53 protein-coding genes, 1 pseudogene and 1 riboswitch (2 of these 55 running past the window's edge) are annotated in these 55,065 nt (G+C 72.2%); of the genes and pseudogenes, 28 read left to right on the forward strand and 26 right to left on the reverse strand.

What is annotated here, in order from left to right; genetic code table 11:
- The 3 genes from ACH4B3_RS01935 to ACH4B3_RS01945 all read left to right on the forward strand — a co-directional run.
- Positions 1-384 carry the 3' end of an ATP-binding protein gene (locus ACH4B3_RS01935; RefSeq protein WP_398460752.1) on the forward strand. 738 nt of this gene lie to the left of the window's left edge, so only the last 384 of its 1,122 coding nucleotides appear in the window; its start codon lies off the left edge, out of view; its stop codon occupies positions 382-384.
- 225 nt (positions 385-609) lie between these two features.
- A complete protein-coding gene (locus tag ACH4B3_RS01940; RefSeq protein ID WP_398460753.1) occupies positions 610-4,377 on the forward strand; it encodes a multifunctional oxoglutarate decarboxylase/oxoglutarate dehydrogenase thiamine pyrophosphate-binding subunit/dihydrolipoyllysine-residue succinyltransferase subunit in 3,768 nt (1,255 codons plus the stop codon).
- Between the two features lie 142 nt (positions 4,378-4,519).
- Positions 4,520-4,699 carry a DUF6104 family protein gene (locus ACH4B3_RS01945; protein ID WP_014048295.1) on the forward strand — a complete coding sequence of 60 codons (180 nt, stop codon included), beginning with the start codon at positions 4,520-4,522 and terminating at the stop codon, positions 4,697-4,699.
- Positions 4,700-4,741: 42 nt separating this feature from the next.
- Here ACH4B3_RS01945 and ACH4B3_RS01950 read toward each other — a convergent pair whose 3' ends face one another.
- Both ACH4B3_RS01950 and ACH4B3_RS01955 read right to left on the reverse strand, forming a co-directional pair.
- Entirely contained in the window at positions 4,742-5,554 is an 813-nt protein-coding gene (locus ACH4B3_RS01950) for a BTAD domain-containing putative transcriptional regulator (protein ID WP_398460754.1), read from the reverse strand.
- Between the two features lie 20 nt (positions 5,555-5,574).
- Entirely contained in the window at positions 5,575-6,294 is a 720-nt protein-coding gene (locus ACH4B3_RS01955) for a TetR/AcrR family transcriptional regulator (RefSeq protein ID WP_398460755.1), read from the reverse strand.
- A gap of 150 nt (positions 6,295-6,444) precedes the next feature.
- Between ACH4B3_RS01955 and ACH4B3_RS01960 the strand changes: the two genes are divergently transcribed.
- On the forward strand, positions 6,445-7,065 hold the full coding sequence (locus ACH4B3_RS01960) for a malonic semialdehyde reductase (RefSeq protein ID WP_398460756.1): 621 nt from the start codon (positions 6,445-6,447) through the stop codon (positions 7,063-7,065).
- A 93-nt stretch (positions 7,066-7,158) separates the two neighbouring features.
- Here ACH4B3_RS01960 and ACH4B3_RS01965 read toward each other — a convergent pair whose 3' ends face one another.
- The 3 genes from ACH4B3_RS01965 to ACH4B3_RS01975 are packed head-to-tail and all read right to left on the reverse strand — an operon-like array spanning position 7,159 to position 11,349.
- A complete protein-coding gene (locus tag ACH4B3_RS01965) occupies positions 7,159-7,581 on the reverse strand; it encodes a nuclear transport factor 2 family protein (protein WP_398460757.1) in 423 nt (140 codons plus the stop codon).
- A 14-nt stretch (positions 7,582-7,595) separates the two neighbouring features.
- Positions 7,596-8,534 (reverse strand): NAD-dependent epimerase/dehydratase family protein, encoded by a 939-nt coding sequence (locus ACH4B3_RS01970; protein WP_398460758.1) that lies wholly within the window; start codon positions 8,532-8,534, stop codon positions 7,596-7,598.
- Positions 8,524-11,349, reverse strand: a complete 2,826-nt coding sequence (locus ACH4B3_RS01975) for an AMP-binding protein (RefSeq protein ID WP_398460759.1) — start codon at positions 11,347-11,349, stop codon at positions 8,524-8,526. The genes ACH4B3_RS01970 and ACH4B3_RS01975 overlap by 11 nt, the downstream gene beginning before the upstream one ends.
- A gap of 272 nt (positions 11,350-11,621) precedes the next feature.
- On the opposite strand from ACH4B3_RS01975, the gene ACH4B3_RS01980 reads away from it, so the two are divergent.
- The 3 genes from ACH4B3_RS01980 to ACH4B3_RS01990 all read left to right on the forward strand — a co-directional run bounded on the left by ACH4B3_RS01980 (position 11,622) and on the right by ACH4B3_RS01990 (position 14,721).
- Positions 11,622-12,494: a DUF4097 family beta strand repeat-containing protein gene (locus ACH4B3_RS01980; RefSeq protein ID WP_398460760.1), complete on the forward strand. Its 873-nt coding sequence runs from the start codon at positions 11,622-11,624 to the stop codon at positions 12,492-12,494.
- Positions 12,494-13,825, forward strand: coding sequence for a helix-turn-helix transcriptional regulator (locus ACH4B3_RS01985; protein ID WP_398460761.1), 1,332 nt, complete (start codon positions 12,494-12,496; stop codon positions 13,823-13,825). Before ACH4B3_RS01980 ends, ACH4B3_RS01985 begins: the two co-directional genes overlap by 1 nt.
- 95 nt (positions 13,826-13,920) lie before the next feature.
- Positions 13,921-14,721, forward strand: coding sequence for an antibiotic biosynthesis monooxygenase (locus ACH4B3_RS01990; RefSeq protein WP_398460762.1), 801 nt, complete (start codon positions 13,921-13,923; stop codon positions 14,719-14,721).
- A 56-nt stretch (positions 14,722-14,777) separates the two neighbouring features.
- Here the strand turns inward: ACH4B3_RS01990 and ACH4B3_RS01995 are convergent, their stop codons facing one another.
- Complete coding sequence (locus ACH4B3_RS01995) at positions 14,778-15,740, reverse strand: zinc-binding dehydrogenase (protein ID WP_398460763.1); 963 nt, start codon at positions 15,738-15,740, stop codon at positions 14,778-14,780.
- Positions 15,741-16,091: 351 nt separating this feature from the next.
- A complete protein-coding gene (locus ACH4B3_RS02000; RefSeq protein ID WP_398460764.1) occupies positions 16,092-17,300 on the reverse strand; it encodes an NADP-dependent malic enzyme in 1,209 nt (402 codons plus the stop codon).
- 509 nt (positions 17,301-17,809) lie between these two features.
- On the opposite strand from ACH4B3_RS02000, the gene ACH4B3_RS02005 reads away from it, so the two are divergent.
- Genes ACH4B3_RS02005 through ACH4B3_RS02015 form a run of 3 tightly spaced genes read left to right on the forward strand, consistent with a single transcriptional unit; the run spans position 17,810 to position 20,504 of the window.
- A complete protein-coding gene (locus tag ACH4B3_RS02005) occupies positions 17,810-18,763 on the forward strand; it encodes an ABC transporter substrate-binding protein (RefSeq protein WP_398460765.1) in 954 nt (317 codons plus the stop codon).
- Positions 18,764-18,801: 38 nt separating this feature from the next.
- Positions 18,802-19,746 carry an amino acid ABC transporter permease gene (locus tag ACH4B3_RS02010; RefSeq protein ID WP_398460766.1) on the forward strand — a complete coding sequence of 315 codons (945 nt, stop codon included), beginning with the start codon at positions 18,802-18,804 and terminating at the stop codon, positions 19,744-19,746.
- Positions 19,743-20,504, forward strand: coding sequence for an amino acid ABC transporter ATP-binding protein (locus ACH4B3_RS02015; RefSeq protein WP_398460767.1), 762 nt, complete (start codon positions 19,743-19,745; stop codon positions 20,502-20,504). Before ACH4B3_RS02010 ends, ACH4B3_RS02015 begins: the two co-directional genes overlap by 4 nt.
- Before the next feature lie 130 nt (positions 20,505-20,634).
- Here the strand turns inward: ACH4B3_RS02015 and ACH4B3_RS02020 are convergent, their stop codons facing one another.
- The gene (locus ACH4B3_RS02020) at positions 20,635-21,414 is read right to left on the reverse strand and encodes a class I SAM-dependent methyltransferase (protein ID WP_398460768.1); all 780 of its coding nucleotides are present in this window, start codon (positions 21,412-21,414) and stop codon (positions 20,635-20,637) included.
- 79 nt (positions 21,415-21,493) lie between these two features.
- On the opposite strand from ACH4B3_RS02020, the gene ACH4B3_RS02025 reads away from it, so the two are divergent.
- A complete protein-coding gene (locus ACH4B3_RS02025; protein WP_398460769.1) occupies positions 21,494-22,168 on the forward strand; it encodes a CGNR zinc finger domain-containing protein in 675 nt (224 codons plus the stop codon).
- Positions 22,169-22,266: 98 nt separating this feature from the next.
- Here the strand turns inward: ACH4B3_RS02025 and ACH4B3_RS02030 are convergent.
- Positions 22,267-22,533 (reverse strand): annotated as a pseudogene (locus tag ACH4B3_RS02030) (S24 family peptidase); the annotation flags it as partial.
- Positions 22,534-22,673: 140 nt separating this feature from the next.
- On the opposite strand from ACH4B3_RS02030, the gene sodN reads away from it, so the two are divergent.
- Positions 22,674-23,069 (forward strand): superoxide dismutase, Ni, encoded by a 396-nt coding sequence (sodN, locus tag ACH4B3_RS02035; protein WP_398460770.1) that lies wholly within the window; start codon positions 22,674-22,676, stop codon positions 23,067-23,069.
- Between the two features lie 203 nt (positions 23,070-23,272).
- Here the strand turns inward: sodN and ACH4B3_RS02040 are convergent, their stop codons facing one another.
- The 3 genes from ACH4B3_RS02040 to ACH4B3_RS02050 form a co-directional block, all read right to left on the reverse strand.
- Entirely contained in the window at positions 23,273-24,214 is a 942-nt protein-coding gene (locus tag ACH4B3_RS02040) for a hypothetical protein (RefSeq protein WP_398460771.1), read from the reverse strand.
- Between the two features lie 180 nt (positions 24,215-24,394).
- Positions 24,395-24,904, reverse strand: coding sequence for a pyridoxamine 5'-phosphate oxidase family protein (locus ACH4B3_RS02045; protein WP_398460772.1), 510 nt, complete (start codon positions 24,902-24,904; stop codon positions 24,395-24,397).
- A 110-nt stretch (positions 24,905-25,014) separates the two neighbouring features.
- The gene (locus ACH4B3_RS02050) at positions 25,015-26,013 is read right to left on the reverse strand and encodes a LysR family transcriptional regulator (protein WP_398460773.1); all 999 of its coding nucleotides are present in this window, start codon (positions 26,011-26,013) and stop codon (positions 25,015-25,017) included.
- Between the two features lie 242 nt (positions 26,014-26,255).
- On the opposite strand from ACH4B3_RS02050, the gene snpA reads away from it, so the two are divergent.
- Positions 26,256-26,954: a snapalysin gene (gene snpA, locus ACH4B3_RS02055; protein WP_398460774.1), complete on the forward strand. Its 699-nt coding sequence runs from the start codon at positions 26,256-26,258 to the stop codon at positions 26,952-26,954.
- A 289-nt stretch (positions 26,955-27,243) separates the two neighbouring features.
- Here the strand turns inward: snpA and ACH4B3_RS02060 are convergent, their stop codons facing one another.
- Together ACH4B3_RS02060 and ACH4B3_RS02065 are read right to left on the reverse strand one after the other, a co-directional pair.
- Entirely contained in the window at positions 27,244-27,675 is a 432-nt protein-coding gene (locus tag ACH4B3_RS02060) for an STAS domain-containing protein (RefSeq protein WP_398460775.1), read from the reverse strand.
- A gap of 275 nt (positions 27,676-27,950) precedes the next feature.
- A complete protein-coding gene (locus ACH4B3_RS02065; RefSeq protein ID WP_398460776.1) occupies positions 27,951-28,298 on the reverse strand; it encodes an STAS domain-containing protein in 348 nt (115 codons plus the stop codon).
- A 458-nt stretch (positions 28,299-28,756) separates the two neighbouring features.
- Between ACH4B3_RS02065 and ACH4B3_RS02070 the strand changes: the two genes are divergently transcribed.
- Both ACH4B3_RS02070 and ACH4B3_RS02075 read left to right on the forward strand, forming a co-directional pair.
- Positions 28,757-29,713: a beta-ketoacyl-ACP synthase III gene (locus ACH4B3_RS02070; protein WP_398460777.1), complete on the forward strand. Its 957-nt coding sequence runs from the start codon at positions 28,757-28,759 to the stop codon at positions 29,711-29,713.
- Positions 29,714-29,815: 102 nt separating this feature from the next.
- Positions 29,816-30,217, forward strand: a complete 402-nt coding sequence (locus ACH4B3_RS02075) for a VOC family protein (protein WP_398460778.1) — start codon at positions 29,816-29,818, stop codon at positions 30,215-30,217.
- Between the two features lie 286 nt (positions 30,218-30,503).
- On the opposite strand, the gene ACH4B3_RS02080 is transcribed toward ACH4B3_RS02075, so the two are convergent.
- The 3 genes from ACH4B3_RS02080 to ACH4B3_RS02090 all read right to left on the reverse strand — a co-directional run bounded on the left by ACH4B3_RS02080 (position 30,504) and on the right by ACH4B3_RS02090 (position 32,591).
- Entirely contained in the window at positions 30,504-31,253 is a 750-nt protein-coding gene (locus ACH4B3_RS02080) for a helix-turn-helix domain-containing protein (RefSeq protein ID WP_398460779.1), read from the reverse strand.
- A 116-nt stretch (positions 31,254-31,369) separates the two neighbouring features.
- The gene (locus tag ACH4B3_RS02085) at positions 31,370-31,591 is read right to left on the reverse strand and encodes a hypothetical protein (RefSeq protein WP_398460780.1); all 222 of its coding nucleotides are present in this window, start codon (positions 31,589-31,591) and stop codon (positions 31,370-31,372) included.
- Positions 31,592-31,679: 88 nt separating this feature from the next.
- The gene (locus ACH4B3_RS02090; RefSeq protein ID WP_398460781.1) at positions 31,680-32,591 is read right to left on the reverse strand and encodes a glutaminase; all 912 of its coding nucleotides are present in this window, start codon (positions 32,589-32,591) and stop codon (positions 31,680-31,682) included.
- Positions 32,592-32,836: 245 nt separating this feature from the next.
- Here ACH4B3_RS02090 and ACH4B3_RS02095 point away from each other — a divergent pair, with 245 nt between their 5' ends.
- Complete coding sequence (locus tag ACH4B3_RS02095; RefSeq protein WP_398460782.1) at positions 32,837-33,424, forward strand: N-acetylmuramoyl-L-alanine amidase; 588 nt, start codon at positions 32,837-32,839, stop codon at positions 33,422-33,424.
- Positions 33,425-33,470: 46 nt separating this feature from the next.
- A complete protein-coding gene (locus tag ACH4B3_RS02100; RefSeq protein WP_398460783.1) occupies positions 33,471-34,616 on the forward strand; it encodes a 1-aminocyclopropane-1-carboxylate deaminase/D-cysteine desulfhydrase in 1,146 nt (381 codons plus the stop codon).
- On the opposite strand, the gene ACH4B3_RS02105 is transcribed toward ACH4B3_RS02100, so the two are convergent.
- Positions 34,592-36,190, reverse strand: coding sequence for a Na+/H+ antiporter (locus ACH4B3_RS02105; RefSeq protein ID WP_398460784.1), 1,599 nt, complete (start codon positions 36,188-36,190; stop codon positions 34,592-34,594). The genes ACH4B3_RS02100 and ACH4B3_RS02105 overlap by 25 nt on opposite strands.
- Positions 36,191-36,260: 70 nt before the next feature.
- Between ACH4B3_RS02105 and ACH4B3_RS02110 the strand changes: the two genes are divergently transcribed.
- The 4 genes from ACH4B3_RS02110 to ACH4B3_RS02125 all read left to right on the forward strand — a co-directional run bounded on the left by ACH4B3_RS02110 (position 36,261) and on the right by ACH4B3_RS02125 (position 38,711).
- Positions 36,261-36,521: a UBP-type zinc finger domain-containing protein gene (locus ACH4B3_RS02110; protein WP_398460785.1), complete on the forward strand. Its 261-nt coding sequence runs from the start codon at positions 36,261-36,263 to the stop codon at positions 36,519-36,521.
- 69 nt (positions 36,522-36,590) lie between these two features.
- A complete protein-coding gene (locus ACH4B3_RS02115) occupies positions 36,591-37,109 on the forward strand; it encodes a GNAT family N-acetyltransferase (protein ID WP_398460786.1) in 519 nt (172 codons plus the stop codon).
- 263 nt (positions 37,110-37,372) lie between these two features.
- Complete coding sequence (locus tag ACH4B3_RS02120) at positions 37,373-37,786, forward strand: anti-sigma regulatory factor (RefSeq protein ID WP_398460787.1); 414 nt, start codon at positions 37,373-37,375, stop codon at positions 37,784-37,786.
- Positions 37,787-37,802: 16 nt separating this feature from the next.
- Complete coding sequence (locus tag ACH4B3_RS02125) at positions 37,803-38,711, forward strand: RNA polymerase sigma factor SigF (RefSeq protein WP_398460788.1); 909 nt, start codon at positions 37,803-37,805, stop codon at positions 38,709-38,711.
- Between the two features lie 220 nt (positions 38,712-38,931).
- Here the strand turns inward: ACH4B3_RS02125 and ACH4B3_RS02130 are convergent, their stop codons facing one another.
- The gene (locus ACH4B3_RS02130) at positions 38,932-39,567 is read right to left on the reverse strand and encodes a hypothetical protein (RefSeq protein ID WP_398460789.1); all 636 of its coding nucleotides are present in this window, start codon (positions 39,565-39,567) and stop codon (positions 38,932-38,934) included.
- Between the two features lie 80 nt (positions 39,568-39,647).
- Between ACH4B3_RS02130 and ACH4B3_RS02135 the strand changes: the two genes are divergently transcribed.
- Both ACH4B3_RS02135 and ACH4B3_RS02140 read left to right on the forward strand, forming a co-directional pair.
- Positions 39,648-40,616 (forward strand): diacylglycerol/lipid kinase family protein, encoded by a 969-nt coding sequence (locus ACH4B3_RS02135; protein WP_398460790.1) that lies wholly within the window; start codon positions 39,648-39,650, stop codon positions 40,614-40,616.
- Between the two features lie 316 nt (positions 40,617-40,932).
- A complete protein-coding gene (locus ACH4B3_RS02140; RefSeq protein ID WP_003953983.1) occupies positions 40,933-41,190 on the forward strand; it encodes a WhiB family transcriptional regulator in 258 nt (85 codons plus the stop codon).
- Between the two features lie 411 nt (positions 41,191-41,601).
- On the opposite strand, the gene ACH4B3_RS02145 is transcribed toward ACH4B3_RS02140, so the two are convergent.
- Both ACH4B3_RS02145 and ACH4B3_RS02150 read right to left on the reverse strand, forming a co-directional pair.
- The gene (locus ACH4B3_RS02145) at positions 41,602-43,098 is read right to left on the reverse strand and encodes a PAS domain-containing sensor histidine kinase (RefSeq protein WP_398460791.1); all 1,497 of its coding nucleotides are present in this window, start codon (positions 43,096-43,098) and stop codon (positions 41,602-41,604) included.
- A 427-nt stretch (positions 43,099-43,525) separates the two neighbouring features.
- Positions 43,526-44,152 carry a TetR/AcrR family transcriptional regulator gene (locus ACH4B3_RS02150; protein ID WP_398460792.1) on the reverse strand — a complete coding sequence of 209 codons (627 nt, stop codon included), beginning with the start codon at positions 44,150-44,152 and terminating at the stop codon, positions 43,526-43,528.
- Between the two features lie 83 nt (positions 44,153-44,235).
- Here ACH4B3_RS02150 and ACH4B3_RS02155 point away from each other — a divergent pair, with 83 nt between their 5' ends.
- Positions 44,236-44,991, forward strand: coding sequence for an SDR family oxidoreductase (locus ACH4B3_RS02155; protein WP_398460793.1), 756 nt, complete (start codon positions 44,236-44,238; stop codon positions 44,989-44,991).
- Between the two features lie 178 nt (positions 44,992-45,169).
- Here ACH4B3_RS02155 and ACH4B3_RS02160 read toward each other — a convergent pair whose 3' ends face one another.
- The 5 genes from ACH4B3_RS02160 to ACH4B3_RS02180 all read right to left on the reverse strand — a co-directional run bounded on the left by ACH4B3_RS02160 (position 45,170) and on the right by ACH4B3_RS02180 (position 51,118).
- Entirely contained in the window at positions 45,170-46,240 is a 1,071-nt protein-coding gene (locus tag ACH4B3_RS02160) for an SIS domain-containing protein (RefSeq protein ID WP_398460794.1), read from the reverse strand.
- A 149-nt stretch (positions 46,241-46,389) separates the two neighbouring features.
- The gene (locus ACH4B3_RS02165; protein ID WP_398460795.1) at positions 46,390-48,015 is read right to left on the reverse strand and encodes a glycoside hydrolase family 3 protein; all 1,626 of its coding nucleotides are present in this window, start codon (positions 48,013-48,015) and stop codon (positions 46,390-46,392) included.
- A gap of 4 nt (positions 48,016-48,019) precedes the next feature.
- The gene (locus ACH4B3_RS02170; RefSeq protein ID WP_398460796.1) at positions 48,020-48,850 is read right to left on the reverse strand and encodes a carbohydrate ABC transporter permease; all 831 of its coding nucleotides are present in this window, start codon (positions 48,848-48,850) and stop codon (positions 48,020-48,022) included.
- Entirely contained in the window at positions 48,847-49,839 is a 993-nt protein-coding gene (locus ACH4B3_RS02175) for a carbohydrate ABC transporter permease (RefSeq protein ID WP_398460797.1), read from the reverse strand. Before ACH4B3_RS02175 ends, ACH4B3_RS02170 begins: the two co-directional genes overlap by 4 nt.
- A 4-nt stretch (positions 49,840-49,843) precedes the next feature.
- Positions 49,844-51,118 carry an extracellular solute-binding protein gene (locus ACH4B3_RS02180; RefSeq protein ID WP_398460798.1) on the reverse strand — a complete coding sequence of 425 codons (1,275 nt, stop codon included), beginning with the start codon at positions 51,116-51,118 and terminating at the stop codon, positions 49,844-49,846.
- A gap of 247 nt (positions 51,119-51,365) precedes the next feature.
- On the opposite strand from ACH4B3_RS02180, the gene ACH4B3_RS02185 reads away from it, so the two are divergent.
- From ACH4B3_RS02185 to ACH4B3_RS02200, 4 genes are all read left to right on the forward strand, one after another.
- Positions 51,366-52,148, forward strand: a complete 783-nt coding sequence (locus tag ACH4B3_RS02185) for a GntR family transcriptional regulator (RefSeq protein ID WP_398461554.1) — start codon at positions 51,366-51,368, stop codon at positions 52,146-52,148.
- A gap of 228 nt (positions 52,149-52,376) precedes the next feature.
- Complete coding sequence (locus tag ACH4B3_RS02190; RefSeq protein WP_398460799.1) at positions 52,377-52,637, forward strand: DUF3311 domain-containing protein; 261 nt, start codon at positions 52,377-52,379, stop codon at positions 52,635-52,637.
- A complete protein-coding gene (gene mctP / locus ACH4B3_RS02195; RefSeq protein WP_398460800.1) occupies positions 52,634-54,268 on the forward strand; it encodes a monocarboxylate uptake permease MctP in 1,635 nt (544 codons plus the stop codon). Before ACH4B3_RS02190 ends, mctP begins: the two co-directional genes overlap by 4 nt.
- A 301-nt stretch (positions 54,269-54,569) precedes the next feature.
- Positions 54,570-54,727: riboswitch (cobalamin riboswitch) on the forward strand.
- 125 nt (positions 54,728-54,852) lie between these two features.
- Positions 54,853-55,065, forward strand: the beginning of a protein-coding gene (locus ACH4B3_RS02200; protein ID WP_398460801.1) for a ribonucleoside-diphosphate reductase subunit alpha. It continues 2,211 nt past the right edge of the window; 213 of the gene's 2,424 nt are visible here — the first part of the coding sequence; the start codon lies at positions 54,853-54,855; the stop codon falls past the right edge of the window.

The following is a 55,065-nucleotide window of genomic DNA, read 5'->3' on the forward strand; positions in this document are numbered from 1 at the left end:
ACCGCGCACGCGGACGCGGAGCGGCTGCACCAGGTGGTGGCCAACCTGATCGACAACGCGGTGAAGCACAGCCCGCAGCACGGCCGGGTCACGCTCCGGGCGCGGCGCGGCGACGGCCCGCAGAGCCTGGAGCTGGAGGTGCTGGACGAGGGACCGGGCATCCCGGAGGCCGAGCGGTACCGGGTCTTCGAGCGGTTCAACCGGGGCGGGCCGAAGGCCGCGGCGCCGGGCAAGGGCCCGGGCGGCGACGGCGGCACCGGGCTGGGGCTGGCGATCGCCCGGTGGGCGGTGGATCTGCACGGCGGCCGGATCCGGGTGGCCGAATCTCCGCGAGGTTGCCGGATCAAGGTCAGCCTTCCGGGCACCACTCGGGACCAGGGTTGACGTAGGGTCGTCAGCGGAAGCACACACGCGGGCGTGTGGGCGGCTCGGTGTCCTCTCGCGTACGGAAAACCAGGGGTGTTTCCCGCCAAGTCACACCCCGAAACCCGTCGATCAATGTGATGTGCGCGACGATGACCAGTGCGGCCTGCACGTAAGGTGCCGGAAGGCGTAGCCTTTATTCCCGCTGTCCACCACCTTAGGAAGCGGAAGAGGGCGGTTGCCGCCGTGTCGCCACAGTCCCCCAACACCTCGAGCGTCTCGACCGACCAGGACGGGCAAGGGAAGAACCCAGCCGCCGCGTTCGGTGCCAACGAGTGGCTCGTCGACGAGATCTACCAGCAGTACCTCCAGGACCCGAACTCGGTCGACCGAGCCTGGTGGGACTTCTTCGCCGACTACAAGCCGGGCAAGGACACCAGCTCCGCTGTGGCCGCCCCGCAGCAGCCGGTGAGCGGAGCCGCGGCTCCGGCCCAGGCCGCCCCGGCGGCCCCGGCGAAGCCGGCCGCCCAGGCCCCCGCCGCTCCGGCGCAGCCCGCGCAGGCCCCGGCCGCTCAGCCGGCCGCGGCGGCGCCCGCCGCCAAGCCGGCCGCTGCGAAGCCCGCACAGCCCGCCGCCGGTGCGGCCGGCGGTCCGGAGTTCGTCACGCTGCGCGGCCCGTCCGCGGCCGTGGCGAAGAACATGAACGCCTCGCTGGAGCTGCCGACCGCCACCTCGGTCCGCGCGGTGCCGGTGAAGCTGCTGTTCGACAACCGGATCGTGATCAACAACCACCTCAAGCGCGCCCGGGGCGGGAAGGTCTCCTTCACCCACCTCATCGGCTACGCCATGGTGCAGGCGATCAAGTCCATGCCGTCGATGAACTGGTCCTTCGCGGAGAAGGACGGCAAGCCGACGATGGTCAAGCCGCCGCACGTGAACCTGGGCCTGGCCATCGACCTGGTCAAGCCCAACGGTGACCGGCAGCTGGTCGTCGCGGCCATCAAGAAGGCCGAGACGCTCAACTTCTTCGAGTTCTGGCAGGCGTACGAGGACATCGTCCGCCGCGCCCGGGCGAACAAGCTCACCATGGACGACTTCACCGGGGTCACGGTCTCGCTGACCAACCCGGGCGGCATCGGCACCGTGCACTCGGTGCCCCGCCTGATGCCCGGCCAGTCGGTGATCATGGGCGTGGGCGCCATGGAGTACCCGGCGGAGTTCCAGGGCACGTCCCAGGACACGCTGAACAAGCTGGGCATCTCCAAGGTCATGACGCTGACCTCGACCTACGACCACCGGGTCATCCAGGGTGCCGCCTCCGGCGAGTTCCTGCGGATCGTGTCGAACTGCCTGCTGGGCGAGGACGGCTTCTACGACGACATCTTCGAGGCGCTGCGCATCCCGTACGAGCCGGTCCGCTGGCTCCGGGACATCGACGTCAGCCACGACGACGACGTCACCAAGGCGGCGCGGGTCTTCGACCTGATCCACTCCTACCGGGTCCGCGGCCACGTCATGGCCGACACCGACCCGCTGGAGTACCGCCAGCGCAAGCACCCCGACCTGGACATCGTCGAGCACGGCCTCACCCTGTGGGACCTGGAGCGCGAGTTCGCGGTCGGCGGCTTCGCCGGCAAGTCCATGATGAAGCTGCGCGACATCCTCGGCGTGCTGCGCGACTCGTACTGCCGCACCACCGGCATCGAGTTCATGCACATCCAGGACCCCAAGCAGCGCAAGTGGATCCAGGACCGGGTGGAGCGCCCGCACACCAAGCCGGAGCGCGAGGAGCAGCTGCGGATCCTGCGCCGGCTCAACGCCGCCGAGGCGTTCGAGACCTTCCTGCAGACCAAGTACGTCGGCCAGAAGCGCTTCTCGCTGGAGGGCGGCGAGTCCGTCATCCCGCTGCTGGACGCGGTGCTCGACGCGGCGGCCGAGTCGCGCCTGGACGAGGTCGTCATCGGCATGGCCCACCGCGGCCGGCTGAACGTGCTCGCGAACATCGTCGGCAAGTCGTACGCGCAGATCTTCCGCGAGTTCGAGGGCAACCTCGACCCGAAGTCGATGCACGGCTCCGGCGACGTGAAGTACCACCTGGGCGCCGAGGGCACCTTCACCGGTCTGGACGGCGAGCAGATCCAGGTCTCGCTGGTCGCCAACCCCTCCCACCTGGAGGCGGTGGACCCGGTCCTGGAGGGCGTCTCGCGCGCCAAGCAGGACATCATCGGCAAGGCGGGCACCGACTTCACCGTCCTGCCGGTCGCGCTCCACGGCGACGCCGCCTTCGCGGGCCAGGGCGTGGTCGCGGAGACGCTGAACATGTCGCAGCTGCGCGGCTACCGCACCGGTGGCACCGTGCACATCGTCATCAACAACCAGGTCGGCTTCACCGCCGCCCCGGCGGCGTCCCGCTCCTCGATGTACGCCACCGACGTGGCCCGCATGATCGAGGCGCCGATCTTCCACGTGAACGGTGACGACCCGGAGGCCGTGGTCCGGGTCGCGCGGCTCGCCTTCGAGTTCCGCCAGGCGTTCAACAAGGACGTCGTCATCGACCTGATCTGCTACCGGCGCCGCGGTCACAACGAGACCGACAACCCGGGCTTCACCCAGCCCCTGATGTACGACCTGATCGACAAGAAGCGCTCGGTGCGCAAGCTGTACACCGAGTCGCTGATCGGTCGCGGCGACATCACGCTGGAAGAGGCCGAGCAGGCGCTGCAGGACTTCCAGGGCCAGCTGGAGAAGGTCTTCGCGGAGGTCCGCGAGGCCACCTCGCAGCCCGCCCCGGCCGAGATCCCGGAGCCGCAGCCCGAGTTCCCGGTCGCGGTGAACACCGCGGTCAGCCAGGAAGTCATCAAGCGGATCGCCGAGTCGCAGGTCAACGTCCCCGACCGGGTCACCGTCCACCCGCGTCTGCTGCCGCAGCTGCAGCGCCGCGCGGCCATGATCGAGGACGGCACGATCGACTGGGGCATGGGCGAGACCCTGGCCATCGGTTCGCTGCTGATGGAGGGCACCCCGGTCCGGCTGGCCGGCCAGGACTCCCGCCGCGGCACCTTCGGCCAGCGCCACGCGGTGCTGGTGGACCGGGAGACCGGCGAGGACTACACCCCGCTGCTGTACCTCTCCGAGGACCAGGCCCGGTACAACGTCTACGACTCGCTGCTCAGCGAGTACGCGGCGATGGGCTTCGAGTACGGCTACTCGCTGGCCCGCCCGGACGCGCTGGTGATGTGGGAGGCCCAGTTCGGTGACTTCGTCAACGGCGCGCAGACCGTCGTGGACGAGTTCATCTCCTCCGCCGAGCAGAAGTGGACCCAGACCTCCGGCGTCACGCTGCTGCTGCCGCACGGCTACGAGGGCCAGGGCCCGGACCACTCCTCCGCCCGGATCGAGCGGTTCCTGCAGCTGTGCGCGCAGAACAACATGACGGTCGCCATGCCGACGCTGCCGTCGAACTACTTCCACCTGCTGCGCTGGCAGGTCCACAACCCGCACCACAAGCCGCTGATCGTCTTCACCCCGAAGTCGATGCTCCGGCTGAAGGCCGCGGCGTCGAAGGCGGAGGAGTTCACCAGCGGCGCCTTCCGGCCGGTCATCGGGGACGAGAAGGTCGACCCGGCGGCGGTCCGCAAGGTCGTCTTCACCTCCGGCAAGGTCTACTACGACCTGGACGCCGAGCGTGACAAGCGCGGTGCCCAGGACACCGCGATCATCCGTCTGGAGCGGCTGTACCCGCTGCCGGGCGCGGAGCTCCAGGCCGAGCTGGCGAAGTTCAGCGGTGTGGAGAAGTTCGTGTGGGCCCAGGAGGAGCCGGCGAACCAGGGTGCCTGGCCGTTCGTCGCGCTCAACCTGATCGACCACCTGGACCTGGCGGTCGGCGCGGACGTGCCGGCCCGCGACCGGCTGGTGCGGGTCTCCCGCCCGCACTCCTCGTCCCCGGCGGTCGGCTCCAACAAGCGCCACCAGGTCGAGCAGCAGGCGCTGGTCAACGAGGTCTTCGACCTCTGAGGACCGGTTGCCACCGACTGAGGAGGGCCCGGCCCCGCATCGTGCGGGGCCGGGCCCTCCGGCGTCCGGCCGGACCGGCGGCGGCACCGCCGCGCCCGCCTATCCTGGAGGGGTACGACCACCACATCACCGGGAGCCCCCCTTGTACTTCACCGACCGCGGCATCGAGGAGCTGGAGAAGCGGCGCGGCGAGGAGGAGGTCACCTTCGAGTGGCTCGCCGAGCAGCTGCGTACCTTCGTCGACCTCAATCCGGACTTCGAGGTGCCGGTGGAGCGCCTGGCGACCTGGCTGGCGCGGCTGGACGACGACGAGGACGAGTGACCGCGGCGCCGGGCGGGCCGGGACGGCCGTGCCCGGCGGCGGTCACGCCACCACCGGCCCCCGGCCCGGTGCGCCGGCCTCGTGGTCCAGCCGGGGGTCGGAGACGAGGACGGCCTGCTGGAGGCGCTGGAGCTTCACCGAGGGTTCCAGGCCCAGCTCCTCGGCCATCGTCAGGCGCAGCCGCTGGTAGACGGCGAGCGCCCGGGTGCGCTGGCCGGAGCGGTGCAGGGCGAGCATGTACTGGCCGTGCATGCCCTCGTGGAAGCGGTGCTCGACCACGAGCGAGGCGAGGTCGCTGAGGGCCTCCTGGTGCCCGCCGAGCCGGAGCCGGGTCTCGATGCTGCGCTCGGTCACGGTGAGCCGGGACTGTTCCAGCCGGGCGACCTCGGCCTGGAGCGGGCGGCCGTGCACCACGTCGACCAGCGCCGGGCCCTGCCAGACGGCGAGGGCGCGGCGGTAGACGGCCTCGGCGGTCCGCTCGTCCCCGGCGTCCAGCGCGCAGTCGGCCTCGGCCACCAGGTCGTAGTAGCGGTGCACGTCGAGCTGGCCGGAGCGGAGGATGAAGCAGTAGCCCCCGGGCCGGGTCTGCAGGATGTCGCGGGTGATCACCGCGGTGGGGACCGACAGCGCCTGGGCGAGCAGTTTCCGCAGGTGGAGGATGTAGGTCTGGAGGGTGGTCGGGCCGGTGCGCGGGGGCGCGCCGTCCCAGAGTTCGGTCATGAGGGTCGCCGCCGGCACCACCCGGCCGTCGTTCAGCAGCAGCAGCGACAGGACCTTCCGGGGCTTCATCGCCGTCGGCACCCCGGACTGGGTGCCATGACGGAGCGTCAGCGGCCCGAGGACGTTCACGTACATGGGTGCCACCTCCTCACACATCACCTGCGATAGGCGCGTACGAACAGGTCGGCGGCCTCTTCGCAGATGGTGTCGGCCTCCGGCCCGGCGAGCGCGCGCGTGCCGTACATCGACTGGTGCAGGCCCTGCTGGACGAGCAGGGCCACGAACTGCCGCGCCGCGCTGTCCGGATCGGGGACGTCCAGCTCACCGCGGGCCGCGCGGTGGCGCAGCATGGCGGCGAGGTGCTCGACCAGTTGCCGGGGTTCCCCCTCGGCGCAGGCGGGGCGCAGCGAGGGGTGGCGGGCGACCTCGGCGATGACCAGCCGGCGCAGCGCGGAGGCGCGCTCGTCGAGCAGGGCCGCCAGGACGCGGTGCCCGAAGGCGACGAGCGAGGAGCCGAAGTCGGTGCCGTCCCGGTCGGGGGCCGGCCGTGTGGTGCCGTCGTCGTCCGCCGGGTCGCCGGCCGCGGTTCGCGGGGCCGGCGGCAGGGCGCCCGGGGAGGGGGTGAAGCCGGCGGCGACGCGCCGGCGTTCACCGTCGACCGCGGCTATGAAGAGCCGTTCCTTGTCGCCGAAGTGGTTGTAGACCGTCTGCTTGGAGACCTGGGCGACGTCGGCGATGGTGTCCACGCTGGCGCGCTGGTACCCCTCCCGGAGGAAGACGGCGACCGCGGCGTCCAGGATGGCTTGTCTCTTCGCGGGCTGTGGACCCGCCGGCCGTCCGGGCGCGCCACGCCGCGCCGTGCTCTCCGTCCGCATGATCTCCCGTGTCCTCTCGCCCCGTTCCCCAACTGGTGTGGACCAGTCTGCTCTTGCCCGGAATGGACTTGCGAGTCTAGCCTTCCATATCTGGACTGGACTAGGCCGTCCAGTCCAATTAATTCGCACGATCCTCACGAGGAGAGGCTCATGAGCGCACCGGAGAACAGCGGCACCGCCGACCTCATCACGCTGGCGGCGGAGGCACAGGACCAGCTGTTCCGGGAGGGCCGCACCGCCAACACCTTCACCGATGAGCCGGTCTCGGAGGCGCAGTTCCGCGCCGTCTACGAGTTGATCAAGTTCGGGCCCACGTCGCTGAACCAGCAGCCGCTGCGGGTGGTGCTGGTGCGCTCCCAGGAGGCCCGGGACCGGCTGGTCCCGCTGATGACCGGCCGCAACCAGGAGAAGACGAGCAAGGCCCCGCTGGTCGCGGTGCTCGGCGCGGACCTGGACTTCCACGAGGAACTGCCCAGGCTGGTGCCCTTCATGGACGACCCGCAGGCCCTCTTCGCCGACCCGGCGGCCCGGGCGGAGTCGGCGAAGTTCAACACCGCGATCCAGATCGGCTACTTCATCCTGGGGGTGCGGGCGGCCGGTCTGGCCGCCGGACCCATGATCGGCTTCGACCGCGAGGGGGTCACCAAGGAGTTCTTCCCGGACGGCCGGCACGCCCCGCTGTGCGTGGTGAACATCGGCAAGCCGGGGCCGGACGCCTGGATGGGCCGGCTGCCGCGGCTGGCCTACGACGAGGTGGTCACCTCGGTCTGAGCGTGCACCGCGGCGGAGCGCCGGTACCCGGGTGCGGGTACCGGCGCTCCGCCGTGACGGGCGCCGCTCCGGCGACCGGTCACGGCTCCCCGGTCAGCTCTCGATGAGCTGGTGGAAGGCGACGGTGTCGAAGATGTCCTCCATGCGGGCCGCCCGGCCGTCCCGCATGGTCCAGGAGTGCACGAAGTCCAGCGTCACGGTGGTGCCGCCGCGGCTGGTCACGTCGCGGGTGCCGAAGACCACGATCCGGTCGCCCTGCTCGATGAACTCGCGCGGTGCCAGCTTCATCCCGCCCAGCACGGTGGGCACGTGCGCCAGGAACTCCCTGACCCCGTCGTGGCCCAGCTTGGTGCCGCCCAGCCCGTACTTCGCCATGCCCTCCGGATGGACCCACTCCACATCCGGGTGCATGGCGGACAGCAGGGCGGCCACGTCCCGGTCCCGGAACCCGGTGTAGGCGCGCCTGATCGCCGCGAGGTTCGGCGACTCGGGGGCGGGGGATGTCTGTTCTGCCATGTCGTTCCGGCTCCTTAGCCCTTGAGGTACTCCGGGTACAGCGCTTCGACGGTCCGCCGTATGCCCTCGCGCCACGGCACCTTGCAGGGGCCGGTGAGTTCGCGGCGCAGCGCCGGGTCGAACTGGTAGGTCTCCCGGGTCACCTCGCTGGGCACCAGCTTGGCCGTCACCCCGGTCAGCTCCTCCAGGTACCGCACGCAGTCGGTGATGCCCACCGACTCGTCGCCGCCCCAGTTGACCAGGGTGGCGGGGGTGGACGCGGCCTCCCACAGCCGGGGGACCTGCTCGACCAGGTCGTCGGTGTGCAGCAGGGAGCACCAGTTCTGGCCCTCGACGGGCACCGGGATGGGCTCACCGGCGAGCATCCGCTTGAAGTACAGCATCGGTACCCCGCCGTAGCCGCCGGGGCCGTAGGCGATGTTGAGCCGCGCGATGGTGGTGGGCAGGCCGAGCACCCTGGCGAAGGCCCGGACCGTCCCCTCGGCGGCGATCTTGCCGACCGGGTAGGCGGGCAGCCAGTCGGCGACGCCGTCCACCGGGTCGGTCTCGGTGTACTCGTGGTCCAGCGTCTGCCGCTTGTAGAGGGCTCCGGTGGAGACGAACAGGAACGCCTCGGCGGTGCGGCAGTGGGTCATCAGGCGTCCGCAGGCGACCGAGTTGACCTCGACGGCGGCGTTGAAGTCGCCGTCCTCACCGCGGCGCACCGCGGAGTGGATGACGTGGGTGAAGTCGGTGGGCAGCCCTTCGTACGCCCCGTCGCCCGGGTCGTCCATGTCCCACCGGAACGTGGTGATCCCGCGGGCGCGCAGCGCGTCCTCCACGCCCGGGGTGCCGAACCGGCCCAGGCACCACACCTCGTTGCGCTCGGCCAGCGCTTCGGCGACCGGCCGGGCCACCTGCCCGGTGCCCCCGGTGACCAGGATCTTCTTCCCTTCCAACCTGCTACTCCCCATCGTCGGTCACTGTGCCGTCGCCCAGTGCGCGGTCGAGTTCCTTGCGTAGGATCGCCTGGAAGGCCGCCACGTGCTGCGGGCCCATGAGCGTGTAGTGCTCACCGGGTACGTCGACGTACCGGTTGGGCTCCGTGGTGTGCTCGTCCCACCTGCGCAGCTCGTTCTCCAGCCAGTCCTCCTTGGTGCCCCGCAGCGGGATGGCGTAGAAGACCGTCATCGAACGTGTGGTGCCGGTGGGAGTGTAGGTCCGCCCCAGGTCGGTGAGGCCGTTGGCCAGCTCGGCCCAGGCCGTGAACTTCGCCATGTCCAGGTCCAGATCGCGCAGCCGGTCGGCGGGGGCGAGCTCCAGGAAGTGCCGCAGCTGCTCCTCCTTGGGCAGGTGCCGCAGCCGGTCGGGGAGGTCCAGCGACTGCTTCTTGTTGATCAGGTCCAGGAAGAAGGCCAGGTTCGCGGCGGTGTCCACGAAGTCCAGCTCGTCCATCCGGTACTTGATGTGCGGCGGGAGGTTGAAGCTGCCGACGAAGTCGACCCGCTCGCCCTGGGCCTCCAGCGCCTTGGCGATCTCGAAGGCCACGGCGCCGCCGTAGGAGTACCCGGCGATCGCGTACGGCCCGTGCGGCTGCCGCTCGCGGATCGCCGCCACATAGGTGGTGACCATCTCCTGGAAGCTGCCGAACGGCTCCTCGCCCTCGTTGAAGCCCCGGGCGCGCAGCGCGTAGAACGGGCGGTCGCCGACGAAGTACTTGGCGAGGTTGACGAAGACCAGGACTTCGCCGACCCCGGGGTGGATGCAGAACAGCGGGGTCTTGTCGCCGTTCGGCTGGAGCGGCACCACCGGGTCGTACTCCCCCGTGCCGCCGGCCTGGCCGCTGTCCAGGTGGGCGGCGAGCTGCCGCGCGGTGGGGTGGGTCAGCACCGTGATGATCGGCAGGTCGGCGACGCCCAGGCGGCGGTCGACCTGCCGGCGCAGCCGCAGGATGTCCAGGGAGGTGCCGCCCAGGTCGAAGAAGCTGGCGGTGGCGCTGATCTCCTCGGGCGCCGCGTCGAACATCTCGGCGTAGATCTCGGTGAGCACGCGCTCGGTGTCGGTGGCGGCCGGGGTGTGGCCGCCGAGCCGCCGCCGGGTGAGGTCGGCGACGCGGGTGATGACGTCGTCGTAGCCGCCGGACTCCAGCGTCCTCCGCATCCGCTGGCGCAGCGTCTTGCCCAGGCTCGTCTTGGGGAAGGCGTCCTTGGGCAACGGCAGGATGTGCGTGGGGCGGAAGCCCCAGAGCATCACCACGGTGGAGCGGATGGCGGTCAGCAGCCGGTACAGGTCCGCCTCGTCGCTCCCGTCCGCCCCGTTCTCCGGGTTGACCGCGATGACCAGCTGCTCGGTGTCGCTGCCCGGGCGGCGGGTGGGGAACGCGGCGACATGGCCGCCGGAGACGCCGTCGAGCTGCTCCAGCACCGCCTCGATCTCATGGCTGAAGTAGTTGACGCCATTGACGATGATGCTGTCCTTGGAGCGGCCGACGAGGGTGAGCCGGCCGGCCTCGTCGATCCGCCCGAGGTCCCCGCTGCGGAACCAGCCGTCGGGTGTGAACGCCTCCCGGGTGGCCTCGTCGTTGCGGTAGTAACCGCTGGTGATCATGGGACCGTCGAGCTGGAGCTCGCCGGTCTCCCCGGTGGGCAGCGGGTTGTTGTCGTCGTCCGCGACCCGGATCCGCAGCCCCTTCACGGGGGTGCCGAGGTTGGCGAACTCGTTCCCGGCGTCGGCGGCCGGGAACTCGCGGTTGTAGATGCTGCCCGCGCAGGTCTCGGTCATCCCGAAGGCCGGCCACAGGGCGGAGCCGCGCAGGCCGTAGCGGGCGTAGCCGGCCAGGAAGGTCTCCCCGGTGGCGACCACGTTGGCCTCGCCGCCGCTGACGATGTGGCGCAGGGCACTCAGGTCGAGTCCCTCACCACCGGCTTCCTTTTCTTCAGCTATTTTCTGCACCGCCGCATTCAGCGGCGCCAGCAGGAAGTTCGGGGTAAAGGTCATGGTCACCCGGTACCGGGAGACTATTCGAAGGAACTGCAGAGGGTCCTCGAGCACCACGGAAGCCGGTGCGTGCAATTGGTCCGCACCCACGTAGAGCGGCAGCAGATGCGCTTCGAGAAGTGCCGCCACATGGTCGTAGGAGATCCAGTTGAAGGTGGTGTCCGCGTCCGTGAGCTGCTGTTTGTCCGACTTGCCCGCCATCGACGCGAGTAGATTTGCGTTGGTCAGCATGACTGCTTTGGAATTCCCGGTGGATCCCGAGGTCAGCACCAGCAGTGCCAGGTCACCGGGGGCGGCGTGGTGGATCTCGGTGGCCGCCTCGCCGGTGCGCAGCTCCTCCAGCGGGGCCACCGCGAGTCCGGGCACATCCGGCAGTTCCGCCCGCATCGCCTCGGTGGTGATCAGAAGGGGCCGTTCGAGCAGCCGGTCGACGTGCGCCAGCTGGGTCGCCCAGCGGGCCGGGTCGCCGGGCAGCGGGGCCATCGGGCAGGGGACGAAGCCGCCGAGCAGGCAAGCCCAGAGGACGGGCAGGAAATCGCGCTGGTCGTCCAGCAGGAGGGTCACCTTGTCCTGCGGCCGGAGCCCCCGCGCGCGAATTCCGGTGAGTATTTTCCGGGCCGCGTCCAGCAGCTCGCCATAGGACTGAAAAATCGATTCGCTTCCCGCGCCGCCCGACACGTAACGTACTCCGGCGCCGGGGTGTTTTCTTGCAGCCCGCACCAGTACTTGCGCGATAAACTTCAGGTCCTGGGCTTCTTCCGGCACGGAAAGCTCCAATGGTTTAACTGTCATTGCCCCCACTGTCCTCTTCCCTCCCGATTCCGAGGGCATGAAGGTAACAGTTGCGAACATACGCACTCCACGATCCTCTAGCGATGCTCTAGTCAGGCTCTAGCGGTAATCAACAGCTGACATTAATAGGACGGAACGACCGACTCCGCTACACCGTAACCATCAGCCGGGCACCCGCCGGAAACCTCCGCCGGCCATACCGCGCTTGACGCCGGGCGACCGCGATATATCGTGAGAGAAGACGCGATATGTTGCGAGCCTGGGAGGTCACGGTGTCAGACCGGTCCGAGTGGCGGTCCGCATGGCGGCTCGCCGAGCCGCGCAAGCTCACCTTCGACGGCAGCGTCTCCGCCCTCCGGGTCCGGCTCGCGGGCGGCACCGTCAACGTCGTCGGCTCCGACCGGGGGCCCGCCCGGCTCGAACTCACCGCGCTCGACGGGCCGCCGCTGGTCGTCGGCCACCACGACGGCACCCTGACGGTGTCCCACGACGACCCGTCCGCGACCGGCCTGGCGGCGTGGCTGGACCCGTCCCGCCGGCACCGCGCCGCGCACGTCACCCTCACCGTGCCGGCCACGGCCGGCGTCTCGATCCACGTCATCGGCGCCGACTCGGTGGTCTCCGGGATCGGCGGCGGCTGCGAACTGCGCGGCGTCTCCGGCGACTGCACCCTGGTCGGGCTGACCGGGCCGGTCCGCGCGGGGACCGTCTCCGGCCGGGTCGAGGCCCAGGCGGTCACCGGAACCCTGCACTTCCACTCGCTGTCCGGCGACCTCACCGTGGTCGAGGGCGGCGGCCCCGTCATCCGGGCCGACTCCGTGGGTGGCACCATCACCCTCGATTTGGCCCCCGCCGCCCGCGGCGCCGACCTCGCCGTGACCACCGTCTCCGGCGGGATCGCCGTCCGGCTGCCGCACCCGGCCGACGCCGAGGTGCGGGCGGACACCACCAGCGGCGCGGTCTCCTGCGACTTCGACGACCTGCGGGTCCGCGGCGAGTGGGGCGCGAAGAAGGTCACCGGCACGCTGGGCGCGGGCAGCGGCAGCCTCCGGGCGACCACCGTCTCCGGCGCCATCGCCCTGCTCCGCCGCCCGCCGTCCGAGGACGACCGGACGGACCTCGACAGCGAAGGGAAGGTCCTCTGATGCCCCCCGTCTTCGGCCACGGCCGGCTGCGGCTGTACCTGCTCAAGCTGCTCGACGAATCGCCGCGCCACGGCTACGAGGTCATCCGCCTGCTGGAGGAGCGCTTCCACGGCCTGTACGCCCCGTCCGCCGGGACCGTCTACCCCCGGCTGGCCAAGCTGGAGGCCGAGGGCCTGGTCACGCACACCACCGAGGGCGGCCGCAAGGTCTACTCCCTCACCCCCGCCGGGCGCGCCGAACTCGCCGACCGGGGCGGGGAGCTGGCCGATCTGGAGATGGCGATCCGCGAGTCCGTCGCCGAACTGGCCGCCGAGATCCGCGACGACGTACGCGGCTCCGCCGGCACCCTGCGGCGCGAGGTGCGCGAGGCCGCCCGCCGGGCCCGCGCCGGCGGAGCGGACGGCGGCGGGCGCGACCGGGACGCCGACCGGGACGCCGGTGGACACCCCGGCGGCGCACAGCGTCCGGGACCGGGCTCCGCCGGGCCCGGCCGGCAGAACGGCGGCGCCCGGGACGGCGCGTGGAGCGACAAGGAGTCCTGGCGGCAGGCGAAGGAGGACATGCGCCGCGCCCTGGACGAGTGGCGGGAGCAGGCCCGGCGCGCGAAGGAGGAGAGCCGGCGGGCCCGGCAGGACGCCCAGCGGGCCCGCGAGCAGGCCCAGGAGGCCCAGGACTTCGCACGCGAGGAGATCCAGCGCATCGCCCAGCGGATCCAGGAGCGGACCCAGGGCCACCTGATCACCGGCGACTGGCAGCAGGCGGTGCGCGAGGGCCTCGCCGAGGTCTCGCGCGGCGTGTCCCGGCTCTCCCGCCCCGGCCCGGCGCGGCCCGCACAGGAGGAGCGCCCGGCCGGCGGGCCCGGGACCGGGGACGCCGGATCCGGCCGGGCACCGGACGAGGAACCGGAGCGGAGCGGCACCGCGCGGCCGCCGCGGGCGGCCGAGGACGCCGGGCGGCCCCGGGGCCAGGAGCCGCCGCACGGCGAGGAGCGCCCCGACGGGAAGGAGTCGTCCCGCGGCCAGGAGTCTCCTCGCGCGGAGGAGCCTCCCCACGTGGAGGAGCCGCCCCGCGGGGAGCGCCCGCCCTCCGGCGGGGATGCCGCGGATTCCGACCCCCAGGAGCCCGCCTGGTCCCGCGAGTTCCGGCCCTCGGGTGACCCGGCCCGCGACCTGGACCGGCTGCTGGACCGCTTCCGGGACGGCATCCGGGACACCGCACGCGACCTGGGGGTGACGGAGGAGGCGCTCGCCGAGGCCCGCCGCTCGCTGGCCGCCACCGCCGTCCGGGTCGACCGGCTGCTCCGCGACTCCGGCTCCGGGCCGGGCGGTTGACCCCGCCGGGCCGCCGGCCGGGTGGTGCCGCCCCGCGGCCCGGCCGCGCGGTTCCGGGGCCGGGCCGCCCGGTTGACTTCACCTTCGGTTGAAGTATGAGGATCGGACCACCGGCCGACAGCGGCACGGTGATCACCGACCAGGGAGCCCCCATGACCACGCCCGCCGCCACCCCCCGGTCCGTCGCCACCACCGTCCACCCCGACCCGGCCCGGCCCGGCGCCGCCGCACCGCTGTTCAGCACCTGGCGGGTGGGGACGCCGGAGCGGCAGCTGGCCACGGCCGACGCCATCGCCGCCACCTGGACCGGGCGGCCCTGGCCGGACCCGAACCTGCTGTCGTACAGCGTGTACGCGGCGGACGACGGCGACACGCTGATGCACTACTCGCAGTGGACCGCCGAGCAGGCGTACTTCGACTTCGCGCGGACGCAACGGCGGGAACGGGTCGACGAGATCGACGCCGCCGTGCCGGGCATCGAGCGCCTCGGCCTCAACGCCTACCGGCGGTACCGCAGTCATGTGCCGGACGCCGGGCGGCGGGCCGCCGAGGCACCGGGACTGGTCGTCGCCGTCGACGTCCGCTTCGACGCCGGGGCGGCCGGACGCCGGACCGCGTGGATCGACACCGCCGTCGACGCGCTGACCGCCGAGCCCGAGATCCACCGCGGGCTGCTGGGCGCCCACTTCCACCTGCTGGTCGACGGCGAGCGGCACCTCGGCTCGGCCGCCGACCGGGTGTTCACCTACGCGGAGTGGAGCAGCGCCGAGGCGTACGACGAGGCCCGCGACGCACCCTCGCCGGCCTGGGAGGAGGTGCGGGCGTTCGACGGCTTCCGGGGGGCGACCGCCACCCGCTACCGGCTGCTGCGGAGCTTCGTCCCGCGGCAGGACTGAGCGGCGCGGCCGGCCGCGCACCGGCGGGCGGGGCGGCCGCCGCCGGTGCCCGGTGGTCAGACGGTGAGGACGATCTTCCCGAAGAGGTCGCCGCCCGCCATCTTCTCGAAGCCCTCGCGCGCCCGGTCCAGCGGCAGCACCGAGTCGATGACCGGCCGCACCCCGTGCGCCGCGCTGAAGCTCAGCAGGTCCGCCAGTTCGTCCTTGGTGCCCATGGTGGACCCGACGACCTTCAGCTCCAGGAAGAAGATGCGGTTCAGTTCGGTGGACTTGGGGTTGGGGCCGGAGGTGGCACCGGAGATGACCAGGGTGCCACCGGGCTTGAGCGACTTCACCGAGTGGGACCAGGTCGCCGCGCCCACCGTCTCGATGACCGCGTCCACCCGCTGCGGCAGCCGCTCCCCCGGCTCGAACGCGCCCTCGGCGCCCAGTTCGAGCGCCCGCCGGCGCTTGGCCTCGTCCCGGCTGGTGGCGAAGATCCGCAGGCCCGCGGCCGCGCCGAGGACGATGGCGGCGGTCGCCACGCCACCCCCCGCGCCCTGGACCAGGACGGTGTCACCGGGACGCACCCCGGCGTTGGTGAAGAGCATGCGGTAGGCGGTCAGCCAGGCGGTGGGCAGGCAGGCGGCCTCCTCGAAGGACAGCTCCTTCGGCTTGGGCAGCAGGTTCCAGGTGGGCACCGCGACCTGCTCGGCGAAGGTGCCCTGGTAGCGCTCGGTGAGGATGGAGCGCGGCTCGTGCGGCCCGACGCCGTGCCCGCTCTGGCCGATCACGGAGTGGAGGACGACCTCGTTGCCGTCCTGGTCGATCCCGGCCGCGTCGCAGCCGAGGATCATCGGGAGCGACTCCTCGCCGAGGCCCACGCCGCGCAGCGACCACAGGTCGTGGTGGTTGAGGGAGGCGGCCTTGACGTTGACGGTCGTCCAGCCGGGCCGGGGGTCGGGGGCGGGCCGTTCGCCCAGTTCCAGCCCGGTCAGCGGCTTGTCACGGTCGATACGTGCGGCGTAGGCAGCGAACATGACCCCGACCTTAGGTCCCGGCCCGGACGCGGCGGAACCAGGTCCGCGTGTGACACGCGACGCGTACGGGTTGTCCGGCGCGGTGCCTTCCGTTCCGCCGCCCGCGCGGCCGCCGGAGCGGGCGGGGGCAGGGCGTCGGCGGCCGGGCGGGCGCGCCGCGGGGACCCGGTCGGCTGCCGGCGGAGCGTGTGCCGCGCGTGGGAAAAGCCGAAGGCGGCACGGACCGGGGTCCGTGCCGCCTTCGCGAGGTGCGTCACCGGTCGGACGGGGTGTCGCGACCGGAGTACGGGTGCCCGCCGGCCGGGGCGTGACGGCCGGTCATCCGGCCGCGCACACCCCGGCACCGCCGGGTCAGCGGCGGGCGACGCCCTCCGCGCGGGCGGCGGCCGCGACGGCGGCGGTGACCGCCGGGGCCACCCGCTCGTCGAACGGGGACGGGATGACCTTGTCCGCGCTGAGCTCGTCGGCCACCACGGCGGCCAGCGCCTCGGCGGCGGCCAGCTTCATGCCCTCGGTGATGCGGGAGGCGCGCACCTGGAGGGCGCCCGCGAAGATGCCCGGGAAGGCGAGGACGTTGTTGATCTGGTTCGGGTAGTCGCTGCGGCCGGTCGCGACGACCGCGGCGTACTTGTGCGCGACGTCCGGGTGGATCTCCGGCGTGGGGTTGGCCATGGCGAAGATGAAGGCGCCGGGCGCCATCTTGGCGACCGTCTCCTCCGGCACCGTGCCGCCGCTGACGCCGATGAACACGTCGGCGCCGGCCATCGCGGTCTCCAGCGAGCCGCTGAGCCCGGCCTTGTTGGTGTAGCCGGCCAGCTCGCGCTTGACGTCGTTGAGGTTGTCGCGGTCCAGCGAGACGATGCCCTTGCTGTCGCAGACCGTGACGTCGCCGATGCCCGCCTCGACGAGGATCTTGGCGATCGCCACGCCCGCCGCGCCGGCGCCGGAGATGACGGCGCGCAGCGAGCCCAGGGCGCGGTCGGTCAGCTTGGCCGCGTTCCGCAGTGCGGCCAGGGTGACCACGGCGGTGCCGTGCTGGTCGTCGTGGAAGATCGGGATGTCCACGCGCTCCTGGAGCTTGCGCTCGATCTCGAAGCAGCGGGGGGCGGAGATGTCCTCCAGGTTCACCCCGCCGAACGACGGGGCGAGGCGGACCACGGTGTCCACGATCTCGTCCACGCCCCGGCAGTCGAGCGCGATCGGAACCGCGTCCACCCCGCCGAACTGCTTGAAGAGGATGGCTTTGCCCTCCATCACGGGCAGGGACGCCTCCGGCCCGATGTCGCCGAGCCCGAGCACCGCGCTGCCGTCCGTGACGACCGCGACGACCTGTGACTTCCAGGTGTAGTCGTGGACCAGGTCCGGCTGCTCGGCGATGGCGCTGCACACCTTTGCCACGCCCGGCGTGTAGGCGAGGGACAGATCGTCCTTGTCTCGCACGGGGACGGTCGCCTGGACCGCCATCTTGCCGCCCCGGTGCAACGCGAACGCCGGATCGAAGAGCTCGTCCTGATCACCGGTGGCGCTGTCGCTGCGAGGATTCACGATCTCCGCTGACACTTGTTTGACCCCTTTGTCGTATTGCTGGTGAGGGTAGCCGTTCCTAGGTGAAGGAACGGGCGGGCACCGCGCGCGCTTCCCGTACGGCAGATACCTGCCAATCGGGATCGGATACGTACGCCGGGCGCGCCGCACACGCGCCCTGAGCCCCGGGTGAGGGGTGCAGTGGTCCGTTCTACCGGAAGAAGACTTCCGGGACGAGCGAGTTCCGCTGCGGTGCCGTACAGATACTTCGCGTTCACGTCAAATGCGGCGTATCCGCACCGAACGTCCATACGCTGAGACATCACGCACGTGAGGAAGCTCTCATTCCACTTCGTCCCACCACGGTCCGGCTCTGTGTTCCGGCCTGGTGTGCCACGGGGGTCGCCCGTTATCCGATTTTGACATGACTGGCCGCCCGATCGAACCCGTCCAGATGGCAAGATGCCCAAATCACACGAGGTCGCGACACCCGAAGGTGTGTGCTCGACCCTCCGGACACCCCCTCATCCGCCAGGAGGAACCGCATGACCGCAAGCACCACCCGTCGGTCCAGCGCAGCCAGGTCACGATGGGCAGCGATGGGCGCGATCGCGGTCACCGGCGCTCTGCTGCTGACGGGCTGCGGCGACCAGCGGGACAAGGTCACCAACACCGACGCGTCCGGCAAGCCCCCGCTGTTCAGCCTGCTGCCGAAGGAGATCCAGTCCGCCGGCGTCATCAAGGTGGGCTCGGACATCAACTACCCGCCGGTCGAGTTCCGCAAGGGCAACGCGGTGGTGGGTATCGACCCCGACATCGCCGAGGCGCTCAGCAAGCAGCTCGGGGTGGAGTTCGAGTTCTCGAACGCCACCTTCGACACCCTGATCAGCGGTATGAAGTCCGACCGGTACGACATCGCGATGTCGGCGATGACGGACAACAAGAGCCGCCAGGAGGGCATCGACCCGGACTCCGGCAAGAAGGTCGGCGAGGGCGTCGACTTCGTCGACTACCTCACCGCGGGCGTGTCGATCTACACCCGCAAGGGAGACACCCAGGGGATCTCGACCTGGGACGACCTCTGCGGCAGGAAGATCGTGGTCCAGCGCGGCACCACCTCGCACGACCTGGCCAAGGCCCAGTCGAAGACCTGCGAGAAGGACGACAAGAAGGCGATCTCGATCGAGGCGTTCGCCAACGACACCGAGGCCCAGACCCGGCTGCGCGGCGGTGGCGCCGACGCCGGCTCCAGCGACTTCCCGGTCGCCGCGTACGCGGTGCGCACCTCCGGTGGCGGCAACGACTTCGAGCTGGTCGGCGACCAGGTCGAGGCGGCTCCGTACGGCATCGCGGTGAGCAAGGAGGACGCCCAGCTGCGGGACGCGCTGAAGGCGGCACTCGACGCGATCATCCGCACCGGGGACTACGAGAAGGTCCTGAAGAAGTGGGGCGTCGAGGACGGCGCGGTGGAACAGGGCGCCATCAACGGCGGCAAGTGATCCCGTCCGCTCCGTGCTCACGCTGAAAGGCACATTCCGTGACTGTTGACATCGAAAAGACGGGTCCGGGCGACACCCCGCCGCCCGCCGCACCGGAGACGATCAAGGCGGTCCCGGTCCGCCACTACGGGCGCTGGATCTCCGCCGTGGTGATCGTCGCCCTGCTCGGCATGCTGGTGTACGCCTTCTCCCAGGGCAAGGTCAACTGGGGAGCCATCCCCGACAACTTCTTCAACGACCAGGTCCTCGAAGGCGTCGGGAAGACCATCTGGATCACCATCGCCGCGATGGCGCTCGGTGTGGTCCTCGGCATCATCCTCGCGGTGATGCGGCTGTCGAAGAACCCGGTCACCCAGGCCGTCGCCTGGGGCTACATCTGGTTCTTCCGCGGCACCCCGGTCTACGTCCAGCTGCTGCTCTGGTTCAACCTGGGCCTGATCTTCAAGTACATCAACCTGGGCCCGATCTACCAGGACGAGTGGTCGGACTTCATGACCCCGTTCCTCGCCGCCCTGCTGGGCCTGGGCCTGAACGAGGCCGCCTACATGGCGGAGATCTGCCGCGCCGGTCTCCAGTCCGTGGACGAGGGCCAGACCGAGGCCGCCCACGCGCTGGGCATGAGCCACACCAAGACGCTGCGCCGGGTGGTGCTGCCGCAGGCGATGCGGGTGATCGTGCCGCCGACCGGCAACGAGTTCATCAACATGCTCAAGACCACCTCGCTGGTGATCGCCGTCCAGTACTGGGACCTGCTGCAGGCCGCCCAGAACATCGGACAGAACTCCGGTGCCCCGGCCGAGATGCTCTTCCTCGCCGCCGCCTGGTACCTGATCCTGACCTCGGTACTCAGCGTCGGTCAGTACTACCTGGAGCGGTACTACGCGCGTGGCTCCAGCCGCGCGCTGCCCCCGACCGTCCTGCAGCGGGTGCGTACCAACCTGCTCTCGTTCAGCAACCGCTCCCGAGAAGGAGGTGGCGCATGACCCCCATGGTGAAGGCCGAGGGCGTGCACAAGTCCTACGGCGCCGTCCAGGTGCTCAAGGGGATCGACCTGGAGGTCGCCCCGGGTGAGGTGTTCTGCCTGATCGGTCCGTCCGGCTCGGGCAAGTCCACCTTCCTGCGCTGTATCAACCACCTGGAGAAGATCAACGGCGGTCGGCTGTACGTCGACGGCGAGCTGGTCGGCTACCGGCAGCAGGGCAACAAGCTGTACGAGCTCAAGGACCGCGAGGTCGCCGCCAAGCGCCGCGACATCGGCATGGTCTTCCAGCGCTTCAACCTGTTCCCGCACATGACGGCCGTGGAGAACGTCATGGAGGCGCCGATCCAGGTCAAGGGCGAGACCAAGGCCGTGGCGCGGGAGCGCGCGGTGAAGCTGCTGGACCGGGTGGGCCTGGCCGACAAGGGCGGCAACTACCCCTCCCAGCTCTCCGGCGGCCAGCAGCAGCGGGTCGCGATCGCCCGCGCCCTGGCCATGGAGCCCAAGCTGATGCTCTTCGACGAGCCCACCTCGGCGCTCGACCCGGAGCTGGTCGGCGATGTCCTCGACGTGATGCGCGACCTGGCCGAGGAAGGCATGACCATGGTCGTGGTCACCCACGAGATGGGCTTCGCCCGCGAGGTCGGCGACTCGGTCGTCTTCATGGACGGCGGTGTGGTCGTGGAGTCGGGCAACCCGCGGGACGTGCTCACCAACCCGCAGCACGAGAGGACGAAGTCGTTCCTGTCCAAGGTGCTTTAGCCGGGCCGCGAAGGCGGTACGGGCCGACCGGGCCCGTACCGCCTTCGCGCTGTCACCGCCCGGACGGTCACCGCGACCGCGCGGGGCGACGGCGGTTCCGGCCGGCCGGCCGGACCGGTGCCCCGGGCGACTACTTGAGCGCCAGCACCGCCGCGTCGGTGACCGAGCACCACACCGGCCGCGCCTCGGCGAAGCCCGCCTCGCGCAGCGCCTCGGCGTGCCAGGCCGCCGGGTACGTCTTGTCGTCCCCGTGGTCGCCCGGGACCAGCGGGTTGCCGAGGATCGCGAAGCGCTCGGCGGCCACGTCCGCCAGCGCCGGGTCCTCGGTGACCGAGCGCCACCAGTCCGCCCAGTCCAGGGCCCCTTCCTCGCGGGCCCGCCGCTGCCGGGCGTGCCGGTACGCGCGCTCGGCAGCGTTCAGCCGCGGGGTGCTGTCGTCCGGCATGTGGTCGGCGTTGACGAACAGCCCGCCGTCCCGGACCACCTCTGCCAGCCGGCCGTACAGCACCCGCAGCTCCTCGGCGGGGAGCCAGTGCAGCGCGGTCGCGGTGAGTACCGCGTCGTACGTGCGGTGCGGCAGCTTCGCCGTCCAGTCCGGGTCGCGCAGGTCGGCCGTGACGAACCCGATCCGCGGCTCGTCGGCGAAGTACCCGCGGGCGATGGTGAGCAGCGCCGGGTCCAGGTCGACGCCGGTGCTGACCGCGCCGGGGAACCGGCGCAGCAGCCGGTCGGAGATGCTGCCGGTGCCGCAGGCGAGGTCCAGGACCCGGGGCTCGGGGCCGACCACGGCCTCCACGGCGTCCAGCATCACGCGGAACCGCTCCTCGCGGTCCGGCAGGTACCACTCCTGCTGCCGGTCCCAGCTCTCCTGCCAGGCACGCCAGTGCGAGGTGGTGACGGTGTCCGTCATTGCGCCCCTCTCAAGTCGTAATACCCTCGAATGCACGTCATCCATTACTGACCCTAATCCGGCCCCGTAAGGACCACAAGTGGAACTGGCTTATTACTCCGACTTCGCGGTGCGCCTGGTGAACAGCGAGGAACCCGCGCGCGGCACCGACAGCCTGAACTCGGTCGAGGCCGTCCGCGAGCTGTTCGGGGCGGGCAAGCAGGCGGCCCGCCGGGCGACCGACGCCGACGTCACCCGGCTGCGCGCGGTACGCGTCCGGCTCCGCGCGGTCTTCGAGGCGGCGGCGGCCGGGGAGGAGGTGCGGGCCGTGGACCTCCTCAACGCGCTGCTGCTGGAGTTCCCGGTCAGCCCGCAGATCTCCGGGCACGAGTTCCGCGACGAGGACGGCCGCCCGAAGTGGCACATGCACATCGCCGACCACGCCGCCAACGCCGGCGCCGGCTACGCCGCGACCGCCTGCATGGGGCTCGCCTTCCAGCTCACCGAGCTCGGCGTGGACCGGCTGGGCATCTGCGAGGCGTCCCCCTGCCGGAACGCCTACCTCGACACCTCGACGAACCGGTCCCGGCGCTACTGCTCCGACCGCTGCGCCACCCGGGCCAACGTCGCCGCCTACCGGGCCCGGAAGCGCCTGGACGCCGAGCGCGCCGAACGCCCGGAGGACCCGGCCGAGCGGCCCGCCGGACGCGCCGGCCGGCCCAGCGGCCGGATCGCCGAGACCGCCCACGCCAGCAGCGCGCCCACCGACCGCTGACCGCGGTCGGTGTCCCGCGGCACCGGCCGCAGCCGCAGCACCGCCCGGCCCACCACCAGCTCGTCCGGGACCACGCCGAACTGCCGGCTGTCCGGCATGGCGAACGGGTTGTCCCCCAGCACCCACCAGCCGCCGTCGCGCCGGTCCGCCAGCCGCTTGACGATCCACAGGTCCTGCTGGAAGGGATGCCGCAGCATCACCACGTCACCCGGGCGCAGCGGAGCGCCGTACCGGATCACGAGCCGGTCCCCGGGCAGCAGCGTGGGCGTCATCGACGGCCCGTACACCGTGGCCGTCCCGATACGCAGCAGCCCTTGGGCCTCCCGGTCCTGCTCCGGCCCGCTGTCGCGCACCTGGTCCTGCATCCGGCACCTCCGGTCGATCCTCCATCAGCCCCAGGCTGCCACTGGACTTTTGGCCTAAGCCCCCCGGGGCGCCCGAGAAAAGCCTTCCCTCACGGAGTAATCTCGCACCTGAGAAGACGATCACGAGGAAGGACAGCTTCATGCTTTCCCGCCTGTTCGCCCCCAAGGTGAAGGTCAGCGCCCACTGCGACCTTCCCTGCGGCGTCTACGACCCGGCCCAGGCCCGCATCGAGGCCGAGTCGGTCAAGGCAGTCCAGGAGAAGTACCAGGCCAACGAGGACCCGCACTTCCGCGCCCGCGCCACCGTCATCAAGGAGCAGCGCGCGGAGCTGGCCAAGCACCACGTCTCGGTGCTCTGGAGCGACTACTTCAAGCCGCCGCACTTCGAGAAGTACCCCGAGCTGCACCAGCTCATCAACGACACCCTCAAGGCGCTGAGCGCGGCCAAGGGGTCCACCGACCCGGCCACCGGTCAGAAGGCGCTGGACTACATCGCGCAGATCGACAAGATCTTCTGGGAGACCAAGCAGGGCTGACCGCCCGGCACGGCCTCACCGGACGCCGGCCCCGCGGGGCCGGACGAGCGGTGCGCGCGGCCCGGTCGTCCCGGGGGTCCCGACCCCCGCGGCGGCCGGGCCGCCGCGTCTTCCCGGCACCACCGGGGCGCTGGCCGCGGCGGCCGGGGCGGCCGCGGTACCGGACCGGCACCGTGGCGCCGGGGCCGCCCCGGCGCGGCGGCTCAGCCCCCGGCCAGGATGTGCCGGACGTTCGCCCGGATGGTCTCGATGTCCCGCCGGACGTCCTCGTAGGTGGCCTTGCGCCGGGCCAGCTCCGCGCGCTGCTTCTCGACCGCCACCGCCCACCACTCACCGGCCGTGTTGTGCCGGCGCTTGCACTCGACGTCGGCCGCGGCGGTGGCCCGCTCCCGTTCGCCGCGGGTGGTGTTGCCGTCTTCGCCGCGGCCCCAGGCCCGGTCGGCGAAGGCGTCGGCCGGTTTCCGGTACCTCTTGAAACCCTTGTCGGCGAGGCAGTCCGACCAGGTCCGCCAGACCGTGCGGATCCGGTCGTCGCGGTCCATCGCCTTCTGCAGCGCGTAGGCGCGGCCGCCGGTGTACGACCAGGCCCGGCTGTAGTCGGCCAGCGACAGGCCACCGGTCAGCTCACGTTCGGCCTGGCCGTAGCAGCCGCCCTGCGGGACCGTCCGCCCGTCGGCCTCGCGGCCGGCCCGGGTCATCCCGTTGAGGACGCGGTACTCCTCGTCGGTCATCCGCCGGCCCTCGGGCTCCCGGCCGGCCCGCTGCGCCGGGTCGTGGCCGTAGCCCCACCGGCGGGCCCGGTCCAGATCGAGCGAGCCGAACGGGCTGTCCATCCCGGCCATCGTCACGGTGGCGGTGGACTCGGCCTTCCGCCCCGGTTCCCGGGGGTCGAGCGGGAAGTCGGTGAAGCCGAGGCCCACCATGCACCGCTGCACCAGCCGGGCCTGTGCCTGCCGGTAGCGGGCGTACTCGTCGTCCGCGAACTGGTACCGGTCCAGGGGCAGGGGCGGTACGTCCCGGTCCTCGGCTATCCGGGGCGTACCGTCGCCGGAGTCCGGGGAGTCCGATCCGCAGCCGGGCAGCGCCAGGGCCGCGGCCGCGATCCCGACCGCGAAGGCCACCCGCCGTACCCGTCGCCTCACCATCGCCGCCTCCCCCGCACGCATATGCGATTACGATCTTCGGACCCTAGCGCGGTGCCGACGGGTCCGCGATCGATCAGCGGCATTTCGGCCGCCGAGTGGACCGGGCACCCGGCGACGCCTCCCGCCCGTGCCGCGGGCCCGCCGGCACGGGCGGGCCGCCGCACCACCCCCGGCGGCCCGCTAGAAGCGCCAGCGGGTCTGGCTGTAGGCGCCCTTGCGGAAGCCGAACGCGGTGATGGGGGTGACGCCGAACACCAGGGCGCGTCCGCCCCGGTGCTCGAAGGCCCCGGCCCGGACGTCGAAGTGCCAGTCGCTGCCGTACTTGGCCTCGTAGGCCGCGGCCACCCGCCGCAGCGCCGTCTCCTCGGTCACCGGCAGCGCCGCGCCCTCCACGACCAGGTCCAGCCCCACGTCGAGGGCGTTGCCGCCGGTGGTGAGGGCGCAGTTGGGGTTGGCCGCCAGATTGCGGGCCTTGCGTTCCCCGGGGCCGGTGCAGAAGTGCAGCGCACCGTCCAGCCAGACCGACAGCAGCGGGGTGACGTGCGGGCGGCCGTCCGGCCGTACCGTCGACAGCCAGTACACCTCCGCCGCCTCCAGCTGCTCCTCGGCCTCGGACCAGGGCGTGGCGGTGGCCCCCTCGATGCTGTACCGGGGGTCGACTTCGGTGGTCGGCTCCTTGCCGGGCCTCATGCCCGCTCCCTTCGCCGGTGCTGCGCAGCCGCAGGTGCTGTGCAGCCTAGGGCCACCCGGGCCGTCCGCCCCGGCAGGCGTGCCGCGCGGCCCGGGCCACCGCCCGTCCGCTACAGCGGCACCGGCACCGGCACCCGCTCCGGCAGCTGGAACAGCGGCAGCGGGTTGTCGTGGCGCACCAGCCACTGCCGGTAGGCGTCGCTGGCCCAGGCGATCTCCCGGTAGGCGGCGGCGAGGTCGGTGAAGACCGCGTCGATGCCCGCCGGGGCGCCCGCCCCCGCCCGGCAGACCAGCAGCAGCCGCACGGTCAGCGGATCGCCCTCCAGCGCGCGGACCGCGGTGCCCGGGCGGGCCCGCGCGGTCGGCTGGCAGGGGGTCACCACCTCGCCGGCCGCGACCAGGTCGGCCGCCATCAGGTAGTCGCCGTAGACCACCCGCGGGTTGAGCCCGGCCGCGGTGAGCATCCGGCGCAGACCGGTCAGCTCGCCGTCCACCGCGGGGTCGACCATCCACTGGTCGTCGGCGAGGTCGGCCAGGCGCACCACCGGTTCGCACGCCGCCGGATGGGTCTCCGGCACCACCACGAACTGGGGTTCGCGCGCGATCAGCACCCGGAGTTCCACCCCTTCGGGGAAGCGCAGCGGGGCGCCCGCCACCTCGTGGACGAAGGCGACGTCCAGCTGGTGCTCCGCGACCATGCGCAGCAGGGTGTTCGGGGAGGCGTCGCTGCGGATGGTGGTGTCCGCGTCCGGGAACCGTTCCCGCAGCCTGCGCAGCCAGCCGGGTACCGCACGGCTGTTGGTGCTGCCGATCCACAGCCGCGATCCGGTCTGCGGCCCGTGGCCGACCGCCAGTTTCGCCTCGGCGGTCAGGGCGTTCATCTCGGCCACGATCGAGCGCGCCCGGCCGAGCACCGAGCGGCCCAGCGGGGTCAGCCGGCTGCCGGTGCGCTCCCGGGCGAACAGCTCTCCGCCGATGGCGTTCTCGATCCGGCGGAGCTGGGTGGTCAGGGAGGGCTGGCTCATGCCCAGCTGCCGCGCGGCTTTCCGTACGCTGCCGGTGTCGGCTATGGCGCACAACGCACGAAGGTGCCTGACTTCGAGCTCCACGGCCGGAGCATAGCGGCGGCTGGATCCGTCACACCAGATCCGCAAAAGAGCCCGAAAGGCGCATCAGGGACCGGTCCGCGGCCGGGGTGATAGTCCAGGGCTATCGCCTGGTGACATCTCCGCAACAGGTCCGATCTCGCCAAGACTCTGCGGCACCAACAGTTCATCCCAAGGCCCTTGGGTCGCGTACCCCCCACAGCACCGTGACCCAAGGGCCCCACGGACGATGAGGAGCCCCCCACATGAACTTCCCCAAGCCGGCGATCGCCGCCACGGCCGGACTCGGACTCGCGCTCAGCCTGTGCGCGCTGCCCGCCTCCGCCGCCTCCGGCACCTCCTCCGACCGGGCCGCCGGTACCGCGGCCCCGGCCGTCACCGCCGGGTTCGTCCCGGACGCCGCCGCGGAACGCGCGGACACCCGGGCGTTCTTCGAGGCGGTACTGAAGTCGGTCAAGGCCAAGCAGGCGAAGAAGAAGCCCGGCGCGGCGGCCACCGTGACCGTCACCTACGACGCCAGCGCCGCCCCCACCTTCCGGGCGCAGATAGCGCGCAGCGCCCAGATATGGAACGACTCGGTCGACAACGTCGAGCTGGTGGAGGGCGGCAACGCCGACTTCACCTACCGCGAGGGCGACGACCCGCGCGGCTCGTACGCCAGCACCGACGGCCACGGCGGCGGCTACATCTTCCTGGACTACGCGCAGAACCAGGAGTACGACTCGACCCGGGTCACCACCCACGAGACCGGCCATGTGCTCGGGCTGCCGGACCACTACGAGGGCCCGTGCAGCGAGCTGATGTCGGGCGGCGGCCCCGGGCCGTCCTGCACCAACGCCCAGCCCGACGGCAACGAGATCAACCGGGTCGAGCAGTTGTGGGCCAACGGCCTGGCCGGGGTCGGCCAGGACGCCTTCGGCAAGGCCGCCTTCGCCCGGGACTGACCCGCCGCGGCGGCACCGCCGCACACCCCGATGACCAGCGGCTGACCCGCCGCTCGGTCCGGTCGGCCTCTCCGGGCCGACCGGTTTGACCGGCTGAAACCCGATACGGCCGGTCAGCCCGCCGCCGTATCCGCTGCACCGAGCGGATACGGCGGCGGTGTTTCTCCGGCCGGCTCTCCGCGAGTCGCCTCGCGCCCCGGGGCCCGGGCCCGATGACGGGCCGGCGTCCGGAAGGGACCCGGCAGCCGGGCGGCCGGCGAGGACTCAGCGGCAGGGCGGCCTGCGGGACTCAGCGGCCGGGGGCCGCCCCCATCACCCCGGTCGCGGGGCGCACCGGCTCCGGACCCCGCGGCCCGAGGGCGGCGTCGACCGTGGGCAACGGCTCCAGCAGATCGGTCACCCCACCGGCCCGCAGGGTGCGCAGCACCATCGGGTCGGCGCACACCAGGCGGAGCCGGGCGCCGCGCTCGACCGTCCGGCGGTGCGCCCGGGCCAGCAGTGCGAGCCCCGAGCAGTCCAGGAAGGTGGTCGGGGTCAGGTCGATGACCACCAGGGGCGCCGCGCCGCCGGTCGCGGCGTCCAGCGGCGGACCGACCTCCAGCACCCCCATGATGTCGACCTCGCCGTGCACCTCGACCACGGTGCAGTCGGCGGCCCGGTAGGTCCGGGCGTACGACTGGGCCGGGCGCGGCTGCTCCGCGCCCTCACCTCGGTACGACATGATCCCCCTCTCCCCCGTCCGGCCGGCACCGATGGGTTTCATCGGTGCGTGGTGGCCCGCTGACGCCCCGGGCCGGTGCGCGGTGGCATGGCCGGGAACGTGCAGGCGAGCGTAAGGACCAAACGCCAGTCACGGCGGTGCAGAAACCATTCACACCCCGGGAAGTACCCCCGACGGGGTGAACCCCCGCCGCGCACATTGACACCCGGTCGAGGGTGGATCAAGCAGGCGTCCCGGTGGACCGTCGATTTCCGGCGGCGGCCACCGGATCGCCCTCACGCCGCGGACGCCAGATCGTCGAGCACCTCGAACGCGTCCGCCAGCCGCACGATCCGCAGCAGGCGCCGCAGCCGGGGGTCCTCGATGACCAGCCGCAGCCGTCCGCTCCGCTCCAGTACCCCGTTGCGCACCCGGCAGAGCACCGACAGTCCCGCGCAGTCCACGAAGGTGACCCCCCGCAGATCCAGCACGATGTCCGGATGCCGCCCGGCACGGACCAGCGCATCGAGACACGGCCGCGCACTCCCGGCCGCCACGATGTCCAGCTCGCCGACTATCTCCACCAGTGTGATGCCGCCCAGCACCCGCTCCCGGATGCCGAAGGCGGTCTGTTCCTCGACCATGTCGACCCCCCGCTCGGGGCTTTGCCTTCACTGGATGCCATACCCATCCATCGACATGGTCAGTCACCCAGAGTCGTGGCAGAATGCGGCGGACGCCCCGTTACTTGCAAGTAGTCGCCCGACGCCACGGAAACCCGTCACGCTGGGTGACGAATCAGGGGAAGCGGGGCCCGGACGGAGCCCGCCCGGCCCGGCCCCCACCCCGGTCCCCGCGCCCCCGCCGGGGCGCCCGCAGGCCGCCGGCCGCGCCCCGCACCGCGCGTACTCGCCGGTACGACGGCGGCCGCCACCGGTCCCCGCCGGGACGGAATCCGTTCGCTCCCCGTTGGGAAGGGCGAAAGCTCCAGATCTTCCGGCCCAACATTGGCAGATACCCGCCCGTCCGCCGCGAGGGCGACGACGAAGACTGGACCCCACGAAGCACAGGGTGCACCACACCCGCGAAGGGGGATCGCCCGATGAACGGATCACGTGTAGTGGCTCTCGGCCACTACCAGCCTGCGCGCATCCTCACCAACGACGACCTCGCGGGCATGGTGGACACCAGCGACGAGTGGATCCGCAGCCGGGTCGGCATCCGGACCCGGCACGTCGCCCGCCCCGACGAGACGGTGGACGAGATGGCCGCCGCGGCCGCCGGGAAGGCCCTCGCGCACAGCGGGCTGAACACCACCGACATCGACCTGGTCATCGTGGCCACCTCCACCGCGCTCGACCGGAGCCCCAACATGGCCGCCCGGGTCGCCGCCCGGCTCGGCCTCCGCTCCCCCGCCGCGATGGACCTCAACGTGGTCTGCGCCGGCTTCACCCACGCGCTCGCCACGGCCGACCACGCGCTGCGGGCCGGTGCCGCCCGCCGCGCCCTGGTCGTCGGCGCCGACAAGTTCACCGAGGCCGCCGACTGGACGGACCGGTCGACCTGCGTACTCCTCGGGGACGGCGCCGGGGCCGCGGTGGTGGTGGCGACGGACGGCGAGGGCCCGGAGCGGCCGCCCGGCATCGGGCCGGTGGTGTGGGGCTCGGTGCCGGAGATGGGTCACGCGGTGCGGATCGAGGGCACCCCGCCGCGGTTCGCGCAGGAGGGCCAGGCGGTGTACCGCTGGGCCACCACCCAGCTGCCGCCGATCACCCGGCAGGTGTGCGAGCGGGCCGGGGTGACGCCGGAGGACCTGGGCGCGGTCGTCCTCCACCAGGCGAACCTACGGATCATCGAGCCGGTGGCCCGGAAGCTGGGCGCGGTGAACGCGGTGGTCGCCCGGGACGTGGTCGAGTCCGGCAACACCTCGGCGGCGAGCATTCCGCTGGCGCTGTCCAAGCTGGTGGAGCGGGGCGAGGTCGCCTCGGGCGCCTATGCGCTGCTGTTCGGCTTCGGCGGCAACCTCTCCTACGCCGGCCAGGTCATCCGCTGCCCCTGACCGTCCCGCGCCCGGCGGGCGGGCACGGTGGCACCGGGCCCGCCCGGACCGGTGGCCGATTCGTTCAAGCCCGGCGGCCGCCGGGCTGCCTACGCTGACGGCATGACACCTCGATTCGACGCCGTCGGGCTGGTCGCGTCCGACCTGGCCGCCTCCCTCGCCTTCTACCGCCGGCTCGGTGTGGAGATCCCCGCCGACGCCGAGAGCCTGCCGCACGTGGAGGCCACGCTGCCCGGCGGGCTGCGGCTGATGTGGGACACCGAGGAGACCGTCCGCTCCATCGACCCGGACTGGAAGCCGGTGCCCGGAGCGGGCCGGATCGCACTGGCGTTCGCCTGCGACGGCCCCGCGGAGGTCGACAGCACCTACGCCGAGCTGGTGGCGGCGGGCGCCGAAGGGCACAAGGAGCCGTGGGACGCGCCCTGGGGCCAGCGCTACGCGGTGGTCCTCGACCCGGACGGCAACAGCGTGGACCTGTTCGCCCCGCTCACCCCGGCGCCCTGACCGTAAGCGCCGCGGCCCGGTCGGCCTGACCGCGGCCGACCGGGCCGCGGCGCGGTGGCCGGGAACGGTGATCCGCCGCGGCGGACCCGCACGGCAGACGGGCGCGGCGGACAGGCGCGGCGCCCCGGACGCGGCCGACGGGCGCGGCAGACAAACGCGGCGCCCCGGACGCGGCCGACGGGCGCGCTGCGGCCATCGAGCGGCGGCCGCCCTGGCCGGCTAGCGTCTCCGGCCCTCGCCTCCCGGGCACCTGCCGCGGCACCCGCGGAAGGCGTCCGGCGCCCGGTCACCCGGCGTCCGGCCCCGGCGCCCCGCCGGGCCCGCCGCCCGGGGACGCCCGCCGCGCCCCGGTGAGTTCACCCAGCGGCACCCCGGTGAGAGCCCGCACCTCGCGGGCCAGGTGCGCCTGGTCGGCGTAGCCGTGGTCCGCCGCCACGTCGGCGAACGGCCGGCCCTCGCGCGCCGCGTCCAGCGCCCGGTTCAGCCGCAGCACCCGGGCCAGCGTCTTGGGCCCGTAGCCGAACGCCGCCAGCGATCGGCGGTGCAGCTGCCGCACGCTCAGTCCCACCCGGTCGGCGACCGCCCCGACCGGCGACCCGCCGGTCAGTTCCGCCACCACCGCCGCGATCGCCGGGTCGGCCGGGGGCGCGTCACGCAGCCGCGCCAGCGCCGCCGCCTCCAGCACCCGGCCCGGGCGGTCGCTGCCGGTCAGCAGTCCGGTCAGCCGCCGGACGTCGGCCGCCGGCCAGACCGCGTCCAACGGCACCCGCAGGTCGCGGAGTTCGCAGGCGGGTATCCCGAAGACCGCGGGGCCGGTGCCGGGGGCGAACCGCAGCCCGGTGTAGCGGACGCCGGCCGGCGACTCGGAGACCTGGGCCGCGGTGTCCGGCCCGGCGATGATCAACTCGCCCGCGCCACCGCGCTCGCGCCAGATGAGGTCGGTACAGCCGTCGGGAAGCACCCGCTCGGCACCGCCCGCGGCGGTCCGCGTCCACACCACCGCCCCGGCCGGCCGCGCGGCCCGTTCCCGGTACATGACCCCAGCATCGCAGCCGCCACCGACACCGCGGCCGGCCGGCCGCGACCGCCGGGCCGGCACCGGGCGCCGCCGGTACCCCGGCGGGCTCCGGCGCGGGGTGCGGGTGCCACGGGTCAGGGGACTTCCCGCAGATAGGCGGCGCCGCAGGGGTGGCAGCAGGTCTCCTCGGCGACACCCCACTCCTCGGCGGGCAGCGTCGCCGCGTCCGGGGCGAGTTCCTGACCGCACATGGCGGTGGTCCCGGTGGCGCGGACCATGTGCCAGATCTTGACCGGCGCACCCGCCACCCGCCCCGAGCTGCCCTCCTCGTACTCCGCGCGCATCTCGTGCAGCATCGCGGTACACCTCCCTTTCCACCATGCGCCCGCCGGGCGGCGCCCCGCCACCCCGGCGCCCGCCGCCGGGCGCCGCGGCCCGGCCGGCTCAGAACACCGACAGGCCGGTGAGGGTGGTGAAGTGGTCCAGGGCGGCGACCCCCGCCACCGAGTTGCCGCGGACGTCCAGGCCGGGGCTCCACACGCACAGCGTGCAGCGGCCCGGGATCACCGCGATGATGCCGCCGCCGACGCCGCTCTTGCCGGGCAGTCCGACGCGGTACGCGAAGTCGCCCGCCGCGTCGTAGGTGCCGCAGGTGAGCATGACGGCGTTGATCCGCTTCGCCTCGCTGCGCGACAGCAGCCGGCTGCCGTCCGCGCGTACCCCGTGCCGGGCCAGGAAGGAGCCCGCCAGGGCCAGATCGCGGCAGCTCATCTCGATCGCGCACTGCCGGAAGTAGTGGTCCAGCACGGTGTGCACCGGGTTGTCGAGGTTCCCGTAGCTGGCCATGAAGTACGCCAGGGCGGCGTTGCGGTCGCCGTGCTCGGCCTCGGAGGCGGCGACGGCCGGGTCGAAGGCCAGCCCGGGGTTGCCGCTCTCGGCGCGCAGGAAGTCCAGCATGCCGGCGGCGGCGTCGCCGGTCAGCGACTGCAACCGGTCGGTGGTCACCAGGGCCCCCGCGTTGATGAACGGATTGCGCGGGATGCCGTTCTCGTGCTCCAGCTGGACCAGGGAGTTGAAGGGGTTGCCGGACGGCTCCCGGCCCACCCGCCGCCACAGGCTCTCCCCGTCCTCGGCGAGGACCAGCGCGAGCGCGAAGGCCTTGGAGACGCTCTGCACGGAGAAGGGGACCTCCCAGTCGCCCACCCCGGTCACCCCGCCGTCGACGTCCGCCACCGCCATGCCGAACCGGCTCGGGTCCACCGAGGCCAGCGCCGGGATGTAGCCGGCCACCTCCCCGCGGCCGACGTGCGGGGCCACCGCGGCGGCGACCTCGTCGAGCACTGCCTGGTAGTCCATGGTCCGCGCTTCTCCCGGGCGTTGTTCGGTGCGCCGGCCGGGGAGTCGGCCGGCACGGCTGTCGGGCGGGCCGGCCGCGGCCCGGCACCGGGCGGGGCGCCGGACGGCCGGATCAGCTCGCACGATAACCGAACGCCTCGGTCACCCAGGTCGAACATCTCGTCACGGAGTGCTTCTTCCGGGTACAAGCAGGTATAAGGCGGCCGCGCTCGGCGGACCGCCGCACGGATGGAACGGAGGCGGCCATGGCCTCACCCATGTCCGCGGCCCGCTTCCTCGACGCGCTCAAGGACGAGGGCCTGCGCGTCGTGGAAGTGCGCGACTGGAGAACCCACAACCGGAACCACGTGGGCCCGTGGGGCCCGGTGCACGGCGTGATGATCCACCACACCGTGACCTCGGGTTCCGAGGAGACCGTACAGATCTGCTACGACGGCCACCCGGCACTGCCCGGCCCGCTCTGCCACGGTGTGATCACCAAGGACGGCAGGGTGCACCTGGTCGGCTGGGGGCGCGCCAACCATGCCGGATCCGGCGACGACGACGTGCTGCGCGCCGTCATAGCCGAGAGGGCGCTCCCACCCGACAACGAGGCGAACACCGACGGCAACCGCCACTTCTACGGATTGGAGTGCGAGAACCTGGGCAACGGCGAGGACCCCTGGCCGGCCGCCCAGCTGGACGCGATCGCGAAGGCCGCGGCGGCGATCTGCCGGCGCCACGGCTGGACCGAACGCTCGGTCATCGGGCACCTGGAGTGGCAGCCGGGGAAGATCGACCCGCGCGGCTTCAGCATGAGCTCGATGCGCGCCCGCATCGGCGAGCGGCTCTGACGCCCGCCCGGACAGCGGGAACGCCGGGTCGCGTGACAATGGGACGGTGACCGGCACCGCTCCCCGTCCCGACCCCACCCCCACCCCCGTTCCCGGCCCCACCCCCGTTCCCGTTCCCGGCTCCGGCCCCGACCTCGACTGCGACTTCGACTTCGAGCACCGCCTCGGCGCGCTGCGGCCACGGCTGCCCTCCCCGCTCCAGGAACTGGACGACGACCGGTTCGCGCGCCGCGGCCTCCGGCTGCTGGTCAAGCGGGACGACCTCATCCACCCGGACATCCCGGGCAACAAGTGGCGGAAGCTGGTGCCCAACCTGCGGGCCGCCGCCGCGGCCGGCCACCGCACGCTGCTCACCTTCGGCGGGGCGTACTCCAACCACCTGCGCGCCACCGCCGCGGCCGGCCGCCTGCTGGGCTTCGCCACCATCGGCGTCATACGCGGCGAGGAACTCGCCGACCGCCCGCTGAACCCCTCGCTCGCCCGGTGCGCCGCGGACGGCATGCGGCTGCACTTCGTCAGCCGCGGGACCTACCGCCGCCGGGCCGAACCCGAGGTGCTGGAGGCGCTGCGGGCCCGGTTCGGCGACTGCCGTCCCGTCCCCGAGGGCGGCAGCAACGCGGCGGCGGTGCACGGCTGCGCCGAGCTGGGCCGGGAGCTGCGCGGCCGGACCGACGTGGCGGTCGTGGCCTGCGGCACCGGGGGCACCCTGGCCGGGCTGGCCGCCGGCCTCGCCCCGGGCTCCGCGGCCGGCCCCGCGCCCGACGGCGCGCAGGTGATCGGCATCCCGGTGCTGCGCGGCGGCTTCCTGGACGCCGAGGCCGAGCGGCTGCAACGCGAGGCGTTCGGCGGCCGGCGCGGCGACTGGCGGCTGGCGGACCGCTTCCACTTCGGCGGCTATGCCCGCCGGACCCCCGCCCTCGACGCGTTCGCGGCCGATTTCACCGCCCGCCACGGCCTGCCCGTGGAGGGTGTCTATGTCGCCAAAATGCTCTGGGGAGTGGTCACCCTGGCCGAGGAGGGCGCCTTCCCACCGGGGACCACGGTGACCGCGGTGATCACCGGGACGCCCCTGGCGGAGGCCCCCGCGGAGGTGACGGCCGCGGAGCGAGCGGCCGCGGCGGAGACGTCCGGGGAGGGGTCGCCCGGCCCGGCGGCCGGCGCGGCCGGTCAGTCCACCGCCTCCTCGCGGTAGGCCGCCGCTTCCTCCAGGTCCAGCCGGCGCAGCAGCACCCGCAGCATCTCGTCGTCGATCCGCCGCTCGTTGCGCAGCGCCACGAACACCTCGCGCTCCGCCTCGATCATCTCCCGGGAGAGCCGCCGGTAGGTGTCGTCCACGGACTCCCCGGTGAGTTCGTTGACCGCGCCGAGCCGCTCCCACACCGCGTTGCGGCGCCGCTCCAGCACGGTGCGCAGCCGCTCCGCCAGCGGCTGCGGCAGCGCGTTCCGCTCGTCGGCGAGGAGTTCGTCCAGCCGCCGCTCGGCCGCCCGGGACGCCTCGTTCTGCGCCTGCGCCTCGGCCAGGGTGGCGGTGCGGGCGTCCTTGCCGGGCAGCCGCAGCAGCCGGATCAGCACGGGCAGCGTCAGGCCCTGGACGACGAGGGTGCCGATGACGGTGCTGAAGGTCAGGAAGAGCACCAGGTTGCGGGCGGGGAACTGCTCGCCGTCGACCACCTCCGGGATCGAGAAGGCGATGGCCAGCGAGACCACTCCGCGCATCCCGGCCCAGCCGACGATGAGCGGCGCGGTCCAGTCGGTGTCCGGCTCCCGTTCGCGGATGCGGGCGGAGAGCCACCGGGGGATGAAGGTCGCCGGGTAGACCCAGACGAACCGGGCCGCCACGACGGCGAGGAACACCGCCACCGCGTACCAGGCCGCCTCGCCCATGCCGTACGCGCCGAGCCCGCGCAGCACCACCGGCAGCTGGAGCCCGATGAGCGCGAAGACCGCCGACTCCAGCGCGAACGCGACCATCTTCCACACCGCGGCCTCCTGGAGCCGGGTGGCGAAGTCGACCTGCCAGGAGCGGTGGCCCAGGTACAGGGCGACGACCACCACGGCGAGCACCCCGGACGCTCCCACCTCCTCGGCCGCCGCGTACGCCACGAACGGGATGAGCAGCGACAGGGTGTTCTGCAGCAGCGGATCGCGCAGCCGGATCCGCAGCCAGTGCAGCGGGACCATCAGCACCAGGCCGACGCCGACCCCGCCGAACGCCGCGACCGCGAACTCCTCCAGCCCGTCGGCCCAGGTCGCCCCGGCTCCGACGGTGGCGGCGAGCGCCACCTTGTAGGCGGTGATCGCGGTCGCGTCGTTGACCAGCGACTCGCCCTGCAGGATGGTCGTGATCCGGCCCGGCAGCCCGACCCGGCGGGCGATCGCGGTGGCGGCGACGGCGTCCGGCGGCGCGACCACCGCGCCCAGCACCAGAGCCGCGGTGAGCGGCAGGCCGGGCACCACCAGATAGGCGAACCAGCCCACGGCGAGCGTGGCGAACAGCACGTAGCCGACCGACAGCAGCGCCACCGGGCGGAGGTTGGCCCGCAGGTCCAGGTAGGAGCTGTCCAGCGCGGCGGTGTGCAGCAGCGGCGGCAGCACCAGCGGCAGCACCACATGCGGATCGAGCGTGTAGTCCGGCACCCCCGGCAGGTACGAGGCGCCGAGACCGGCGGCGACCAGGAGCAGTGGGGCGGACACCGGGGTGCGGCGGGCTGCCCCGGCAACCGCCGCGCTCCCGGCGACCAGCATCAGAAGTGGCACCACGTCCATCGGTTCCGCTGTCTCCGATCATCTCGACACCCCTGCCGACCAGGTGAGTCGGCGGTTTAACCTGGCCATCATGAGCGAGTGTCCGCATATGATCGAACTGCCGCGCCCCGAGCCGGACCCGCTGAGCGACACCTGCACGGAATGCCATGCGGCCGGCAGCCACCCGGTGCAGTTGCGGCTCTGCCTGAGCTGCGGCCACGTCGGGTGCTGCGACTCCTCCCCGTACCGGCACGCCACCGAGCACTACCGGACGACCGGGCATCCGGTGATGCGGACCATCGAACCGGGTGAGCAGTGGCGTTGGTGCTACCCGGACGAGCGGCTGATCTGACGGCGACCGGCACCGGCCGGGACGGAAGTCGGCTGCCCGACGCGGGTGCCGCCCGCTAGCCTTGCGCACATGATCCGAGCCGCACAGCCCTCCGATGTCCCCGCGATCCACGCCCTGATCCGTGAGCTCGCCGAGTACGAGCGCGCGTTGGCGGACGCCCGGGCGTCCGAGGAGCAGCTGCGGGAGGCCCTCTTCGGTGCGCACCCCGCGGTCTTCGCGCTGATAGCGGAGGAGGGCGGCGAGACGGTGGGGTTCGCCCTGTGGTTCCGGAACTTCTCCACCTGGACCGGGACGCACGGCGTCTACCTGGAGGACCTGTACGTGCGGCCCCAGTCGCGGGGCGGCGGCCACGGCAGGGCGCTGCTCGCGGAGCTGGCGCGGATCTGCGTGGAGCGGGGCTACGCCCGGTTCGAGTGGTCGGTGCTGGACTGGAACGAGCCGGCCATCGGCTTCTACACGTCGCTGGGGGCCGAGGCGATGGACGAGTGGACGGTGCGGCGCCTGTCGGGCGAGCCGCTGCGCGCTCTCGCCGCCCAGGCGTCAGGACCCCGTGAACCGGGCAACGAAGCAGTAGCGCTTCCGCATTGAGCCGGCGGCGGGTTCTCAATTTGAGACCACCCACCCTCTAGCCACTGTCCGTACCCATGTGCCTACTATGAGTGATGTCACGTGGTGCCGGACCGATGTCACCCGAGCGGGGGCCGTGCTCCGACCGGGCGACACCGGGCCGTGGATCGCGATAGCGTCGCAGCCGCACCATGTGCCGTGCCGGTCCGTCCCCCGCCGCCGGGGCCCGTGACCGGCGGTCGAATCAGCTCAGCTCAACCAGCTCTGCCACCTTGGAGGTGAGGGTGTCCCAGATCGCAGGCGAGCCCGGGACCCAGGACTTCGTGGAAGTCCGGCTGCCCGCTGCGGGTGCCTATCTGTCGGTGCTGCGGACGGCGACCGCCGGCCTCGCAGCCCGCTTGGACTTCACCCTCGACGAGATCGAGGATCTGCGCATCGCCGTCGACGAGGCCTGCGCGATCCTGCTTCAGCAGGCCGTCCCCGGCAGCGTGCTCAGCTGTGTGTTCCGCCTGGTCGAGGACGCGCTGCGGGTGACCGTCTCGGCGCCCACCACCGACGGCCGCGCCCCCGAGCGCGACACCTTCGCCTGGACCGTGCTGTCGGCACTGGCCGGCGAGGTCGACTCGACGGTCGCCGAGGACCGGACGGTCAGCATCAGCCTGCACAAGAAGCGCGGCGCCGGTCCCGGACAGCCGTGACGGAAAGGGGGGCTCCGTGAGCACTGCATCATCGCGGGGAGTGCGTACCCCGGGCATCCCGCCGCAGCCGGCCTCACCGCATCCCGCGGACCAGGAAGCGGCTGGCGACCGACCAGAGCGGGCGGACCACATGGACCAGTACGAGCACGACACGTGGCAGCGGCACGATCCGCACGATCGCAGCGGGGCGCGGGCACTCTTCATCCGGCTGCGGGCCCTGCCGGACGGCTCCGCCGAGCGCGCGGAGCTCCGCAACCACCTCGTCCGGATGCACCTGCCGCTGGTGGAGCACCTGGCCCGCCGGTTCCGCAACCGCGGTGAGCCGCTGGACGACCTGACCCAGGTCGCCACCATCGGCCTGATCAAGTCCGTGGACCGGTTCGACCCGGACCGCGGAGTGGAGTTCTCCACCTACGCCACACCCACCGTGGTCGGGGAGATCAAGCGGCACTTCCGTGACAAGGGGTGGGCGGTGCGGGTCCCGCGCCGTCTGCAGGAGCTGCGGCTCTCCCTCACCACGGCGACCGCCGAGCTGTCCCAGCGGCACGGCCGGGCACCCACCGTGCACGAACTGGCCGAGCACCTGAGCATCTCCGAGGAGGAGGTGCTGGAGGGGCTGGAGTCGGCGAACGCGTACAGCACCCTCTCGCTGGACGTACCGGACACCGACGACGAGTCGCCCGCCGTGGCCGACACCCTGGGCGCCGAGGACGAGGCGCTGGAGGGCGTCGAGTACCGCGAATCGCTCAAGCCGCTGCTGGAGGACCTGCCGCCGCGGGAGAAGAAGATCCTGCTGCTGCGCTTCTTCGGCAACATGACCCAGTCGCAGATCGCCCAGGAAGTGGGCATCTCGCAGATGCACGTGTCGCGGCTGCTGGCCCGCACCCTGGCGCAGCTGCGGGAGCGCCTGCTGGTCGAGGAGTAGTCCCGGTTCCGCCCGCGCGAGGGCGGAACCCGCTCACGCCGTACCGCCGCGCCCGGTCGCCGAGCGCCGCCGCACGGCGGCCTTCCGCCCCACCCACCGTCCGCGCCCCGCGCGTCCGCGTCCAGGGGTGCCGTGGCGGCCGTGGAGGGCCCGGTGGGCCGCCGCGCACCTTCGCCGCGACCCCCGCGCCCGGCGCCGCCCGGGCGGCCCGTGCCGGGGCTCAGGCGTCGCGCGGCCCGATGCCCAGCGCCTGGGTCGCGGTCGGGTTGACCAGCAGCCCCAGGACCGCGAAGGACACCGCGGCCACCGCCACCCCGATCGCGATCAGCCCGCCGCCGTTCTGCACCAGGGTCCAGGCCACCGGCAGCGCCATCAGCTGCGTGATCATGGCCGGGCCCCGGCTCCAGCTGCGGCGCAGCCACAGTCCGCGAGCGGCGGCGACCGGCAGCAGGGCCAGCGCCAGGACGGTGACCGCGAGCATCTCCGCCTGCCGCGGGCTGTCCGGATCACCGATCAGCCCCATCACCAGGAGGTAGACCCCGAAGCCGAGGAGGACCGCGCCTTCCAGCGCGGTGAGCGCCGCGGCCGCGGCGATCCGGGCCGGGCGGGGACCGCTCGGCTCCGCGGGGGCCGGGGCGGCGGCCGCGGACTTCGCCGCCTTGCCGGCCGCACCGTCCGCGCGGCCGCCCGGCCGACCCGGGGAGCCGCCCTTCTTCGCCCCGGCCGTCGTCCCGGGACGTCGGGTGGCCCCGCCGGCGGAGCCGGAACCGCCCGGCTTGCTCGTCTTGCCCGGCTTGCCCTGATCGGCGGACCGGGCGGCGGCCTGCTTGGCGGAGGTGGACTTCTTACTGCTCACCCCAGCAGGGTAGCCGTCGCGGCCATGCCGGGGCGGCCCCAGGGGACGGAGCGGTACCAACAGGTAGGTAGGCTTTTCGCATGCGCGCGCTTCTCGTGGTCAATCCGGCAGCAACCACCACCAGTGCCCGCACCCGGGACGTACTGATCCACGCGCTCGCCAGCGATCTCAAGCTGGAGGTCGCCACCACGGAGTACCGGGGGCACGCCCGCGATCTGGCCCGCCGGGCGGCGGAGAGCGGCACCTATGAACTGGTGGTGGCACTCGGCGGCGACGGCACCGTCAACGAGGTCGTCAACGGGCTGCTGCACAACGGCCCCGCACCGGACCAGCTGCCGCGCCTGGCGGTGGTGCCGGGCGGGTCGACCAATGTGTTCGCCCGCGCCCTGGGGCTGCCCAACGATGTGGTGGAGGCCACCGGCGCACTGCTCGACGCGCTGCGCGAGGGCAGCGAGCGCACCGTGGGCCTGGGGCTGGCGGGCGGCACGCCGGGCACCGAGGACGCGGCGGTCCCGGCCCGCTGGTTCACCTTCTGCGCCGGCTTCGGGCTGGACGCGGGTGTGGTCGGGCGGGTGGAGCAGCAGCGCGAGCGCGGCAGGCGTTCCACGCACTCGCTGTACCTGCGGCAGGCCGTACGGCAGTTCGTCAAGGAGCCGAACCGCCGGCACGGGACGATCAGTCTGATCCGGCCGGACCGGGAACCGGTGGCCGACCTCGTGCTGTCCATAGTCTGCAACACCTCTCCGTACACGTACCTGGGCAACCGGCCGATCTACGCCTCCCCCCAGGCGTCCTTCGACACCGCCCTTGACGTGCTCGGATTCACCAAGCTGTCGACCGCGGCGATGGCCCGCTACGGGACCCAGCTGCTCACCTCCACCCCGGAGCGCGGACCGCACGGGAAGCACGTGGTGTCCGAGCACGACCTGACGGACTTCACCTTGCAATCCCAGGCGCCGCTGCCCTTCCAGATGGACGGTGACCACCTGGGACTGCGAACGAGCGTGACGTTCACAGGCGTACGCCGTGCACTGCGTGTGATTGTGTGAGTGGCAGGGGCCAAAGTCCTTTTAGTCGAACGTTTAGCCTGCCCTCCACCCTGTGGAAGTACGGCTGTGACCGAGACGACACCAAGGAATCAAAAAAAACTTTCCGGAAGGGGTTGTATCCGCCGCCGAGGTTTGCGAATCTCTACATGGCGATCGGGACGGCCGCACGAAGCCCCCTTGAGAGCCCGAACCCCCTCCACAAACCACGGGACCGCACCAGCCCCAACTGGGCGTCGGCCCTGCCCTTGCGGGGGGATTCGTGAAAGCGTTCACATTCACAAGCAACGTACGTGCAACACGAGGAGATGGAGCAGCCATGGACTGGCGTCACAACGCCGTTTGCCGCGAGGAAGACCCCGAGCTGTTCTTCCCCATCGGCAACACCGGTCCTGCGCTGCTGCAGATCGAGGAAGCCAAGGCCGTCTGCCGCCGCTGCCCCGTCATGGAGCAGTGCCTGCAGTGGGCGCTGGAGTCCGGCCAGGACTCCGGTGTCTGGGGTGGCCTCAGCGAGGACGAGCGCCGCGCGATGAAGCGCCGCGCCGCTCGCAACCGGGCGCGCAACGCCAGCGCCTGACGCAGCCCCTCGGCCCCCGAGCCGCAGCGCGCAGTACCCCCCGATGCGCAGAAGAGCACCGTGAGCTTTGAGCCCCGGACCGGTCAACGGCCCGGGGCTCAGCGCTTGTTGGGGCTTCCGTCCCGCACGGCCCCGCACCCGGCGGACCCGCGGAGCCGCTGGACCCGGAGACGGCCGGCCGGTCGGCGGGCCGGGCCCGGGCCGCCGGGGAGCCACGCACGGCGCTCCGGCACCAGGACCGTCGCGGGCCGCGGTCCCGGACCCCGGCCACCGCGGAGCACAGGGTTCCGGGGCTCGGCGGTGGACCGCGGCGCCGTTCCGGCACCACCGCGGCCGTCGGGGTCCGGTGCCGCCGAGGCGGTCAGGGTCCGGTGCCGCCGAGGCCGTCAGGGTCCGGTGCCGCCGAGGCGGTCAGTGCTTGCCGGCCCGCACCGGGATGTCGAGCACCACGCGGGTACCCCGCTCGGGCGCCGGCACCATGTCGAAGGTGCCGCCCAGCTCGCCCTCGACCAGGGTCCGGACGATCTGCAGCCCCAGGTTCCCGGCCCGGTGCGGGTCGAAGCCCTCGGGGAGCCCGCGCCCGTCGTCCTCCACGGTCACCCGCAGCCGGCTCTCGGCACGGCCCCCCGCCCCCCGGGCCGCGGTGGGGCCGCCGGTGCGGACCGCGGCCACCTCCACACTCCCCTGCTGCCCCGGACCGAAGCCGTGCTCCAGCGCGTTCTGCAGGATCTCGGTGAGGACCATGGACAGCGGAGTGGCCACCTCCGCGTCCAGGATCCCGAACCGGCCGGTGCGGCGACCGGTCACCCGGCCGGGCGAGATCTCCGCCACCATCGCCAGCACCCGGTCCGCGATGTCGTCGAACTCGACCCGTTCGTCCAGGTTCTGGGAGAGCGTCTCATGCACGATCGCGATCGAACCCACCCGGCGGACGGCCTCGTTCAGCGCCTCCCGCCCCTGCGGTGAGTCCATCCGGCGGGCCTGGAGGCGGAGCAGCGCGGCGACCGTCTGGAGGTTGTTCTTCACCCGGTGGTGGATCTCCCGGATGGTCGCGTCCTTGGTGATCAACTCGCGTTCCCGCCGCCGGAGTTCGGTGACGTCGCGGAGCAGCACCAGCGACCCGATGTGGGCGCCCTTGGGCTTGAGGGGGATGGCGCGCAACTGGATCACCCCGTCGTCGCCCTCCACCTCGAACTCGCGGGGCGCCCAGCCGCTGGCGAGCTTCACCAGGGCCTCGTCCACCGGCCCTCGGGCGGGGGCGAGTTCCGCGGTCGTCCGGCCGAGGTGGTGACCGACCAGGTCGGCGGCGAGCCCCAGCCGGTGGTACGCGGAGAGCGCGTTGGGGCTCGCGTACTGCACCACGCCGTCGGCGTCCAGCCGGATCAGCCCGTCCCCGGCGCGCGGCGAGGCGTCCATGTCGACCTGCTGTCCGGGGAACGGGAAGGTTCCGGCGGCGATCATCTGGGCGAGGTCGGAAGCGCTCTGCAGATAGGTGAGCTCCAGCCGGCTCGGGGTCCGCACGGTCAGCAGGTTGGTGTTCCGGGCGATCACGCCCAGCACCCTGCCCTCCCGGCGGACCGGGATCGACTCGACCCGGACCGGCACCTCCTCGCGCCACTCGGGGTCGCCCTCCCGGACGATCCGGCCCTCGTCCAGCGCCGCGTCCAGCATCGGCCGGCGGCCGCGGGGCACCAGATGGCCGACCATGTCGTCCTGGTAGGAGGTGGGGCCGGTGTTGGGCCGCATCTGGGCGACGGAGACATAGCGGGCGCCGTCGCGGGTCGGGACCCAGAGCACCAGGTCGGCGAAGGAGAGGTCGGAGAGCAGCTGCCACTCCGACACCAGCAGGTGGAGCCATTCGAGGTCGGAGTCGCCGAGTGCGGTGTGCTGGCGTACGAGGTCGTTCATGGAGGGCACACTGCGAGCCTACCGGCGCGGCGGGTTTACTCTTTCTGGAGATAATCGTGGACAGACCCCAGTGGTCTAGTCCAGAATGTGCGGTAGCGCACTCTCCCGGAGACCGTCGAGGTGTCCGGACTCTTCAGTGGACCTCCGCTCTCCCCGCACAGGAGGGCGGATCGAGGCACACGGCGCTCTCTGCCCTGACAGCGCCGGGCCTCAGGTCGGCCGGCTGCACCGGCCGATGCAACTCCGGGCTGCGGTGCCGGGCGGGTTGAGGGTCCCGCTCTGGCGCCGCGGCCCGCGGGTCTTCCCGGCCCGGGCGCCGTCCGCCGCGCCCCCCTACTCCCACTCCCGGCACCACGGCACTCGCGCTCCGCCGCGTGCGGAACCGCCGGTGGCGCGCCCCGTGCGCCCGTCACCCGGGACCGTCCGCTCAGGCGGGCCAGGCGCGCATCGCGATCTCGGCGACCGCCTCCAGCGTCTCCCGGTCCACCCCGTCCCTGGCCTGCTGGGACATGCCCTGGAGCACGGCGGAGCTGTACACCGCGAGGGCGTGCGCATCGGTGTCCGGGGGCAGCTCGCCGACCGCCACGTCGGCGCGCACGGCGCTCTCGATGTTCCGCAGGCCCATCCGCCGCCGCTCCATCAGCCCCTCCAGCACATCGGCGGACTGGGTGGTGCAGTTGGTCGCCGCGGTGATGATCATGCAGCCCCGCGGGCAGCCGGGCAGGGTGTGCCAGCAGGCCGCTTCGCGGAGCATCCGGGCCACCCCCTGGCGGGCGGTCGGCTCCTCGGCCAGGGCGCGCTCGGTGAAGCCGCCGAACTCCCGGATGTACGCCTCGACGGCCTCCTCGAAGAGCGTCTTCTTGTCCCCGAACGCGGCGTACAGGCTGGGCGCCTTGATCTGCATGACGCGGGTGAGGTCGGCGATGGACACCGCTTCGTAGCCGCGCTCCCAGAACTCCATGGTCGCGGCCCGGAGCGCGGCCTCACGGTCGAAGGACCGCGGTCTGCCGCGCCTCGCTCCTCGCTCACGCGTTCGCTCGTTCGTGGCATCCATGAAGGGATTCTATAGCGGGCACTAGAAAACGTGCTACGGTCATTCTGTATCGACTCCTACAGAAAGAACAGGGGGGCGTGGCCATGGGTGCGCTCACAGGCAAGACGGCTCTGGTGACGGGCGGCAGCAGGGGTATCGGGCGGGCGATCGCCGAGCGTCTGGGGCGTGACGGGGCCCGGGTCGCCGTGCACTACGGCCGGGACGAGACCGCCGCGAAGGAGACCGTGGCGGCGATCGAGGCAGCGGGCGGCGAGGCGTTCGCCGTCCGCGCCGAACTGGGGGTGCCGGGGGACGCCGAAGCGCTGTGGGCCGCCTTCGACGCCCACGCCGACGGCCTGGACATCCTGGTGAACAACGCCGGCATCACCGGGCGGCGGGAGCCGATCGGGACCCTGACGGCGGAGGACTTCGACCGGGTCTTCGCGATCAACACCAAGGCGCCGTTCTTCGTCACCCAGCAGGGGCTGGGCAGGCTGCGGGACGGCGGCCGGATCATCAGCGTCTCCACCGGGCTGACCCGCGGCAGCGCCGTTCCGGAGCTGATCGCCTACTCCATGACCAAGGGCGCCATCGACGTGTTCACCACGCACCTGGCGAAGGAGCTGGGGGCCCGCTCCATCACGGTCAACGCCGTCGCGCCCGGTGCGGTGGACACCGACATGAACGCCGAGTGGCTGCGCGGCCAGGACGAGGCGCTGGCCGCGGTCGCCCAGGCGTCACCGCTCGGCCGGGTCGCCGGGCCGGCCGAGGTGGCGGACATCGTGGCGTTCCTCGCCTCGAACGACAGCCGGTGGGTCACCGGCCAGTGGATAGACGCCACCGGCGGGGCGCTGCTGTAGGTGGCGGCCTGCCCCCGGGGGGGGCGCCGCAACGGGGGAAGGCCCCCGCTGCCCGTCGGGGGCGAGTGCGGGGGCCCTGCCCGGTACCGGAGGCGCGGCGTCGTGGATGGGGAGGTTGCCGGGGTGGGTCGGAGGTCCGCCGTGGCGGCACCCGGCACCGGACACCGCGCCCCCGGGGTCAGTGGGTCTCGGTGACCTTGGCCAGGGCGCGGGGCGCGTCGGGGTCCTGGCCACGGGCGATGGTCACCTCGTACGCGAGCAGTTGCAGCGGCAGGATCTCCAGGATCGGCTGGACCTCCTCGGCCACTCCTTCGGTGGGCAGGGCGAAGCCCGCTGACGCCTGGTCGACCTCCTCCCGCGGGCCGATCACGACCAGGTCCGCGCCGCGCCCCCGCAGCCGGTCCAGCACCGGTCGCAGCGCCCGGCCGCCCCTGCCGCCGGGGACGATCGCGATGACCGGCGAGATGTTGTCGACCATCGCCAGCGGGCCGTGCAGCAGGTCGGCTCCCGAGTAGGAGAGCGCGGGGATGTAGCTGGTCTCCATCAGCTTCAGCGCGGCTTCCTTGGCCGTCGGGTAGCCGTAGCCGCGGGAGGTGAGCACCATCCGCTCGGCGAAGCGGTAGCGGGAGGCCAGCTGCCGCACCTCGGCCCGGCGGTCCAGGATCTCCTGGGCCCGGTCCGGCAGGGCCTGTGCGGCCGAGCCGTCACCCCCGCGCATCCCCTCCACGAAGAGGTAGAGCGCAAGCAGTTCGGCGGTGTAGGTCTTGGTCGCGGGCAGCGCCTTCTCCGGGCCGGCCAGGACGTCGATGTGGTGCTCGGAGACCGCGGCCAGCGGGGAGTCGGGGTTGTTGGTCACCGCCAGGGTGATGGCACCGGCGGCGCGGGCGGCCCGGGTGGAGGCCACCAGGTCCGGGGAGCCCCCGGACTGGCTCACGGTGATCACCAGGACATCCGTGAGATCCGGTTCCGCGCCGTAGGCGGTGGTGGTGGACATGGACGTCAGCCCGCACGGCTTGCCGAGCAGCACTTCCAGGAGGTACTTGGCGTACAGCGCGGCGTTGTCGGAGGTGCCCCGGGCGGTGAGCAGGACGAAGCGCGGGTTGCGGGCGGCGATCCGTTCGGCGGTCCGGCGGATGGCGGGAGCGCCCTGATCGAGGATGCGGCGCAGCACCGCGGGTTGCTCGGCCATCTCGCCGGCCATGATCCGTCCCGGCTGTTCGCCGGAACCGGTCCGAGTGATGGCGGACATGCTGGGTGCCTCCAGAGGGCTGGCTGTACGGGGGGTTCCGGCGCCCGCGGGGGCGGATGGTCCGGCGGGCGGCCCGCCGGAAGCCGGGAGGGCGGGCCCGGTGGGCCGGGCCCCCTGAAGACCGGGGGCCCGGCAGAGGTTCGGGGCGGTCAGTGGGCCGGGCCGCGCCCGGCGATGACCTCCGCGGCGGCCAGGCCGCAGACCCGGGCCGCGCCGTGCGTCGCGATGTGCAGGGCGCCGACGGGCGGCGCCTGGGGCACACCCATCTCGACCACGACCGTGTCCGGGCGGGCGGCGACCAGTCCGCGCAGCGCCTCGGCCATCCAGGGGTGGCGGTGGGCGTCGCGGACCACTGCCACGATCCTACGGTCGGCCGCGTCGGCGAGCACCTTCGCGACCAGCTCCGTGCCGCCGTGCTGTTCCGCGTCCCGCTTGCCGTAGGTGGCGGTGGCGGTGCCGGGCAGCAGCCGGACCAGCTCGGCGGCGACGCCCCACGGGGTCTCGTCACCCACGGCGATGTTCGCCACCGGGGTGAACCCGGCGACATGCACGGGGCCGGCCCCGGGCTGGTAGGGCGTGGGGCCGTGGGTGACCCGCAGCGCCCGGCGCGCGGCCAGCTGCCCGACGTCGGTGAGCGGCGTGCCGCCGGCCGCGCCGTCCGCGCCCGCGGTTCCGGCCGGCACGGCGGCCCGGGCCGGGGCGCCGGCCGCCCCCGGGCCGGTCGCGGCCGGGCCCGCTGGGCGGGAGTGGGTGCGGGTCCAGTCCGCCAGGGCCCGTACCCGCGCCGCGGCGTCGGCGAGCCGCTCCTCCGGCAGTTCGCCGGTGCGTACCGCGGTGACCAGGGCGTCCCGCAGACGCAGCACGGTGTCCTCGTCGGCCAGTCCCCCGCCGACACAGATCGCGTCGGCGCCCGCGGCGATCGCCAGGACGCTGCCGCGTTCGATGCCGTAGGTGGCGGCGATGGCCTGCATCTCCATGCCGTCGGTGACGATCAGCCCGTCGAAGCCGAGCCCGCCGTCGGCGACGGGCCGGCGCAGCAGCCCGGTCAGGGCGTGCGGGCTGAGGGTGGCGGGCAGCCGCGGGTCCAGCGCGGGCAGCAGGATGTGGGCGCTCATCACGGCCTTGGTGCCGGCCGCGATGGCGGCCCGGAAGGGCACCAGTTCCCGTTCGCCCAGGGTCGCCAGGTCGGCGTCGATGCGGGGCAGCGCGTGGTGCGAGTCGACCGCGGTGTCGCCGTGGCCGGGGAAGTGCTTGGCGCAGGCGGCGACCCCGGCGCCTTGCAGCCCTTCGATGTAGGCGGCGGTATGGCGGGCGACGAGGTGGGGGTCGGAGCCGAAGGAGCGGACGCCGATGACCGGGTTGCCGGGGTTGGAGTTGACGTCCGCGGACGGCGCCCAGTTGAAGTTCACCCCGCACTCGGCGAGCCGCCGGGCCAGTTCCCCGGCGACCGCCCGGGTCAGGTCGGTGTCGTCGACCGCGCCCAGGGCGAGGTTGCCGGGGAAGGACGACCCGGTGCCGACCTCCAGCCGGGTGACGTCGCCGCCTTCCTCGTCGATGGCGACGAGCAGGTCGTCCCGCTCGGCGCGCAGCCGGGCGGTGAGGGCGGCGAGCTGTCCGGGTGAGGAGATGTTCCGGCCGAACAGCCCGACCGAGACCAGTCCGTCGCCGAGCGTGCGCAGCAGCCACGCGGGCGCGGTGGTGCCGGTGAAGCCGGGCTGCAGGACGGCCAGGGCGTCCCGGGTGAGGGTGTCGGATGCGTGGTCCAGGGTGGTCAAGATGTCATCCCTTCACTGCGCCGGAGGTGAGACCGCCGACCGCCTTGCGTTGCAGGATCAGGAAGAGGAGGAGGACCGGCAGGGCGAAGAGCGAGGCCGCCGCCATGGTGGCGCCCCAGTCGTCGCCGAAGGCGGTCTGGAACTTCGACAGCCACAGTGGCAGGGTCTGGGCCTCGGCGTCCTTGTTCAGGATGAGCACCATCGGGAATTCGTTCCATGCGGTGATGAAGCCGAACAGCGAGGTGGACATCAGCCCGGGGGCCAGCAGCGGGAAGATCACCTTGATGAAGGCCTGGGGGCGGGTGCAGCCGTCGACCATGGCCGACTCCTCCAGTTCCCGGGGCACCGCGGCGACGAAGCCGCGCAGCGTCAGGATGGTGAAGGGCAGCACCATGATCATGTAGAAGAGGGTCAGCGGGACCAGGCTGTTGAGCATGTCGGCGTCCCGGACGATCAGATAGATCGCGATGACCATGACTTCCCAGGGGGCCATCTGGGCGACCATGAACGTCAGGATGAAGCCGCGCCGGCCCTTGAAGCGCATCCGGGCAATGGCGAACGACGCGAGCAGCGCGATGACCAGCGAGAGCAGCACCGCGAGCACCGTGACGGTGACGGAGTTGCGGACCAGGGTCCAGAAGTTCTCGGCGTTCAGCGCGGTCCGGAAGTGCTCGAGCGTCGGCGCGTCGGGGAACCAGACCGGGTCCTCGGAGATGATGTCCGAGGTCGGTTTGAACGCCGTGCTGAACATCCAGTACACGGGGAACGCGAAGAAGACGAAGAGGACGACGGCGGCGGCGCTCGGCCAGATCCTCCCCAGCCATGAGCGCTTCACCGCTCGTCCTCCTCTTGCTTGAGCACGGTGCGCAGGTAGTAGGCGGTCAGGCCCAGCAGGATCAGGATGGTGAGCACGGAGATCGCCGCTCCCATGCCGTAGTGCTGGTTGCCGACGCCCTCGACGAACGCGTAGACGGGCAGGGTCTCGGTGAGCCGGTCCGGTCCTCCCTCGTTGATCGCGAAGATCTGCGGGAAGGCTTTGAAGATCCAGATGACTTCGAGGAAGGTGGTCGCGAGCAGGAAGGGCTTGAGGTAGGGGAAGGTCACCGAGGTGAAGCTCTTCCATGCCCCGGCGCCGTCCATCGCCGCCGCCTCGTAGAGCTCCTTGGGGATGGTGGTGGTGGCCGCGTAGAGGTTGATCGCCACGAACGGGATGGACTGCCAGACGAGCAGCACGGTGACCACGAAGAAGGTGGAGAACTGGTCCCCGGTCCAGTCGTAGTCGGCCATGGAGTGCCAGCCGAGTTTGTCCAGTACCCAGTTGACGACGCCGAAGCGCTGGGCGAAGAGCCACTGGTAGACGGTGGTGGCGGCGATGACCGGCATGGCCCAGGCGAGCACCAGCCCGACCGAGAGCAGCAGCCGCATCCTGGTCCCGAGCCGGGCCAGCAGCAGCCCGACGAAGGTGCCGAGCAGCATGATCAGGCCCACGTTGACGGCCGTGAAGATCACCGAACGCCTGGTGACCTGCCAGAACTCGTCGCTGCCCAGCGTCTCGCGGTAGTTCTCGACGCCGTTCCACTCGGTGAGGTGCTGGATCAGCTGCCGCATGTTGAGGTTCTGGAACGACAGCATGCCGTTCTTCACCAGCGGCCACCCCAGGAGCACCAGGGTGGCGGCCACCGCTGGCAGCAGCAGCAGGTACGGGGCGATCCCGGTGAGCCGCTGACGCCCGCGGGCGGGGCCGCTGTGCGGCCCCGCGCTCGTGCGGCCGTCGGCCGGCGGACCGGTGTTCACCTTCTCGGTCTGCACCGACGTGCTTGCCATCTGCTTACTGCTCCTGGCTGAGGCGCTTGTTCATCTCGTCCTCGACCGACTTGGCGGCTTCCGCGTGCGACTTACCGTTCAGCACGGCGGTCATGTAGGTCTTGATGGGGTTCGGCGCGTTCTCCACCGCGGCCCACTCGGGGATGAGCGGGGTGGTGCCGCCCTGGCTGATGGCCGGGGCGCCGGCCTCGGCGGCGGGGTTGCCCTTGAGCGCGGTCTGGAGCGACTCCTTGTTCGGGATCACGCCGCCCTCGCTGGCGAGCTGGCTCTCGAACTTGTCGGAGAGCGCGATCTTCAGGAACTCCTTGGCCAGTTCCTTCTTGTCGCTGCCCTCGGCGATGGCGAGGTTGGAGCCGCCGAGGAAGACGCCCTCGGGCTTGTCGGCGGTCTCACCCGGGATGGTGAAGTAGCCGATCTCCTTCTCGATCTCCGGGTTGGCCTTGATCGCGGTGGCCGCTTCCCAGCCCATGCCGATGAAGGCGCCGGTCTTGCCCTTGGCGAAGACCTCGGCCTGCTGCGGGGTGGCCTCGTCCTTGTTCTTGGGGGCCTTGCTGAAGGACTGGTACTGCTTGTAGATGTCCATCGCCTTGCCCACCTTGGGGTCGGCGAGGTTGGACACCCACTTGTCGCCTTCCTTCTTCACCAGGTTCGCGTCGGTGCCGATGGTGAGGCCGTCGAAGAAGTACCAGTTCTGGCCGGGCATGTAGATCGGCTCGGCGTCGGTCTTCTTCTCGATGGTGTCGAGCGCCTGGAAGAACTCGGTGCGGGTCTTCGGGGTGTCCTTCAGCCCGGCTTCCGCCCAGATCTTCTTGTTGTAGATGACCACGCGGTTGACGGCGAACCAGGGCGCGGCGTACTGCTTGCCCTCGAAGACCGCGGACTCGTTGAGCGACTTGGTCCAGGTGGCCCCGATCGACTCCTTGAGGTCGGTGAGGTCGGCGAGGCCGCCGGTGCGCGCGTAGGCAGGGGTCTGGGTGTTGCCGATCTCCAGGACGTCCGGCGGGTTGGACTCCGACAGCGCGGTGGTCACCTTCGGCTGGATGCCGTTCCAGGTCTGGATCTCGATCTTCAGCTTGGCGCCGGTCTTCTTCTCGAAGGCGGCCTTGACATCCTCGGTCCACTTGTCCGGGGTGGATCCGTCCATCGCCCAGACCGTGAGCGTCTGGCCCTTGAAGCCGTCCGCCCCCGACTTGTTGTCGTCCCCGTCGTCGGACCCACAGGCCGCGACGCTCACCAGCAATGCCGCGACACCGGTCGCCGCTATGAGCCCACGCTTCACAGCACTCTCCTCAAAGGACTGGATGTGGTCTTTAATGGTTAATGGTTTAGACCAGTGCCCCGCAGCTTGGCCTAGACCTTTAGGGGTGTCAAGGGTGTATAAGAGTCGCTGTCGGCTCCGTTATCGGACCGACATCTGAGGACATCTGAGCTGACAGGTCGCCTGGGGCCGGACCGTGCCACGATGTGAGCCGCTGAAGACGGAGGAGCCGGTGACGGCAGCAGGACAGGAGTCGGGAAGGCGCGCCATGGAGACCGACGGGGACACCACGGCCAGGGCCGCGGCCGAGAACAGCGGCGGGGCCGGCGGGGGGCGCACCGCTCGCGTACCCAAGTACTACCGGCTCAAGAGGCATCTGCTGGAGATGACCGAGACGCTGCCGCCGGGCACCCCGGTCCCGCCGGAGCGCACCCTGGCGGCCGAGTTCGACACCTCCCGTACCACGGTCCGGCAGGCGCTCCAGGAGCTGGTGGTGGAGGGCCGGCTGGAGCGCATCCAGGGCAAGGGCACCTTCGTCGCCAAGCCCAAGGTGTCGCAGGCGCTGCAACTCACCTCCTACACCGAGGACATGCGGGCGCAGGGACTGGAACCCACCTCGCAGCTGCTGGACATCGGCTACGTGACCGCGGACGACCGGCTCGCCGGCCTGCTGGACATCGCCACCGGCGGCCGGGTGCTGCGGATCGAGCGACTGCGGCTGGCCAGCGGTGAGCCGATGGCGATCGAGACCACCCACCTGTCCGCGAAGCGCTTCCCCGCGCTGCGGCGCAGCCTGGTGAAGTACTCCTCGCTCTACACCGCGCTGGCCGAGGTGTACGACGTACGCCCGGCGGAGGCGGAGGAGACCATCGAGACCTCCCTGGCGACCCCGCGCGAGGCGGGTCTGCTCGGCACCGACGTGGGGCTGCCGATGCTGATGCTGTCCAGGCACTCGCTGGACGCGAGCGGCGCCCCGGTGGAGTGGGTGCGCTCGGTCTACCGCGGCGATCGATACAAGTTCGTCGCGCGCCTGAAGCGCCCCAACGACTGAACCGGCCCCGGCCCCGCGGGGCGCCGGGCCACCCGCCGGGGGGCTCGGCCCGGCGGGGCGGGCGGCGGCGCCACCGGTCGGGCGGTGCCCGCCGGAACACCCGCACGGACCGCGGATGGCTCGAATTTGTCATACCGATATACGGACGGGTAGTGACGGCCCCCGGCCCGCTGGCTTAGATTTCCTGCGCGTTACACAGGTGATCAGCCGAGGGGACGGAGCAGCGCCATGCCCGAAACGTCCGGTACGCAAGGCACCAGACCGGTCGTCACACCCTCGCGTGTGGTGGCCGGTATCTGCCTGGTCGCACCGTTCATCGCGATGCTGTGGGTCGGCTCGTACGCCAAGGTCGACCCCACCCTGTGGGGCATCCCGTTCTTCTACTGGTACCAGATGCTGTGGGTGCCGGTCTCGGCCGCGCTGACCACGGTCGCCTACGTCCTGGTCCGCCGTGAGCAGCGGGCCCGCAAGGAAGGTGCCGCGAAGTGAGCAACGACGTGAACGGCGTCGCGCTCGGCGTCTTCATCTTCTTCTTCCTGGCCGTCACGGTGATGGGGTTCCTGGCCGCGCGCTGGCGCAAGGCCGAGAACGAGAACAGCCTCGACGAGTGGGGTCTGGGCGGCCGCAGCTTCGGCACCTGGATCACCTGGTTCCTGCTGGGCGGCGACCTGTACACCGCGTACACCTTCGTGGCGGTGCCGGCCGCGGTGTACGCCGCGGGCGCGGCGGGCTTCTTCGCCGTCCCGTACACCATCCTGGTGTACCCGCTGATCTTCACCTTCCTGCCCCGGCTGTGGTCGGTGTCGCACAAGCACGGCTACGTCACCACCTCGGACTTCGTCCGCGGCCGCTTCGGCTCCAAGGGGCTGTCGCTGGCCGTCGCGGTCACCGGCATCCTCGCCACCATGCCGTACATCGCGCTCCAGCTGGTCGGCATCCAGGCGGTGCTGGACGTGATGGGCGTCGGCGGCGGGGCGGACACCAACTGGTTCGTCAAGGACCTGCCGCTGCTGATCGCCTTCGGGGTGCTCGCCGCGTACACCTACTCGTCCGGCCTGCGCGCCCCGGCGCTGATCGCCTTCGTCAAGGACGCGCTGATCTACCTGGTCATCGCGGTGGCGATCATCTACATCCCGATCAAGCTGGGCGGCTTCGACGCCATCTTCGCCAAGGCCGGGGAGGCGTTCGGGCAGACCAACGAGGCGACCGGGAAGCCGCGCGGGTCGCTGGCACCGGCGGAGGCGTCCCAGTGGGCGTACGCCACGCTCGCGGTCGGCTCGGCGCTGGCGCTGTTCATGTACCCGCACTCGATCACCGCGACGCTCTCCAGCCGCAGCCGCGAGGTGATCCGCCGCAACACCACGATCCTGCCGCTGTACTCGCTGGTGCTCGGGCTGCTGGCGCTGCTGGGCTTCATGGCGATCGCGGCCGGCGTGAAGGTGGACAACGGGCAGCTCGCCATCCCGCAGCTGTTCGAGGACATGTTCCCGGCCTGGTTCGCGGGCGTGGCGTTCGCCGCGATCGGCATCGGCGCGCTGGTCCCGGCGGCGATCATGTCCATCGCCGCGGCGAACCTGTTCACCCGCAACATCTACAAGGACTTCCTCAAGCCGGACGCCACGCCGGAGCAGGAGACGAAGGTCTCCAAGCTGGTCTCGCTGCTGGTCAAGGTGGGTGCCCTGATCTTCGTCCTGGGCATGGACAAGACGGTGGCGATCAACTTCCAGCTGCTGGGCGGCATCTGGATCCTGCAGACCTTCCCGGCGCTGGTCGGCGGGCTGTTCACCCGGTGGTTCCACCGCTGGGCGCTCATCGCCGGCTGGGCGGTCGGCATGATCTACGGCACGGTGGCCGCGTACGGCGTGGCCAGCCCGACCCAGAAGCACTTCGGCGGCAGCCAGAAGGAGATTCCGGGCATCGGTGAGATCGGCTACATCGGCCTGACCGCCTTCGTGCTCAACGTCCTGGTGACGGTCGCGCTGACGGTGCTGCTGCGGGCGATGAAGGCGCCCGACGGGATCGACGAGACCTCCCCGTCGGACTACACGGCCGACATCGGCGACGCCGGCGTGAAGGCCGAACTGCCGCCGGCGACCGCGGGTGCGCCGGGCGGGCACTGAACCGGGGCCGGCGCCGCGGGCGCCGGCCCGTACGCCGGGCGGTGGGGAGGCCGTGCCCGGTCTCACACCTCCGAACGCCTCCCGGACGGCGCCGTGGTGCCGTCCTGCGCCCGGCCGGGCGGTAGCGTGACGACCAAGGGGCGCGGCGAGCTCGCCGCGCCCCTTGGCGTGCGCCGCGCCCCGTGCCGCGGGCCCGCCCCCGCGCCGTGCGCCGTGCCTCTTCGGGTGCGCCGCGGCGGCCGAGCACGCATCGCCGCGATATAGCACAATCGTGCGAAAGCTCAAACCTGCTGACACAACATGTGGGGGCGCATGCGGCGGCCAACACAAGATGTATGCTCATCCTCGCTGTCGCCGCAGGGGAATCCGGTGCGAATCCGGAACTGTCCCGCAACGGTGTACGTGTGTGTTTTTGCGTGCGCGTAAGTCCGGTTACCTGCCGACGGCCTCGAAGACGTCCGGGCCTCGCGGGTTGGGCCGGTGGACGCTGCACGGTGTGCCCCGTCATCGGTTCGGCATGCCCGTGGGCGCCCATCGCGCACCGCCCTCCTGGCCCTCTCAGCCGAGCGAGGGAGAGCACTTCCGTGACCATCGCGCCCGCCGATCCGGTTTCAGCGGCAGCCCAGGACCCCAAGGACCCCACGGCCGCGCCCGACGCGCCGGGGACCGCCCTGCTGCGCACCCTGACCGATCTCACCGCCGACCTGCCTGCCACCGACCCCGGGAAGGTGGCGGCCGCCGCGCTGCGGGGCCGCCATCCGGGTTCGGACGAGGCGGAGTTGCGGGCGCTCGCCACC

Origin of the sequence: Streptomyces sp. NPDC018031 (assembly GCF_044327625.1) — a bacterium.
In the GTDB taxonomy this organism is placed as follows: domain Bacteria; phylum Actinomycetota; class Actinomycetes; order Streptomycetales; family Streptomycetaceae; genus Streptomyces.

Excerpts from the sequence above, each read along its gene's own strand:
- ACH4B3_RS01950 (WP_398460754.1), bottom strand. The coding sequence starts at position 5,554 with ATGTACGTGAACGTCCTCGGGCCGCTGACGCTCCGTCATGGCACCCAG.
- ACH4B3_RS01955 (WP_398460755.1), bottom strand. The coding sequence starts at position 6,294 with ATGCGGACGGAGAGCACGGCGCGGCGTGGCGCGCCCGGACGGCCGGCG.
- ACH4B3_RS02140 (WP_003953983.1), top strand. The coding sequence starts at position 40,933 with ATGGACTGGCGTCACAACGCCGTTTGCCGCGAGGAAGACCCCGAGCTG.
- ACH4B3_RS02150 (WP_398460792.1), bottom strand. The coding sequence starts at position 44,152 with ATGGATGCCACGAACGAGCGAACGCGTGAGCGAGGAGCGAGGCGCGGC.
- ACH4B3_RS02190 (WP_398460799.1), top strand. The coding sequence starts at position 52,377 with ATGCCCGAAACGTCCGGTACGCAAGGCACCAGACCGGTCGTCACACCC.
- snpA (WP_398460774.1), top strand. The coding sequence starts at position 26,256 with ATGAACTTCCCCAAGCCGGCGATCGCCGCCACGGCCGGACTCGGACTC.
- ACH4B3_RS01990 (WP_398460762.1), top strand. The coding sequence starts at position 13,921 with ATGAGGATCGGACCACCGGCCGACAGCGGCACGGTGATCACCGACCAG.
- ACH4B3_RS02095 (WP_398460782.1), top strand. The coding sequence starts at position 32,837 with ATGGCCTCACCCATGTCCGCGGCCCGCTTCCTCGACGCGCTCAAGGAC.
- ACH4B3_RS02005 (WP_398460765.1), top strand. The coding sequence starts at position 17,810 with ATGACCGCAAGCACCACCCGTCGGTCCAGCGCAGCCAGGTCACGATGG.
- ACH4B3_RS02185 (WP_398461554.1), top strand. The coding sequence starts at position 51,366 with ATGGAGACCGACGGGGACACCACGGCCAGGGCCGCGGCCGAGAACAGC.
- sodN (WP_398460770.1), top strand. The coding sequence starts at position 22,674 with ATGCTTTCCCGCCTGTTCGCCCCCAAGGTGAAGGTCAGCGCCCACTGC.
- ACH4B3_RS02135 (WP_398460790.1), top strand. The coding sequence starts at position 39,648 with ATGCGCGCGCTTCTCGTGGTCAATCCGGCAGCAACCACCACCAGTGCC.
- ACH4B3_RS02020 (WP_398460768.1), bottom strand. The coding sequence starts at position 21,414 with ATGACGGACACCGTCACCACCTCGCACTGGCGTGCCTGGCAGGAGAGC.
- ACH4B3_RS02175 (WP_398460797.1), bottom strand. The coding sequence starts at position 49,839 with ATGGCAAGCACGTCGGTGCAGACCGAGAAGGTGAACACCGGTCCGCCG.
- ACH4B3_RS02090 (WP_398460781.1), bottom strand. The coding sequence starts at position 32,591 with ATGGACTACCAGGCAGTGCTCGACGAGGTCGCCGCCGCGGTGGCCCCG.
- ACH4B3_RS02080 (WP_398460779.1), bottom strand. The coding sequence starts at position 31,253 with ATGTACCGGGAACGGGCCGCGCGGCCGGCCGGGGCGGTGGTGTGGACG.
- ACH4B3_RS01985 (WP_398460761.1), top strand. The coding sequence starts at position 12,494 with ATGCCCCCCGTCTTCGGCCACGGCCGGCTGCGGCTGTACCTGCTCAAG.
- ACH4B3_RS01975 (WP_398460759.1), bottom strand. The coding sequence starts at position 11,349 with ATGACAGTTAAACCATTGGAGCTTTCCGTGCCGGAAGAAGCCCAGGAC.
- ACH4B3_RS02155 (WP_398460793.1), top strand. The coding sequence starts at position 44,236 with ATGGGTGCGCTCACAGGCAAGACGGCTCTGGTGACGGGCGGCAGCAGG.
- ACH4B3_RS01960 (WP_398460756.1), top strand. The coding sequence starts at position 6,445 with ATGAGCGCACCGGAGAACAGCGGCACCGCCGACCTCATCACGCTGGCG.
- ACH4B3_RS02075 (WP_398460778.1), top strand. The coding sequence starts at position 29,816 with ATGACACCTCGATTCGACGCCGTCGGGCTGGTCGCGTCCGACCTGGCC.
- ACH4B3_RS01970 (WP_398460758.1), bottom strand. The coding sequence starts at position 8,534 with ATGGGGAGTAGCAGGTTGGAAGGGAAGAAGATCCTGGTCACCGGGGGC.
- ACH4B3_RS02145 (WP_398460791.1), bottom strand. The coding sequence starts at position 43,098 with ATGAACGACCTCGTACGCCAGCACACCGCACTCGGCGACTCCGACCTC.
- ACH4B3_RS01965 (WP_398460757.1), bottom strand. The coding sequence starts at position 7,581 with ATGGCAGAACAGACATCCCCCGCCCCCGAGTCGCCGAACCTCGCGGCG.
- ACH4B3_RS01995 (WP_398460763.1), bottom strand. The coding sequence starts at position 15,740 with ATGTTCGCTGCCTACGCCGCACGTATCGACCGTGACAAGCCGCTGACC.
- ACH4B3_RS02085 (WP_398460780.1), bottom strand. The coding sequence starts at position 31,591 with ATGCTGCACGAGATGCGCGCGGAGTACGAGGAGGGCAGCTCGGGGCGG.
- ACH4B3_RS02110 (WP_398460785.1), top strand. The coding sequence starts at position 36,261 with ATGAGCGAGTGTCCGCATATGATCGAACTGCCGCGCCCCGAGCCGGAC.
- ACH4B3_RS02070 (WP_398460777.1), top strand. The coding sequence starts at position 28,757 with ATGAACGGATCACGTGTAGTGGCTCTCGGCCACTACCAGCCTGCGCGC.
- ACH4B3_RS02105 (WP_398460784.1), bottom strand. The coding sequence starts at position 36,190 with ATGGACGTGGTGCCACTTCTGATGCTGGTCGCCGGGAGCGCGGCGGTT.
- ACH4B3_RS02115 (WP_398460786.1), top strand. The coding sequence starts at position 36,591 with ATGATCCGAGCCGCACAGCCCTCCGATGTCCCCGCGATCCACGCCCTG.
- ACH4B3_RS02040 (WP_398460771.1), bottom strand. The coding sequence starts at position 24,214 with ATGGTGAGGCGACGGGTACGGCGGGTGGCCTTCGCGGTCGGGATCGCG.
- ACH4B3_RS02015 (WP_398460767.1), top strand. The coding sequence starts at position 19,743 with ATGACCCCCATGGTGAAGGCCGAGGGCGTGCACAAGTCCTACGGCGCC.
- ACH4B3_RS02065 (WP_398460776.1), bottom strand. The coding sequence starts at position 28,298 with ATGGTCGAGGAACAGACCGCCTTCGGCATCCGGGAGCGGGTGCTGGGC.
- ACH4B3_RS02160 (WP_398460794.1), bottom strand. The coding sequence starts at position 46,240 with ATGTCCGCCATCACTCGGACCGGTTCCGGCGAACAGCCGGGACGGATC.
- ACH4B3_RS02045 (WP_398460772.1), bottom strand. The coding sequence starts at position 24,904 with ATGAGGCCCGGCAAGGAGCCGACCACCGAAGTCGACCCCCGGTACAGC.
- ACH4B3_RS02060 (WP_398460775.1), bottom strand. The coding sequence starts at position 27,675 with ATGTCGTACCGAGGTGAGGGCGCGGAGCAGCCGCGCCCGGCCCAGTCG.